This is a genomic window from Gordonia sp. QH-12 (genome assembly GCF_001578675.1).
GTDB lineage: Bacteria > Actinomycetota > Actinomycetes > Mycobacteriales > Mycobacteriaceae > Gordonia > Gordonia sihwensis.
The window spans coordinates 1-55,529 of record NZ_KQ969303.1; the positions used below are offsets into that span (position 1 = coordinate 1).

Annotated in this window: 57 protein-coding genes and 2 tRNA genes; 29 read left to right on the top strand and 30 right to left on the bottom strand. The window is 69.2% G+C overall.

What is annotated here, in order from left to right; all coding sequences use genetic code 11:
- Positions 1-180: 180 nt before the first annotated feature.
- A complete protein-coding gene (nucS, locus tag Y710_RS16600) occupies positions 181-867 on the top strand; it encodes an endonuclease NucS (RefSeq protein WP_039868169.1) in 687 nt (228 codons plus the stop codon).
- 3 nt (positions 868-870) lie between these two features.
- Here the strand turns inward: nucS and Y710_RS16595 are convergent, their stop codons facing one another.
- Together Y710_RS16595 and mce are read right to left on the bottom strand one after the other, a co-directional pair.
- On the bottom strand, positions 871-1,830 hold the full coding sequence (locus tag Y710_RS16595; RefSeq protein ID WP_062367949.1) for a coiled-coil domain-containing protein: 960 nt from the start codon (positions 1,828-1,830) through the stop codon (positions 871-873).
- A 128-nt stretch (positions 1,831-1,958) separates the two neighbouring features.
- Complete coding sequence (mce, locus tag Y710_RS16590; RefSeq protein ID WP_062367950.1) at positions 1,959-2,444, bottom strand: methylmalonyl-CoA epimerase; 486 nt, start codon at positions 2,442-2,444, stop codon at positions 1,959-1,961.
- A gap of 118 nt (positions 2,445-2,562) precedes the next feature.
- Between mce and Y710_RS16585 the strand changes: the two genes are divergently transcribed.
- Genes Y710_RS16585 through Y710_RS16575 form a run of 3 tightly spaced genes read left to right on the top strand, consistent with a single transcriptional unit; the run spans position 2,563 to position 5,053 of the window.
- Complete coding sequence (locus Y710_RS16585) at positions 2,563-3,756, top strand: acetyl-CoA C-acetyltransferase (protein WP_006898214.1); 1,194 nt, start codon at positions 2,563-2,565, stop codon at positions 3,754-3,756.
- A 5-nt stretch (positions 3,757-3,761) separates the two neighbouring features.
- Positions 3,762-4,127, top strand: coding sequence for a DUF3817 domain-containing protein (locus tag Y710_RS16580; protein ID WP_006898215.1), 366 nt, complete (start codon positions 3,762-3,764; stop codon positions 4,125-4,127).
- 44 nt (positions 4,128-4,171) lie between these two features.
- Positions 4,172-5,053, top strand: coding sequence for a tetratricopeptide repeat protein (locus tag Y710_RS16575; RefSeq protein ID WP_062367951.1), 882 nt, complete (start codon positions 4,172-4,174; stop codon positions 5,051-5,053).
- Between the two features lie 48 nt (positions 5,054-5,101).
- Here the strand turns inward: Y710_RS16575 and glgB (Y710_RS16570) are convergent, their stop codons facing one another.
- From glgB (Y710_RS16570) to Y710_RS16555, 4 genes are read right to left on the bottom strand one after another with little or no spacing between them, the layout of a single operon-like run.
- Positions 5,102-6,937 (bottom strand): 1,4-alpha-glucan branching protein GlgB, encoded by a 1,836-nt coding sequence (glgB, locus tag Y710_RS16570; protein WP_062367961.1) that lies wholly within the window; start codon positions 6,935-6,937, stop codon positions 5,102-5,104.
- Positions 6,938-6,947: 10 nt separating this feature from the next.
- Positions 6,948-8,948: an ATP-dependent DNA helicase gene (locus Y710_RS16565; protein ID WP_062367952.1), complete on the bottom strand. Its 2,001-nt coding sequence runs from the start codon at positions 8,946-8,948 to the stop codon at positions 6,948-6,950.
- Complete coding sequence (locus tag Y710_RS16560; protein ID WP_045536748.1) at positions 8,945-9,559, bottom strand: isochorismatase family protein; 615 nt, start codon at positions 9,557-9,559, stop codon at positions 8,945-8,947. Before Y710_RS16560 ends, Y710_RS16565 begins: the two co-directional genes overlap by 4 nt.
- Entirely contained in the window at positions 9,556-10,899 is a 1,344-nt protein-coding gene (locus tag Y710_RS16555; protein ID WP_197462951.1) for a nicotinate phosphoribosyltransferase, read from the bottom strand. Before Y710_RS16555 ends, Y710_RS16560 begins: the two co-directional genes overlap by 4 nt.
- Between Y710_RS16555 and clpS (Y710_RS16550) the strand changes: the two genes are divergently transcribed.
- The 9 genes from clpS (Y710_RS16550) to Y710_RS16510 all read left to right on the top strand — a co-directional run bounded on the left by clpS (Y710_RS16550) (position 10,898) and on the right by Y710_RS16510 (position 17,124).
- Positions 10,898-11,200 carry an ATP-dependent Clp protease adapter ClpS gene (gene clpS, locus Y710_RS16550; protein WP_081598161.1) on the top strand — a complete coding sequence of 101 codons (303 nt, stop codon included), beginning with the start codon at positions 10,898-10,900 and terminating at the stop codon, positions 11,198-11,200. The two genes, Y710_RS16555 and clpS (Y710_RS16550), sit on opposite strands and share 2 nt — an antisense overlap.
- Positions 11,200-11,832, top strand: a complete 633-nt coding sequence (locus Y710_RS16545) for an oxidative stress transcriptional regulator AosR (protein WP_006898222.1) — start codon at positions 11,200-11,202, stop codon at positions 11,830-11,832. Before clpS (Y710_RS16550) ends, Y710_RS16545 begins: the two co-directional genes overlap by 1 nt.
- Positions 11,826-12,929, top strand: a complete 1,104-nt coding sequence (locus tag Y710_RS16540; RefSeq protein ID WP_062367954.1) for a P1 family peptidase — start codon at positions 11,826-11,828, stop codon at positions 12,927-12,929. The genes Y710_RS16545 and Y710_RS16540 overlap by 7 nt, the downstream gene beginning before the upstream one ends.
- A gap of 56 nt (positions 12,930-12,985) precedes the next feature.
- Positions 12,986-13,579: a rhomboid family intramembrane serine protease gene (locus tag Y710_RS16535; protein WP_006898224.1), complete on the top strand. Its 594-nt coding sequence runs from the start codon at positions 12,986-12,988 to the stop codon at positions 13,577-13,579.
- Positions 13,576-14,379, top strand: coding sequence for a glutamate racemase (gene murI / locus Y710_RS16530; RefSeq protein WP_062367962.1), 804 nt, complete (start codon positions 13,576-13,578; stop codon positions 14,377-14,379). Before Y710_RS16535 ends, murI (Y710_RS16530) begins: the two co-directional genes overlap by 4 nt.
- Positions 14,380-14,484: 105 nt before the next feature.
- Positions 14,485-15,261 (top strand): cyclic nucleotide-degrading phosphodiesterase, encoded by a 777-nt coding sequence (locus tag Y710_RS16525; RefSeq protein WP_006898226.1) that lies wholly within the window; start codon positions 14,485-14,487, stop codon positions 15,259-15,261.
- A 182-nt stretch (positions 15,262-15,443) separates the two neighbouring features.
- On the top strand, positions 15,444-16,202 hold the full coding sequence (rph, locus tag Y710_RS16520; RefSeq protein WP_006898227.1) for a ribonuclease PH: 759 nt from the start codon (positions 15,444-15,446) through the stop codon (positions 16,200-16,202).
- Positions 16,199-16,831, top strand: a complete 633-nt coding sequence (gene rdgB, locus Y710_RS16515; protein WP_062367955.1) for an RdgB/HAM1 family non-canonical purine NTP pyrophosphatase — start codon at positions 16,199-16,201, stop codon at positions 16,829-16,831. Before rph (Y710_RS16520) ends, rdgB (Y710_RS16515) begins: the two co-directional genes overlap by 4 nt.
- Positions 16,828-17,124 (top strand): DUF2470 domain-containing protein, encoded by a 297-nt coding sequence (locus Y710_RS16510; RefSeq protein ID WP_062367956.1) that lies wholly within the window; start codon positions 16,828-16,830, stop codon positions 17,122-17,124. Before rdgB (Y710_RS16515) ends, Y710_RS16510 begins: the two co-directional genes overlap by 4 nt.
- On the opposite strand, the gene Y710_RS16505 is transcribed toward Y710_RS16510, so the two are convergent.
- Both Y710_RS16505 and Y710_RS16500 read right to left on the bottom strand, forming a co-directional pair.
- Positions 17,118-17,489: a DUF3817 domain-containing protein gene (locus Y710_RS16505; RefSeq protein ID WP_039868175.1), complete on the bottom strand. Its 372-nt coding sequence runs from the start codon at positions 17,487-17,489 to the stop codon at positions 17,118-17,120. The two genes, Y710_RS16510 and Y710_RS16505, sit on opposite strands and share 7 nt — an antisense overlap.
- Before the next feature lie 43 nt (positions 17,490-17,532).
- A complete protein-coding gene (locus tag Y710_RS16500) occupies positions 17,533-17,925 on the bottom strand; it encodes a glucitol operon activator (RefSeq protein WP_039868177.1) in 393 nt (130 codons plus the stop codon).
- Positions 17,926-18,049: 124 nt separating this feature from the next.
- Here Y710_RS16500 and Y710_RS16495 point away from each other — a divergent pair, with 124 nt between their 5' ends.
- Positions 18,050-20,635 (top strand): ABC transporter ATP-binding protein/permease, encoded by a 2,586-nt coding sequence (locus Y710_RS16495; protein ID WP_331709909.1) that lies wholly within the window; start codon positions 18,050-18,052, stop codon positions 20,633-20,635.
- Positions 20,632-22,389 (top strand): ABC transporter ATP-binding protein, encoded by a 1,758-nt coding sequence (locus tag Y710_RS16490; RefSeq protein WP_062367958.1) that lies wholly within the window; start codon positions 20,632-20,634, stop codon positions 22,387-22,389. The genes Y710_RS16495 and Y710_RS16490 overlap by 4 nt, the downstream gene beginning before the upstream one ends.
- A 19-nt stretch (positions 22,390-22,408) precedes the next feature.
- Here the strand turns inward: Y710_RS16490 and Y710_RS16485 are convergent, their stop codons facing one another.
- The 3 genes from Y710_RS16485 to Y710_RS16480 all read right to left on the bottom strand — a co-directional run bounded on the left by Y710_RS16485 (position 22,409) and on the right by Y710_RS16480 (position 24,259).
- Positions 22,409-23,071: a phosphatase PAP2 family protein gene (locus Y710_RS16485; RefSeq protein WP_006898236.1), complete on the bottom strand. Its 663-nt coding sequence runs from the start codon at positions 23,069-23,071 to the stop codon at positions 22,409-22,411.
- Between the two features lie 235 nt (positions 23,072-23,306).
- Positions 23,307-24,008 carry a hypothetical protein gene (locus Y710_RS18815; RefSeq protein ID WP_006898237.1) on the bottom strand — a complete coding sequence of 234 codons (702 nt, stop codon included), beginning with the start codon at positions 24,006-24,008 and terminating at the stop codon, positions 23,307-23,309.
- A gap of 163 nt (positions 24,009-24,171) precedes the next feature.
- Positions 24,172-24,259: transfer RNA gene (locus Y710_RS16480), tRNA-Leu, on the bottom strand.
- 32 nt (positions 24,260-24,291) lie between these two features.
- Here Y710_RS16480 and Y710_RS16475 point away from each other — a divergent pair.
- A complete protein-coding gene (locus Y710_RS16475; protein WP_062367963.1) occupies positions 24,292-25,794 on the top strand; it encodes a DUF7782 domain-containing protein in 1,503 nt (500 codons plus the stop codon).
- Between the two features lie 31 nt (positions 25,795-25,825).
- On the opposite strand, the gene Y710_RS16470 is transcribed toward Y710_RS16475, so the two are convergent.
- The gene (locus Y710_RS16470) at positions 25,826-26,440 is read right to left on the bottom strand and encodes a LysE family translocator (protein ID WP_062367959.1); all 615 of its coding nucleotides are present in this window, start codon (positions 26,438-26,440) and stop codon (positions 25,826-25,828) included.
- 3 nt (positions 26,441-26,443) lie between these two features.
- The gene (locus tag Y710_RS16465) at positions 26,444-27,094 is read right to left on the bottom strand and encodes a lysophospholipid acyltransferase family protein (RefSeq protein WP_006898240.1); all 651 of its coding nucleotides are present in this window, start codon (positions 27,092-27,094) and stop codon (positions 26,444-26,446) included.
- A gap of 62 nt (positions 27,095-27,156) precedes the next feature.
- On the opposite strand from Y710_RS16465, the gene Y710_RS16460 reads away from it, so the two are divergent.
- A complete protein-coding gene (locus tag Y710_RS16460; RefSeq protein ID WP_231875772.1) occupies positions 27,157-27,678 on the top strand; it encodes a TetR/AcrR family transcriptional regulator in 522 nt (173 codons plus the stop codon).
- Here Y710_RS16460 and Y710_RS16455 read toward each other — a convergent pair.
- Positions 27,675-28,907: a trans-sulfuration enzyme family protein gene (locus Y710_RS16455; RefSeq protein WP_062367964.1), complete on the bottom strand. Its 1,233-nt coding sequence runs from the start codon at positions 28,905-28,907 to the stop codon at positions 27,675-27,677. The genes Y710_RS16460 and Y710_RS16455 overlap by 4 nt on opposite strands.
- A gap of 252 nt (positions 28,908-29,159) precedes the next feature.
- On the opposite strand from Y710_RS16455, the gene Y710_RS16450 reads away from it, so the two are divergent.
- Positions 29,160-30,392 (top strand): trans-sulfuration enzyme family protein, encoded by a 1,233-nt coding sequence (locus Y710_RS16450; protein WP_062367964.1) that lies wholly within the window; start codon positions 29,160-29,162, stop codon positions 30,390-30,392.
- On the opposite strand, the gene Y710_RS16445 is transcribed toward Y710_RS16450, so the two are convergent.
- Complete coding sequence (locus Y710_RS16445; protein ID WP_231875772.1) at positions 30,389-30,910, bottom strand: TetR/AcrR family transcriptional regulator; 522 nt, start codon at positions 30,908-30,910, stop codon at positions 30,389-30,391. The genes Y710_RS16450 and Y710_RS16445 overlap by 4 nt on opposite strands.
- A 62-nt stretch (positions 30,911-30,972) precedes the next feature.
- On the opposite strand from Y710_RS16445, the gene Y710_RS16440 reads away from it, so the two are divergent.
- Positions 30,973-31,623, top strand: coding sequence for a lysophospholipid acyltransferase family protein (locus tag Y710_RS16440; RefSeq protein WP_006898240.1), 651 nt, complete (start codon positions 30,973-30,975; stop codon positions 31,621-31,623).
- Positions 31,624-31,626: 3 nt separating this feature from the next.
- Positions 31,627-32,241: a LysE family translocator gene (locus Y710_RS16435; protein WP_062367959.1), complete on the top strand. Its 615-nt coding sequence runs from the start codon at positions 31,627-31,629 to the stop codon at positions 32,239-32,241.
- A 31-nt stretch (positions 32,242-32,272) separates the two neighbouring features.
- On the opposite strand, the gene Y710_RS16430 is transcribed toward Y710_RS16435, so the two are convergent.
- Entirely contained in the window at positions 32,273-33,775 is a 1,503-nt protein-coding gene (locus Y710_RS16430) for a DUF7782 domain-containing protein (RefSeq protein WP_062367963.1), read from the bottom strand.
- Positions 33,776-33,807: 32 nt separating this feature from the next.
- Here Y710_RS16430 and Y710_RS16425 point away from each other — a divergent pair.
- The 3 genes from Y710_RS16425 to Y710_RS16420 all read left to right on the top strand — a co-directional run bounded on the left by Y710_RS16425 (position 33,808) and on the right by Y710_RS16420 (position 35,658).
- Positions 33,808-33,895, top strand: a tRNA-Leu gene (locus Y710_RS16425).
- Positions 33,896-34,058: 163 nt separating this feature from the next.
- Positions 34,059-34,760, top strand: coding sequence for a hypothetical protein (locus Y710_RS18810; protein ID WP_006898237.1), 702 nt, complete (start codon positions 34,059-34,061; stop codon positions 34,758-34,760).
- A gap of 235 nt (positions 34,761-34,995) precedes the next feature.
- Positions 34,996-35,658, top strand: a complete 663-nt coding sequence (locus Y710_RS16420) for a phosphatase PAP2 family protein (RefSeq protein WP_006898236.1) — start codon at positions 34,996-34,998, stop codon at positions 35,656-35,658.
- A gap of 19 nt (positions 35,659-35,677) precedes the next feature.
- Here Y710_RS16420 and Y710_RS16415 read toward each other — a convergent pair whose 3' ends face one another.
- Positions 35,678-37,435, bottom strand: a complete 1,758-nt coding sequence (locus Y710_RS16415; RefSeq protein ID WP_062367958.1) for an ABC transporter ATP-binding protein — start codon at positions 37,433-37,435, stop codon at positions 35,678-35,680.
- On the bottom strand, positions 37,432-40,017 hold the full coding sequence (locus tag Y710_RS16410) for an ABC transporter ATP-binding protein/permease (protein WP_331709909.1): 2,586 nt from the start codon (positions 40,015-40,017) through the stop codon (positions 37,432-37,434). Before Y710_RS16410 ends, Y710_RS16415 begins: the two co-directional genes overlap by 4 nt.
- A 124-nt stretch (positions 40,018-40,141) precedes the next feature.
- On the opposite strand from Y710_RS16410, the gene Y710_RS16405 reads away from it, so the two are divergent.
- Positions 40,142-40,534, top strand: a complete 393-nt coding sequence (locus tag Y710_RS16405; protein ID WP_039868177.1) for a glucitol operon activator — start codon at positions 40,142-40,144, stop codon at positions 40,532-40,534.
- A 43-nt stretch (positions 40,535-40,577) separates the two neighbouring features.
- Entirely contained in the window at positions 40,578-40,949 is a 372-nt protein-coding gene (locus Y710_RS16400) for a DUF3817 domain-containing protein (RefSeq protein ID WP_039868175.1), read from the top strand.
- On the opposite strand, the gene Y710_RS16395 is transcribed toward Y710_RS16400, so the two are convergent.
- The 9 genes from Y710_RS16395 to clpS (Y710_RS16355) form a co-directional block, all read right to left on the bottom strand.
- On the bottom strand, positions 40,943-41,239 hold the full coding sequence (locus Y710_RS16395) for a DUF2470 domain-containing protein (RefSeq protein WP_062367956.1): 297 nt from the start codon (positions 41,237-41,239) through the stop codon (positions 40,943-40,945). The genes Y710_RS16400 and Y710_RS16395 overlap by 7 nt on opposite strands.
- A complete protein-coding gene (gene rdgB, locus Y710_RS16390) occupies positions 41,236-41,868 on the bottom strand; it encodes an RdgB/HAM1 family non-canonical purine NTP pyrophosphatase (RefSeq protein WP_062367955.1) in 633 nt (210 codons plus the stop codon). Before rdgB (Y710_RS16390) ends, Y710_RS16395 begins: the two co-directional genes overlap by 4 nt.
- Complete coding sequence (gene rph, locus Y710_RS16385; protein WP_006898227.1) at positions 41,865-42,623, bottom strand: ribonuclease PH; 759 nt, start codon at positions 42,621-42,623, stop codon at positions 41,865-41,867. The genes rdgB (Y710_RS16390) and rph (Y710_RS16385) overlap by 4 nt, the downstream gene beginning before the upstream one ends.
- Before the next feature lie 182 nt (positions 42,624-42,805).
- Positions 42,806-43,582, bottom strand: coding sequence for a cyclic nucleotide-degrading phosphodiesterase (locus Y710_RS16380; protein WP_006898226.1), 777 nt, complete (start codon positions 43,580-43,582; stop codon positions 42,806-42,808).
- Positions 43,583-43,687: 105 nt separating this feature from the next.
- Entirely contained in the window at positions 43,688-44,491 is an 804-nt protein-coding gene (gene murI / locus Y710_RS16375) for a glutamate racemase (protein WP_062367962.1), read from the bottom strand.
- Positions 44,488-45,081, bottom strand: a complete 594-nt coding sequence (locus Y710_RS16370; protein WP_006898224.1) for a rhomboid family intramembrane serine protease — start codon at positions 45,079-45,081, stop codon at positions 44,488-44,490. Before Y710_RS16370 ends, murI (Y710_RS16375) begins: the two co-directional genes overlap by 4 nt.
- A gap of 56 nt (positions 45,082-45,137) precedes the next feature.
- The gene (locus Y710_RS16365) at positions 45,138-46,241 is read right to left on the bottom strand and encodes a P1 family peptidase (protein WP_062367954.1); all 1,104 of its coding nucleotides are present in this window, start codon (positions 46,239-46,241) and stop codon (positions 45,138-45,140) included.
- Positions 46,235-46,867, bottom strand: coding sequence for an oxidative stress transcriptional regulator AosR (locus Y710_RS16360; RefSeq protein ID WP_006898222.1), 633 nt, complete (start codon positions 46,865-46,867; stop codon positions 46,235-46,237). The genes Y710_RS16365 and Y710_RS16360 overlap by 7 nt, the downstream gene beginning before the upstream one ends.
- Positions 46,867-47,169: an ATP-dependent Clp protease adapter ClpS gene (gene clpS / locus Y710_RS16355; RefSeq protein ID WP_081598161.1), complete on the bottom strand. Its 303-nt coding sequence runs from the start codon at positions 47,167-47,169 to the stop codon at positions 46,867-46,869. Before clpS (Y710_RS16355) ends, Y710_RS16360 begins: the two co-directional genes overlap by 1 nt.
- On the opposite strand from clpS (Y710_RS16355), the gene Y710_RS16350 reads away from it, so the two are divergent.
- The 4 genes from Y710_RS16350 to glgB (Y710_RS16335) are packed head-to-tail and all read left to right on the top strand — an operon-like array spanning position 47,168 to position 52,965.
- Entirely contained in the window at positions 47,168-48,511 is a 1,344-nt protein-coding gene (locus Y710_RS16350; RefSeq protein ID WP_197462951.1) for a nicotinate phosphoribosyltransferase, read from the top strand. The genes clpS (Y710_RS16355) and Y710_RS16350 overlap by 2 nt on opposite strands.
- Positions 48,508-49,122 carry an isochorismatase family protein gene (locus Y710_RS16345; protein ID WP_045536748.1) on the top strand — a complete coding sequence of 205 codons (615 nt, stop codon included), beginning with the start codon at positions 48,508-48,510 and terminating at the stop codon, positions 49,120-49,122. Before Y710_RS16350 ends, Y710_RS16345 begins: the two co-directional genes overlap by 4 nt.
- Positions 49,119-51,119 carry an ATP-dependent DNA helicase gene (locus Y710_RS16340; protein WP_062367952.1) on the top strand — a complete coding sequence of 667 codons (2,001 nt, stop codon included), beginning with the start codon at positions 49,119-49,121 and terminating at the stop codon, positions 51,117-51,119. Before Y710_RS16345 ends, Y710_RS16340 begins: the two co-directional genes overlap by 4 nt.
- Before the next feature lie 10 nt (positions 51,120-51,129).
- Positions 51,130-52,965: a 1,4-alpha-glucan branching protein GlgB gene (gene glgB / locus Y710_RS16335; protein ID WP_062367961.1), complete on the top strand. Its 1,836-nt coding sequence runs from the start codon at positions 51,130-51,132 to the stop codon at positions 52,963-52,965.
- 48 nt (positions 52,966-53,013) lie between these two features.
- Here glgB (Y710_RS16335) and Y710_RS16330 read toward each other — a convergent pair whose 3' ends face one another.
- Genes Y710_RS16330 through Y710_RS16320 form a run of 3 tightly spaced genes read right to left on the bottom strand, consistent with a single transcriptional unit; the run spans position 53,014 to position 55,504 of the window.
- Positions 53,014-53,895 carry a tetratricopeptide repeat protein gene (locus tag Y710_RS16330; RefSeq protein ID WP_062367951.1) on the bottom strand — a complete coding sequence of 294 codons (882 nt, stop codon included), beginning with the start codon at positions 53,893-53,895 and terminating at the stop codon, positions 53,014-53,016.
- A gap of 44 nt (positions 53,896-53,939) precedes the next feature.
- Positions 53,940-54,305 (bottom strand): DUF3817 domain-containing protein, encoded by a 366-nt coding sequence (locus tag Y710_RS16325; RefSeq protein ID WP_006898215.1) that lies wholly within the window; start codon positions 54,303-54,305, stop codon positions 53,940-53,942.
- 5 nt (positions 54,306-54,310) lie between these two features.
- The gene (locus Y710_RS16320; RefSeq protein ID WP_006898214.1) at positions 54,311-55,504 is read right to left on the bottom strand and encodes an acetyl-CoA C-acetyltransferase; all 1,194 of its coding nucleotides are present in this window, start codon (positions 55,502-55,504) and stop codon (positions 54,311-54,313) included.
- Positions 55,505-55,529: the final 25 nt, after the last annotated feature.

The following is a 55,529-nucleotide window of genomic DNA, read 5'->3' on the forward strand; positions in this document are numbered from 1 at the left end:
GCGAGCGGAGCGAGTCGAAACCACCGCACGGGGGTGCACATTGGTCTCGATACGCCTACTCGACGAACCTCGGGACGAGGGGCAGGTTGAGCGAGCGGAGGGTGTCGAAACGGCTCGTGACTCGATACGGCTCGGCAAGGCTGTTCGGGTGCGTCGGGGGTCTCCACTACACTCGCTGAGGTGCGTCTTGTGATTGCCGATTGCCAGGTCGACTATGTTGGTCGGCTCACCGCCCATCTGCCGATGTCGAAGCGGCTGATCTTGATCAAGTCCGACGGGTCGGTCAGCATTCACGCCGACGACCGAGCCTACAAGCCGTTGAACTGGATGAGCCCGCCGTGCTGGCTCGTCGAGGAGCCGGCGGCAGACGGATCCGACGGTATCGACTCGGTCTGGGTGGTCGAGAACAAGGCGGGGGAGCAGCTGCGGATCAGCATCGCGGCATTCCATCACGACAGCAGCCACGAACTCGGGCTCGACCCGGGACTGGTGAAGGACGGTGTGGAGGCACACCTCCAGGAACTGCTGGCCGAGCACATCGAGACGCTCGGTGCCGGCTACACGCTCATCCGTCGCGAGTACATGACCGCGATCGGGCCGGTGGACATCCTCTGCCGAGACGCGGATGGCCACACCGTCGCTGTGGAGATCAAGCGACGCGGCGAGATCGACGGTGTGGAGCAGCTGACGCGGTATCTGGATCTGCTCAACCGCGATGCGACGATCGCACCGGTCAGCGGAGTGTTCGCGGCACAGGCGATCAAGCCTCAGGCCAAGACTCTGGCCAACGATCGGGGGATCCGGTGCGTGACGCTCGACTACGACAAGCTGCGCGGCACCGAGGACAACGAGTTCAAGCTGTTCTGACGGTCAGGCCGTGACCTGATCGCCCTTCGGTGAGTCCTCCTTACGCGCCGGACCGCCGTAGCGCTCGTCACCGTGATCGTCGTCGTATTCCGCGTCGACGGCGTCGAGCACATCGGTCTTCTCGGCCGGCGTGGTGGAGGCGTCGTCCTGCGGGGTGAATCGATCCCTCCCGAGCAGCGTGCGGTTGAGGAGTTCGAGGTCGTCGGTCTCGGTGAGAGAGACCAGATCCCGCTCCTCGTCCGACAGTTCGAGGGCGCCGGGGAGGTTGGTGATGTGCTCGCGGAGAGCGTCGAGGTGGTCGAGGATCTGCTTGTGTGCATCGTGGGCCGATTCCGCCAGCTCACGAGAGCGTGCGAGGCGGTTCATCGCGACGTTGTGCGCGGCCCCGCGCAGGCGTGCGGCGTCCTCCTCGGCGGCGGCGATGATCTCCCGGGCCCGTTCCCGTGCGGCCTCGAGATCCCGCTTGGACTGTGCTTCGCGTTCCCGCGCGGCCTCGTCGATCTCGGCGGCTCGCTCCTCGGCTTCGGTGATCTTCGCGTCGGCGTGCTCCTGCGCGAGTTCCTTGGTCCGGGTGGCGGCCGCTGCCGCGGACGCACGGATGTCCTCGGCCTCCTGGCGGGCGACGGACAGCGTCTCGTCGGCCTCGTCCTTGGCGTTGGCACGGACTTCGCTGGCCTCGTCGGTGGCCAACTGCAGCATGCGGGAGACGCGCTCGGTCATCCCCGCGACCGTCGTCGGCGGGACGGAGAGAGTGTTCACCTCGTCCTGGAGCTCGCGGATGCGGTGACGGGCGTCGTCGAGATGCGCCTGGAGTTCGTCCGCGCTGGCATGAGCGGAGTCACGATCGGCGGCCATCATGCGCAATTCGGCTTCGAGCCGCCGAAGGTGATCGGTGACCTGGTCGCGGTCGTATCCGCGCATCACGATGGGGAAGGGGCTCTGACGATGTCCAGGGGCTGACATGATGCCAGTCTAGGTCCGATCGGCGTCCGAATTCAGTATCGAATGCGGGGTGTTGCGAGCGAGCTTGCACAGCGCGGGCGGTCGGCACGGGGCCGACCGCCCGCTCGGCGACGAGAATGCGGTCGTGATCAGTGACCGACGGCCGGTTCCACCAGCTCGAGGAGAACTCCGCCCGCGTCCTTCGGATGGACGAAGTTGATGCGCGAGTCGGCGGTTCCGCGCTTGGGCTGCGGGTAGAGCAGTCGCACTCCCGCCGAGGTCAGACGCTTGGCGACCTCGTCCAGGTCGGTGACGCGGACGGCCAACTGCTGCATTCCCGGTCCGTTGCGGTCGATGAACTTGGCGATGGTCGACTCCTCGTTGAGCGGCATGAGGAGCTGGATCAAGGTGTCGCCGTTCTCGGGGCCGATCATCGCTTCGCGGACGCCCTGCTCTTCGTTCACCTCCTCGTGCTGGTTCGCGAAGCCGAAGTTGTCGAGCCACCAGGCGGCTGCGGCGTCGAGATCCGGGACCGCGAGGCCGACATGGTCGATCGCTGTCACGAGATCGCCGATCGAGGTCAGAGGGCCTCCGTTGGTGGTGTTTGTCACGTCGTTCGATGGGGAGTTGGTCATGCCATAACGGTAGCGTTGTTTGCAGACGGGGTCGCCATCGCGGCTGCCCCGAGCAGTACCGCAGCGACGGCGTGTGCCGCCGTGACGACCGCTGCCCCCACCGCCAAGGAGCTGATACATGTCCGACAACACCACAGTGATCGTTTCCGGCGCGCGCACCGCTCAGGGACGCCTGCAGGGATCGCTGAAGAACTTCTCCGCCGTCGATCTCGGCGCGGTCGCGGTCAAGGGCGCGCTCGAGCGCGGCAACGTGGACCCGTCGCATGTCCAGTACGTGATCATGGGACAGGTCCTCACCGCCGGAGCCGGCCAGATGCCGGCCCGGCAGACCGCAGTCAAGGCGGGCATCGGCTGGGACGTCCCGGCGCTCTCGATCAACAAGATGTGCCTGTCGGGAATCGACGCCATCGCGCTCGCCGATCAGCTGATCCGCGCGGGCGAGTTCGACTGCGTGGTCGCCGGCGGCCAGGAGTCGATGACCCAGGCCCCGCATGTGCTGCCCGGCAGCCGCTCGGGATTCAAGTACGGCAACACCGAACTGGTCGACCACATGGCGTTCGACGGACTGCACGACGTCTTCACCGATCAGCCGATGGGTGCGCTGACCGAGCAGGGCAACGACACCGACGGCTTCAGCCGTGAGGAGCAGGACGCCTTCGCCGCGCGCAGCCATCGGCTGGCCGCTGAGGCGATCGCCAAGGGCGTCTTCGCCGACGAGATCGTTCCGGTCGAGATCCCGCAGCGCAAGGGTGACCCTATCCTGTTCAACGAGGACGAGGGTGTGCGCGCCGACACCACCGTGGAGACCCTCGCGGGTCTGCGTCCGGCGTTCCGCAAGGGTGGCACGATCACGGCGGGCAACTCCTCGCAGATCTCCGACGGAGCCGCGGCCGTGGTCGTGATGAGCAAGGCGAAGGCCGAGGAGCTCGGACTCGAATGGATCGCCGAGATCGGCGCCCACGGTGTGGTCGCCGGCCCGGACTCGTCGCTGCAGCAGCAGCCCGCCAACGCGATCGTCAAGGCCTGCGAGCGCGAGGGCATCACCCCCGCCGATCTCGACCTGATCGAGATCAACGAGGCCTTCGCGGCCGTCGGCCTGGCGTCGACCCGCGCGCTGGGCGTCGACCCGGAGAAGGTCAACGTCAACGGCGGCGGAATCGCGCTCGGTCACCCGATCGGTACCTCGGGCGCACGTATCACGCTTCACCTGGCTCTCGAGCTCGCCCGTCGCGGCGGCGGGGTCGGCGTGGCGGCGCTGTGCGGCGCCGGCGGCCAGGGCGATGCGCTCATCGTCCGAGTCCCGAAGGCGTGAGTGGGATGGGCAACGTGTTCGACGTCTCGACCCCGGCCAAGCGTTTCCGGCTGATCGCCGTCATCGAGGCGATCACCTGGGGCCTGCTCTTGATCAGCATGGGGGTCAAGTACGGAGCCGGAATCGATGCGGCGACGATGGTCCCCGGCGCGCTCCATGGTGTGGCGTTCGTCGTCTACCTGATCATCACCGTGCTCACCGCGCGGTCGTTGAAGTGGAACCTCAAGGTTCTGGCGCTGGCACTCGTCGCCTCGATCCCGCCGTTCTTCACGGTGTGGTTCGAGCAGTGGGCCAGTAAGAACGGTCATCTGGGCGAACTGTCCGACTCGACGTTCAGTGAGTCCGCCGATCGTGACACACTGAAGGTGTGACCAGACCTTCTCGACGCAATGAACCGGCGAACGCCGCCATCGCGATGGCGGGTGCCGTAGATCTGTCAGTTCTCAAGGAGCGGGCCGAGGCGCAGCGGGCAGCTGCGTCCCGGCCCGCTTCTGACTCTCGCCCCGGCGCCGTCGTCCTCGATGTGACCGAACTCGACTTCGAGACGGAGATCGTCGAACGCTCCACCCGGCAGCTGGTGGTGGTGGACCTGTGGGCCTCGTGGTCGGAACCGAGCACGCAGCTGTCCCCGGTGCTGGCGCGCCTGGCCGAGGCAGCCGGCGGCCGGTGGGCACTCGCGCGGGTCGATGTCGACACGAGCCCGCGGATCGCACAGGCCTTCGGTGCTCAGTCGGTGCCGACGGTGATCGCACTGATCGGCGGTCGGCCGGTCGCGATGTTCGAGGGGCCGCAGCCAGAGGAGCAGATCCGCGGATGGATCGACGAGATCTTCGCGAAGGCCGGACATCTGCTTCCGGAGACCCCGGCGACGGCATCCGACGACGAGCCCGAGCAGGATCCGCGCATGGCGGCCGCCGAGGAGTTGATGAACTCCGGCGACCTCGACGGGGCGCTGGCCGCCTATCGCGCGATCGCCGAACTCGAGCCGGACAACGTCGAGGCGAAGTCCGTGGTCCGCAACCTCGAGTTCGTCACCCGCGCGCAGGCCCACGACCCCGAGATCGTCAACACCGCCGCGCCCGGAGACGTGGACGCTCAGCTCGCCGCAGCCGACGTGCTGCTGCTCGGTCAGCGGCCGGAGGCCGCGTTCGATCGGATCATCGAGCTGGTGAAGGTGACGCGCGACGACGACCGCACCCGGGCGCGCGCCCGGCTCCTCGAGCTGTTCGAGCTCTTCGACCCCGCCGAGCCCTTCGTCACGGCAGCGCGCCGGAAGCTGGCGACAGCGCTGTACTGACACAGCGCTGTACTGACGCCTCCGACCGTCCGCCGGCCACCGGCAGGGTCAGCGCCCCGGTGTGAAGAAGACCGCGGCGGAGGCGGGGAGGGTGATGGTCGCGCTGTAGGGACGGCCGTGGCTCGGCTCGTCGACCGCGACGATCCGGCCCAGGTTGCCCACCCCGTGACCGCCGTACTCCCGCGCAGCGGTGTTGAGGATCTCGCGCCACGGCCCGCCGAGCGGGAAGCCCAGCCGGTAGCCGTAGAGATCGCGGTCGGAGAAGTTGAAGACGCAGGCGACGATGCGGCCCCCGGTGGCCGCCCCGTCGTCGGCCAGCCGCAGGAAGCCGATGACGGTGTTGGCGGTGTCGCGGGCGTCGAGCCAGGCGAAGCCGCGGGCGTCGCAGTCCATTCGGTGCAGCGCCGGCAGTTCGGCGTGCAGGTGGGCCAGGTCGCGGGCCGCGAGCGCGATGCCGCGGTGGACCGAGGCGTTCGACTCGTCCGGATCGAGCAGGTTCCAGTCGAGCCCGCGATCGTCGGCCCACTCTCGGGTCTGCCCGAACTCCTGCCCCATGAACAGCAGCTTCTTGCCGGGATGGGCCCATTGGAAGGCCAGGGCGAGCCGCACCCCCGCCGCAGCGTCGGCTGAGACTGGCATTCTCGTGACGAGGGTGCCCTTGCCGTGGACCACCTCGTCATGACTGATCGGCAGGACGTAGCGCTCGGCGGTGGCGTGCGTGAGGCCGAACGCGACACGTTCGTGCAGCTCCGCACGCCGCCGCGGCGGGAGCGAGAGGAACGACAGCAGATCGTTCATCCAGCCGAGATTCCACTTGAAGTCGAAGCCCAGCCCGCCGCGGTCGGTGGAGACGGTCACCCCCGGCCACGCCGTCGACTCCTCGGCGATCATCACGGCACCCGGACACGCCTCGTGGACGGCGTCGTTGAGGCGCCTCAGGAAGTCGACGGCCTCGTCGTTCTCGTGTGTCCCGCGCGCATTCGGCCGCCATTGGCCCGGGCCGCGCGAATAGTCGAGGTACAGCATGGACGCGACCGCGTCGACGCGCAGCCCGTCGAGATGGAACTCCGAACACCAGTAGACGGCGCTCGCGATCAGGAAGTCGCGGACCTCGGGCCGACCGAGGTTGAACGCGTACGTGCCCCAGTCCGGCTGGTCCCGCCGCAGCGGATCGGCGTGCTCGTAGAGGGGAGTGCCGTCGAACTCGCCGAGCGCGAAGGCGTCCTTGGGGAAGTGCGCCGGGACCCAATCGAGGAGTACCGCGATCCCTTTCGAGTGCAGGTGGTCGACGAAGAAGCGGAAGTCGTCGGCGGTGCCCCACCGGCTGGAGCAGGCGAAGTACGAGCCGACCTGATAGCCCCACGATCCCCCGTAGGGATGCTCGGTGATCGGCATCAGCTGTACGTGCGTGAAGCCGTGGTCGGCGGCGTACTCAGCCAGCTGGACGGCGGCCTCGCGATAACTCAGGCCCGAGCGCCACGACCCCAGGTGGACCTCGTAGATCGACACCGGCTCGCGCTCGGGGCGCCGGTCGGCGCGCGCGGCCATCCACTTCTCGTCGTTCCAGACGAACGACGACGGACCGGCGATCACCGACGCCGTCTCGGGCGGTCGCTGAGCCGCACGGGCGAGGGGATCGGCCTTGTCGCGTGTCAGTCCGTCGGCTCCGACCACGCGGTACTTGTACGCCATTCCCGGCCGCGCGCCGTCGACCGTGGCGGTCCAGACGCCGTGCGGTCCGCGCTCCATCGGGTGGTCGGTGCCCGCCCATCGGTCGAAGTCGCCGAAGACGGTGACCGATCGCGCATTGGGCGCCCACACGGCGAATTCGGTGTCCGCGACGCGGGGCCGGGCGCCGAGCCGCTGCCACAGCGGGTCCGTCACGATCGCCTCGTCACTTCTTCGCGGCACCCGTCGTCAAGCGGGTGAGCGCGGCTCGGACGGCATCGCGGTCGGTGGTCCGCCAGAACGGCGGAAGCCCGGCCAGGAGGTAGCCCGCATACCGCGCCGTCGCCAGACGTGAGTCGAGCACGGCGACCACGCCGCGGTCGTCGGTGGCGCGGAGGAGCCGGCCCGCGCCCTGGGCGAGGAGCAGTGCCGCGTGGTTCGCCGAGACGGTCAGGAAGCCGTTGCCGCCGCGCGCGTCCACATCGCGCTGGCGCGCCGACAGGAGCGGGTCGTCGGGCCTGGGGAAGGGGATCCGATCGATCATCACCAACCGCAACGAGGGACCCGGGACGTCGACGCCCTGCCACAGCGACAGAGTGCCGAACAGACAGGTGGCCTCGTCGGCGGCGAATCTCTCGATCAGTGCCGACGTCGCATCGTCGCCCTGGCACAGGATCGGGAACCCGACTCGGTCGCGGAGCTTCTCCGCGGCCTCCTTGGCGGCCCGCATCGACGAGAACAGGCCGAGGGTACGACCGCCCGCAGCGTTCATCAGATCGACCATCTCGTCCAGCGTCGACTCCGCGATGCCGTCACGGCCGGGCGCCCGCAGGTGCTTGCCGACGTAGAGAATCGCGGCGCGCTGGTAGTCGAAGGGGCTGCCGGCGTCCATGCCGCGCCATCCCGCGGCCTCCACGTCCTTGCCACCGTGGGCGGGCAGCCCCCAGGTGCGTGCGAGGGCGTCGAAGTTGCCGCCGATGGTCAGGGTCGCGGACGTGAGGATCACAGTCGAGTCGGTGAACAGCGAGGTACGCAGCAGCCCGGCCACAGACAACGGCGCTATCCGCAGCGTCGGGCGGACGGTTCCGCGGATCCGGTCGGCCGACAGCCAGACGACGTCGTGCCTCTTGGTGATGTCGGTCTCGGCGAAGACCGTCAGCACTCGCACCACCGAATCGTGCAGCGAGTCGGTGGCTGACAGCGCCATCTGCCTCGCGGCCGCGGCCTCCGGATCGGTGCCTGCCGACGGCGCCGGACCGACCGCGTTCCGCGCGTTCCAGAGGCGGTCGCGCAGCGATGCGAGGACCTCGGGTGCGCCGTTCGGGAGTCGGGTCCACTCGCCCTGGGGTGAGTCCTCCAGCAGCAACTCCAGCTGTTCGCCCGCGCCGACCAGCGCGTCGGCGCTCTCGTCGTCGATCAACTTGCCGAGCCGGCGGGCGACCTGCGAGACGCTCGCGGCCGAGATCTCCTCGGTGGTGACGGAGGTGATCCGGTCCACCAGTTCGTGGGCCTCGTCGATGACCACCACGCGGTGCTCGGGAAGGATGGTCGCCGGACTCATCGCGTCGATGGCGAGCATCGCGTGGTTGGTGACCACGACGTCGGAGGCGCCGGCCTTCTTCCGTGCCAGTTCGGCGAAGCAGTCATCGCTGTAGGGGCAGTTCGACGCCCCGAGACATTCGCGCGAGGAGACGCTCACCTGGCGCCACGACTGGTCGCTGACGCCGGGGGAGAGATCGTCGCGGTCTCCGGTCTCGGTGTCGGAGGTCCACTCGCGCAACCGCGTCACCTCGCGGCCCATGCGGGACAGGTCGAAGGCGTCGAACAGCTCGGCGTTCGGATCCTCGTCGGCCACTCCCGAGTGGATCTTGTTGAGGCACAGGTAGTTGGCGCGACCCTTCAGGATCGCGAACGACGGTTCGCGGCCCAGCGGCTTCGTGAGCGCGCCCGCGAGACGCGGTAGGTCACGTTCGGTCAGCTGGCGCTGGAGGGCGATGGTGGCCGTCGAGACGACGACGGTCTCGTCGGTGTCGACGGCGTGCCGGAGCGCGGGGACCAGGTAGGCCAGCGACTTTCCGGTGCCGGTGCCGGCTTGGACCGCGAGGTGATGGTCGTTCTCGATCGCCTCGCCGACGGCCTCGGCCATCGCCAGCTGACCGTCGCGCCGGGCTCCGCCGAGGGACTCGACGGCGGTGGCCAGGAGGTCGGCGACATCGGGGACGCTCACTCGGCCGCGTCGTCTTCGTGACGGGTACCGGTGTGCACGAGGGTGCCCACCAACTCGACTCCCGCGTCGCGCATGACGTCGAACGCGGTCGCGGTGGTGGTCTCGGCGACGGCCGCGGTGAAGTCCAGCAGCACACGTGTGGCGAAGCCGGCCGCGGCGGCGTCGACCGCGGTCGCGCGAACACAATGGTCGGTGGCGATGCCGACGACGTCCACCTCGGAGACGTCGCGCGCGGTGAGCCAGTCGGCCAGGCCGTTTCCGTGTTCGTCGCGGCCCTCGAAGCCCGAGTACGCGGCGTCGAACTCGCCCTTGGAGAAGACCGCCTGCACGGGGCCGGTGCGGAAGGCCGGATGGAACTCGGCGCCGGGCGTGCCCACCACGCAGTGCGGTGGCCACGAGTCGACGAAGTCGGGGGTCTCGGAGAAGTGCCCCCCGGGGTCGACGTGGTAGTCGCGGGTGGCCGCCACCACCGGATACGAGCCGGTGATCGCGTTGATCGCGGCGGCGACCGCACCGCCGCCGGCCACCGCGAGGGAACCGCCCTCGCAGAAGTCGTTCTGAACGTCGACGACGATCAGCGCGCGATTCCGCGGTGGGGTCTCCTCGGTCATCGACTCTCCGGTTCGGTCAGGTAGCGGGTGGGGACTGCGGGGTCGCCGTGGCTGAGCCCGAGACCCTCCCACGGGAGGGTGACGAGCCCGTGCGCGAGATGCCCGCGGGACTGCTCCAGTGTAGGCAGCCCGGAAACTCGGTCGCCGCCGCGGACCAGTGGAATCTGGAGTTCGGCCACGTCCAGGCCTCCGGTGCCCGGGATCGCCTGATCCGCGGGCGCGTCGGCACGCAACAGGATCTCTTCGACGATGGTTCCGGACGCGCGGGCCGCGCGAACGGCGCGCTTGCGTCCGCCGTGGCTCTCCTTGTGGCTCGACCGCTTCGCGACCGGGACGCCGTCCACCTCGACCAGTTTGTAGACCATGCCCGCAGTCGGTGAACCGCTGCCGGTCACCAGCGAGGTTCCGACGCCGTAGATGTCGACGGGTTCGGCGCGCAGCGAGGCGATGGCGTACTCGTCGAGATCGCCGGAGACGACGATCTTGGTGCCGGTGGCGCCGAGCTCGTCGAGCTGCCTGCGTACCTGGCGGGCGAGGACGCCCAGATCCCCCGAGTCGATCCGGACCGCTCCGAGCGAGGTGCCTGCGACCTCGATCGCGTTCTTGACACCGGTGGTGATGTCGTAGGTGTCCACGAGCAGGGTGGTCCCGACGCCGAGCGCCTCGACCTGCGCGGCGAAGGCGGCCCGCTCGTCGCTGCCGTCGGGATGCGCGAACGAGAGCGTGAACGCGTGCGCCGCGGTTCCCGCACTCGGCACGCGGTAGGTGCGAGCGGCCTCGAGATTGCTGGTCGCGTCGACTCCCGCGAGATATGCGGCGCGCGCTGAGGCGACCGCCGCGTGCTCGTGCGTGCGGCGTCCGCCCATCTCGATGATCGGGCGGCCGGCGGCAGCGCTCACCATACGCGCCGCCGCGGAGGCGATCGCGCTGTCGTGATTGAGGATCGAGAGGATCAGCGTCTCCAGCACCACAGCTTCGGCGAAGCCGCCGCGCACGGTCAGGATGGGCGAGCCGGGGAAGTAGAGCTCGCCCTCGCGGTAACCGTCGATCTCTCCGCGGAAGCGGTAGTCGGACAGCCATGCCAGGGTGTCCTGGTCGACCACGGTCCGGAGCGAGTCGATCTCCTCCGGACCGAATCGGAAGCGTTCGAGGGCGTCGAGCAGACGTCCGGTGCCCGCGACGACTCCGTAGCGTCGGCCGTCGGGGAGGCGGCGGGCGAAGACCTCGAACACGCAGCTGCGCTGCGCCGTCCCGGCCCTCAGGGCGGCCGACAGCATGGTCAGCTCGTATTGATCGGTCAGCAGCGCGGTACTGGTCACCTTCGCTACCCTATTACTCATGGCGCGCGATGAGGCGACACCAGGTACGAGCACCGGTACCGCGGTGGCAGAACCAGAGGTGACTCACGACCGCCCCTGGGTGACGCTGGTGTGGGACGACCCGGTCAATCTCATGAACTACGTCGCTTATGTCTTTCAGCGGATCTTCGGTTATTCGGAGGAGAAGGCCAAGGCGCTGATGATGCAGGTGCACACCGAGGGGAAGGCCGTGGTCTCCAGCGGCGACCGCGTGAAGGTGGAGGCCGACGTCCGCAAACTGCATGCGGCCGGCCTGTGGGCGACCATGCAGCACGACTCCTGATGCGGACCTGGCGCAGAACCGGTGCGGGCGAGGACGTCCGCATCTGCTCCAACCTCGAGAACTACGAATGCCAACTGCTGGCGTCGATGGTCGAGTCCATCACCGATCTGCTCAACGAACGCGCCGAGTCGGCTCCGCGCGACGAACTGTCGGAGCTGACGGGGATCCAGACGGGGCACACCCGCGCACCGGACGATGTCACGCTGGGACGGCTGCTGCCCGATTTCCATCGACCCGACCAGGAGCCGGAACTCGCGGCCGGACCGATCGCCGCGGACCTCAACGGGGGACTGCGCAGCGTCAACGAACCGCAGATCATCGACGCGAAACTCGCCGCGGCACGCACAGTTCTCGAAACACTGCCGAGCGGCGGCGGGGACGTCTCGCTGACCGAGTCCCAGGCCGACCGCTGGCTGACGGCGCTCACCGACATCCGACTGGCACTGGGCGCGATGCTCGGGATCACCGATGAGCCCTCGAAGCTGCCGCCCGACCATCCGCACGCCGCACACCAGGACGTCTACGACTGGCTGTCGGTGGTGCAGGGGCTGCTGGTCGAAGCACTGATGTCGGCGGAGTGGACGCAGCCGGAGGACCCGTCGCAAGGGGAGTGGGGGCACGACGGATGGTGACCGAGCCGAAGTCGTCTGTGTCGCGCCCGGGCAACCGGATCACGGATGTCGCCGGAATCGCGGTGGGCCATCACCACCGACTCGACGACGAGGTGGTGCTCGCAAGTGTCGCTGAACCCGGCAGCGGGTGGGCGACCGGGACCACGGTCATCACCCTGCCGCGCGGGTGCGCGACGGCGGTGGACGTGCGCGGCGGCGGTCCTGGGACGCGCGAGACCGACCTGCTCGATCCGGTCAACACGGTCCGCGGGGCCGACGCGATCGTGCTCTCCGGTGGCAGTGCCTATGGTCTTGCCGCGGCCGACGGGGTGATGCGGGGACTCGAGGAGGCCGGCGTCGGACTGCCGATGGACGGTCAGGGGCACGTGGTGCCCATCGTGCCGGCCGCGGTCATCTTCGACCTCCCGGTCGGCCGGTGGGAGAACCGTCCGACCGCCGAGTTCGGTGCGCGGGCGCTCGCCGACGCCAGGACCGATTTCGCGATCGGATCGGTCGGGGCCGGGACCGGGGCGCGCGCCGGCGCACTCAAGGGCGGCGTGGGCACCGCGTCGATCACGTTCTCCGACGGTCCGGCTCGCGGATTGACGATCGGCGCTCTCGTCGTGGCCAATCCGGTCGGCGGTGTCGTCGATCCGTCGACAGGGCTGCCGTGGGGTGCCGACGACCTCGAACTGCACCGTCTGCGCGCGCCGAAGCAACTCGAGATCAAGAGGCTCGCCGAGCTCACCGCAAAGGGCGCTGTACTGAACACGACGATCGGGGTGGTCGCGACGGATGCCACGCTGTCGGTGGCGAGCACCCGGCGTCTGGCGATGTCCGGTCACGACGGCCTCGCGCGGGCGGTCCGTCCCGCGCATTCACCGCTCGACGGCGACACCCTGTTCGCCGTCGCCACCGGCGAGAAGGCCGCCGATCCGGACACCGCGGTCGACGTTCCGCCGGGGATGGACCCGGACACCGCGATCGTCGCGGCACTGGCCGACGCATCGGCGACGGTGGTGCAGCGGGCGATCGTCTCGGCGGTGGTCGCCGCGACCGGCGTCGCCGGGATTCCGGCATACCGCGACGTGCTGTTCTCCGCCTTCGGCGACGCATGAGCGGCGGGATCGCGTCGCCGTCCGACCCTCGTCTCCCGAAGCCGCGTCGGTCGCCGATGCCCAAGTGGGAGCGGTCGGGCATCACGATGGGCGTCATCGCCGTCGTGCTGCTGGTGGTCGAGGCGATCGACATGGCGACCGGTGGGGACCTCGACGAGTACGGCATCGTGCCGCGACGGCTGTCCGGACTCGACGGGATCATCTGGGCGCCGCTGCTGCACTCGGACTTCGCTCACCTGATCGGCAACCTGATCCCGGGCGTGGTGCTCGGCTTCCTGCTGCTGATGTCGGGACGCTTCCTGTGGGTGACGGCGATCGTATGGGTCATCAGCGGTCTGGGAGTGTGGCTCACCGCCCCGACCGGCTCGGTGACGATCGGCGCATCGGGGATCGTCTTCGGGTGGCTGGCGTATCTGCTGGTCCGCGGTCTCTTCAACCGCGACGTTTGGCAGGTGCTCGGCGGGGTGGTCCTGTTGGCGGTCTACGGTGGGATCCTGTGGGGCGTGCTGCCGCACGGAGGTGGAGTGTCGTGGCAGGGACACCTGTTCGGCGCCGTCGGCGGCGTGCTGGCGGCGTGGATGCTCAGCGACCGACGCGATCCGGGCAGCTCCGAGCCCCGACGACCAGAACTCAAGGGAGGCCCCCGATAACCGAGCTGCAAACCGGTCCCATCGGCATCTTCGACTCGGGCGTCGGCGGGCTCACCGTCGCGCGCGCGATCATCGATCAGCTGCCCGATGAGGATGTCATCTACATCGGCGACACCGCGAACGGGCCGTACGGGCCGTTGACCATTCCGGAGATCCGCAGGCATGCGCTGGCCATCGGTGACGAATTGGTGCACCGTGGGGTCAAGGCGATCGTCATCGCCTGCAACACCGCGTCGGCGGCCTGTCTGCGCGATGCGCGTGAACGCTATGCCCCGCTTCCCGTCATCGAGGTGATCCTGCCCGCCGTGCGTCGCGCGGTGGTCGCGACCAAGACCGGTCGGATCGGCGTCATCGGCACGGAGGCGACCATCGCGTCGCGCGCGTATCAGGACTCGTTCGCCGCGGCACGCGATGTGGAGATCACGGCCGTCGCCTGCCCGAGGTTCGTCGACTTCGTGGAGCGGGGGATCACCAGCGGACGCCAGATCCTGGGTCTTGCCGAGGGCTACCTCGAGCCGCTGCAGGAGGCCGGCGTCGACACTCTGGTCCTGGGGTGCACCCACTATCCGCTGCTGTCGGGTGTGGTGCAGTTGGTGATGGGCGATCAGGTGACGCTCGTGTCGAGCGCCGAGGAGACGGCGAAGGACACTGTCCGCGTCCTGACCGAGCGCGACGCCCTGCATCCGCACTCGAATCGCGTGGCCCGGCGTCATTTCTCCGCGACCGGCGATCCGGACTCGTTCCGCAAGCTCTCGACCCGGTTCTTGGGACCTTCGGTGGGCCACGTAGAGCATTTCTGACCACTCCCGTGTGGCGTTCGGCACGGTCGATGCAGTGCCAACTCACCGGTCACAGGAGGGCGGATTGATGCCGGATTTCCGGAGCGGCATGGCAGAGTGTGTCCCATGCGTTTGACGGTGCTCGGGTGTTCAGGGAGTGTGAACGGCCCTGGTGCACCGTGCTCCGGATACCTGGTTCAGGCCGACGGACACCCGCCGGTCTTGATCGATTGCGGACACGGTGTCTTCGGTGAACTGCAGCAACACGCGGATCCGAACCAGGTCGCCGTCCTGCTCAGTCATCTGCATGCAGACCACTGCATGGATCTGCCCGCAATGCTGGTGTGGCGTCGGTGGGCGCCGACTCCGGCCACCGAACGTTCCCTCCTGTACGGGCCGGAGGGCACGGCGCTGCGCGTCGGTGCCGGGGCGTCGGAGTACCCGGGCGAGGTGGACGACCTGTCGGACACCTACGACGTGCGCGAGTGGGTCGACCGCGAAGCCGTCGAGATCCACGGCCTCCACATCGAGCCGTACAAGGTGAACCATCCGCCGAGCACCTTCGGGTTGCGGATCGTCGGCCCCGACGGCGAGGTGCTCGCCTACAGCGGCGACACCGGCGTGTGCGAGGAGGTGGTCGATCTCGCGCGCGACGCCGACCTGTTCCTGTGCGAGGCGTCGTGGACGCACGAGCCCGGCGTCCGGCCCGAGGGGCTGCATCTCTCCGGGGTCGAAGCCGGACAGGTGGCCGCCCGCGCATCGGTCCGCTCGCTCGCCCTGACTCACGTGGTCCCGTGGGCCGACTCCGCCGCCATCCTCGACGAGGCGTCGGGCGAGTATGCGGGACCGCTGCAACTCGTCCACCAGGGTCAGGTCATCGAGGTCCGTAAGCCGGTCGCCTAGGTCGCCTCGCTGGTTGAGCCGCGACGGTCGCTTCCGGTCTGCCCGTTCTTGTATCCGCGCAGTTCGACGACGGACGCGCGCTCCCAGCCCGCGCGTTCGTCGCGGAGTTGCGCGGATGTGCTGCGCGCTGCCCGGCACCGCCTCGTCGGCGGATATGTCGGCCTGTCCAGTAAGGTCGGGGCGTGACTTCACGAGCAGACGGCCGGGCAGACGACGAACTCCGGCCCATCAAGTTCACCCGCGGTTTCACCTCTCATCCGGCCGGTTCGGTGCTGGTCGAATTCGGCAACACCCGCGTCATGTGCACCGCCAGCGTCACCGAGGGCGTGCCGTCGTGGCGGCGCGGATCGGGGCTCGGCTGGCTCACCGCCGAATACTCGATGCTTCCCGCCGCGACCCACGAGCGCTCGAAGCGTGAGTCGGTGCGCGGCAAGATCGGCGGACGCACGCACGAGATCAGCCGCTTGATCGGACGTTCGCTCCGCGCGTGCATCGATCTGGCGGCGCTGGGTGAGAACACGATCGCCATCGACTGCGACGTCCTGCAGGCCGACGGCGGAACGCGGACGGCGGCCATCACCGGCGCCTACGTCGCGCTCGCGGACGCCGTCACCTACCTCGGCGCGGCGGGCAAGCTGGCCGACCCGCAGCCGCTGTCGTGCATCATCGCGGCGGTGAGCGTCGGTGTGGTGGACGGCCGCGTCCGCCTCGACCTGCCGTACGACGAGGACTCGCGTGCCGAGGTCGACATGAATGTGGTCGCCACCGACGCGGGCACCCTCGTGGAAGTGCAGGGGACAGGCGAGGGCGCAACCTTCGCGCGCGGAACGCTCGACAAGATGCTCGACGTGGCCTGCGCCGGCATTGAGAACATCGTCGCCGCGCAGCGCGAAGTGCTGTCGCAGCCGTACCCCGGATCGCTCCCGGGCAGCGGGCAGTGACCGGGACGGTCCTGCTGGCGTCGAACAACGCCAAGAAGCTGGCCGAGCTGCGACGCGTCGTCGAAGCGGCGGGCATCACCGGGCTCGAGGTGCTCGGGCTGGGTGATGTCACGCGCTATCCGGAACCGGTGGAAGACGGTGCGACGTTCGAGGACAATGCGCTGCTCAAGGCTCGCGCGGCCGTCGCCGCAACCGGACTGCCATCGCTGGCCGACGATTCCGGCCTGGCCGTCGACGCACTCAACGGCATGCCGGGAGTCCTGTCGGCACGGTGGAGCGGTGGCGCCGGCGACGCCGCCAACAATCGCCTGCTGCTGGCCCAGCTCGCCGACGTACCGGACGAACGACGCGGTGCGGCGTTCGTCTCGGTGTGTGCGCTGGTGCTGCCGACGGGCGCCGAGACCGTGGTCCGCGGAGAGTGGCGCGGCACCATCCTGCGTGACGAGCGCGGCGCGAACGGCTTCGGTTACGACCCGTTGTTCATTCCCGATGACGAGGTGGCCGCCGGGCGCACCTCCGCGGAGCTGCCGCCCGCGGAGAAGGACGCGCTGAGCCACCGTGGCAAGGCGCTGGCGCAGTTGGTCCCGGCACTCCGGGCCCTCGCCGGCGCGGGCGGAGGAGACCGATGACCGTATTCGAGGACGCGGTCGTGACCGCTGTGCTCCGGCATATGAACGACGACCATGCGACCGACAATCTCGTCATTGTGCGAGCGTTCGCCGAACCCGACGCCACCGCCGCGGTGATGACGGGCTTCGACTCGGTTGCGGGGAAGTGGACGGCGACCGTCGACGGAGCGGACCGTCCCGTCCGCGTGCCGTGGCCGAACGAGCTCACCGACCGAGCGTCCATCCGTCGCGAGGTGGTCGCCCTCTACAAGGCCGGTGCCGAGCGCCTGGGGATCGAGCTAGACGATCACTGATCGAGCTTGAACTGCTCCTTCACATCGCGAGTGCGAATGTGCTCGAACCAGAAGGACAGGAACGGGATGGTGCCCGCGATCGCGGTCGCCACCAGCTTCGGCAGCGGCCACCGGACCTTGATCGACAGGTCGACGGTGCAGATCAGGTAGATGAAGTAGATCCAGCCGTGAGCGACGCCGACCCAGCCGAAGCCCTCGACTCCGAAGCCGAACTTTGCGATCATCTCGGCGCACAGGGCGAGCAGCCACACGCCGGTGACCCAGGCCAGAACGCGGTAGCGCAGCAGCGCGCTGCGGATCTGGGGGATGGTCGCAGTCACAGTCCCGTCCGGGGCGTCGTCGGCGGTCTTGGCGGATTCGGTCACGTCGTGGTCCTTCATCGGTCGCGCGGAGATTTCAGCTGATGCGTCAGTCGTGCGTCGGGTGTCTGTCGAGTTCGGCGAGGTATCTGTTGTACTCGGCCAGGTCGTCGTCCGGGGCGGCGTCGAGGATGGCCGCGACCGACGGGTCGTGTCGCGTGGGCCGCTCGGGAAGGACCCCCTCGGGTATCTCGGTCGGCTCGGCGCGGTCGCGGTGTTCAGCGTCCGGATCGGCTTCCATCACGACGAAGCGGCGATAGGCGTACACGACGGCCACCGCGAAGGCCGGCCACTGCAGGGCGTATCCCAGGTTCTGGCCGGTGCCCGTCGACGATTCGTAGCGGCCCCACTGCCACCAGGCGAGCGCCAGGCAAGCGCATGCCGCGACCGCCACCAGCGCGATCAGTGCGGGGCGGTGACGTCGTTTGGCGGGCGACGGCAGAGAGGACTTCACACTATCGAAGGTACCTGGTCGGCTGCCGTGCATCGGGCCCGGTGCGGCCGCCCTCACTGTGCGTTCTGCCACCAGTCTGCTACTAATTAGCCAAGCCTAATCTTAGGTTCGAGTGGTTGACGATGGGGTGGACATGGGCAAGGGCTTCCAGGGAGCGGTGCTTCGCGCTCTCGGAGCGAAGAATCATCCGGCGACGGTCACCGGTGTGCGGTGGATGACCGAACACGTCGTTCGCATCGAGTTCCAGTGCGGCGAGATCCTGCACGCGGGCGGCGAGAAGCCGGCCGCCTGGATCCGTGCTTGGTTCCCGGATGTGAACAACGCGGCCAAGTTCCATCAACGCGGATACACGCTGCTGGATCCGGACCCGGCGGCGGGGACGTTCGCGATCTGCTTCCTCGTCCACGATCCGGCCGGACCCGCGTCCACCTGGGCGCGCAATGCCGTCGTGGGCGATGAACTGCTGATGACACGGCTCGGCGGCGACGGCTACGACATCGCTGCGGACCGCGAGCGTCCGCGCGGATACCTGCTGATGGGAGACGTGGCGGCATGGCCGGCCATCGTGCGGCTGATCGAGGAGATCGGCGATGACATCCCGATCCGGGCGGTCATCGAGCACGAGAACGACGACGACCGCGATCTGCCGCTGCCGGAGCATTCGAACCTCACCGTCGACTGGGTGCCCACCAGTCCGGACCGCCGGGCGCTGACCGAGGCGATCGGCGAGGACGACTATCGCGGATGGCACACGTGGGTCACGGCCGAGAGCAAGGCGACGCGACTGGCCAAGGGCGCGCTCGCCCTGAACCACGAGCAGAACAAGGCCACCATGCACACCCAGGCCTACTGGATGGCCGGACGTGCGATGGGAAAACAGGTCGACACGGCGACTGAGGACACCGCCGTGTCGACCGCCTCCGAGACGGCGACGGACGATGTCGCGGAGGCCGCTCTGACCCCGTCCCGCGCCCCGAAGGCCGCAGCGCCCGCCGAGCCCGTCCTCAAACCCGCCCTTCCCGCGCTGATCGTCGCCGGTCTGTTCGCGCTCGTGCTCGCGGTGCTCGCGGTGGTGCCACTGGTGCTCTTCGCGGAGCTGGCGCGCTTGCTGGTGGAGGGGGCCGACCGCCACGAGCTGATCGACGTCGCGGTCACGGCACTGATCGTTCTGGTGGCGGGCGCCGCCGGCAGCGCGGTGCTGATCACCGTGCTGCACTTCTACGACCAGGTGTATGCCGCGGCGCTGCGGCGGCGAGTGCTCCACAAACTCACCCGACTGCCGCTCGGATGGTTCCTCGGTCGCCGCAGCGCGGAGGTCAAGAAGCTGGTCGCCGACGACATCTCGTCGCTGCACTACCTGGTGACCCACGCGGTGCCCGATCTCGTGACGGCGATCGTCACGCCGCTGGCGATCCTCGGGTACCTCTTCTCGGTGAACTGGGTACTCGCTTTGGTGCTGCTGGTGCCGGTACTTGGGTACATCGTCGCAATGGCACGCCTGGCGACTGCCGACAGAGCCCGCCTGGAACAGAAGATGCGATGGGACGCGACCCTGCCGGGCGACGCCGAACGCTACATCGGCACGCAGCAGGTCAGCCGCGTGTTCGGCGACGGCGCGATCACCGACCTGCCCGCCCGACTGCGGCGTCTCACCGAGTTCCTGAAGGACTGGCAGCGCGCCACGATCGATGCGAAGTCGGTGATTCTGCAGCTCAACCGGCCGACGACGTCGATGGTGGTGGTCGCGCTGGCGGGCACGGCACTGATCACCGCCGACCAGATGGACGCGGCCGCGATCCTGCCCTTCCTGATCCTCGGCACCTCGTTCGGCGACCGGCTGCTCGCCGCGTCGTACGCCGTCGGCGGACTGCGCGAGGGGATGAACGGCAAGACCTCGCTCGATCTGTTGCTGTCGAGCGGTGAGCTCGAACAGGCGGAGAACGGCAGCACCGGGCCGGAGCCGAGCGGCCCGGCGCGAGTCGAACTGCGCGGCGTCACCTTCGGGTACACGCCCGGTCGGCCAGTGGTGCGGGACCTGCACCTGGACCTGCCCGCGGGCGGGACGACGGCCCTCGTCGGACCGTCGGGTGCGGGCAAGTCCACCGTGGCGGCTCTGGTCGCTCGCCTGTGGGACCCGGATGCCGGCGCGGTACTGCTCGACGGCGTCGACCTGCGCGACATTCCCGAGGTGCAGCTTCGGCAGCGGATCGCCGTGGTGTTGCAGGACGTCCAACTCATCCGCGGCACCATCGCCGACAACATCGCGCTCGGCATGCCCGACGCGGATCGTGCGGCGATCGCGGAGGCGGCCCGGGCGGCTCACATCGCCGACCTCATCGAATCATTGCCCGACGGATACGACACGGTGGTCGATCGCGACAGCCTCTCCGGAGGCCAGCGGCAGCGGATCGCGATCGCCCGGGCGCTGCTCGGAGACCCGCGGTTCGTGGTCCTCGACGAGGCGACCGCCGCCGCCGACCCCGACTCGGAGTGGGAGGTGCGGCAAGGCCTGTCGAGGCTGTTGGCGGGGCGCACGGTGCTCATCGTGGCGCACCGACTGCACACCGTCGCCGACGCCGATCGGATCGTCGTCTTCGACGGCGGACAGATCGTGGAGCAGGGGACCGGACCGGAACTGATCGCGGCCGGTGGACGATACGCGGCGATGACCGCGCAGGCGCAGGAGGCCCTCCGATGAGTTCAGACTCGACCCGAATCCTGCCGACCGTCTTCGCCGACGTCCGCGTCATCACCGGCGCCGCAGGGCGGCCGCACCGCCTCGCCTTCTACGCGCTCACGACGCTGTCCACGGCGCTGCAGGCGGCGGCCGTGCTGCTGTCGATCCCGCTGTTGCGCGCGTTGTTCGGCGACACCCCGTCAGACGCGTGGGTCTGGGTGGCGGCGATGGTCGCGGTGCTCGCGGTCGGCTGGACCGCGGACATCCTCGCGACCCGCGCCGGACTCCGCGTCGGATTCGGCTTGATCGACGCGGCCGAAAGCGCCGGTGTGTCGGCCATCGGCCGGCTCGATCCGGCCGAACTCCACGGCGATCGTGCGTCCCGGCTGCGCGACCTGGTCACCAAGTCCGGCCCGGAGTCGGTCTCGGCGATCGTCCTGCTCTTCTCGCCGCTGATCCATGCGGCCCTGCTGGTGCCGATGCTGGCCGTCGGCCTGCTGTTCGTGTCGTGGCAGCTCGCGGTGGTCGCTCTCGTCGGCGGTATCGCCCTGCTCGGCGCCTTCTACGGCGGACGCCGGGCCGTCGCGAAGTCGGAGGATCGGTTCGCCGAGGCAGGCCGCGCGCTGGACGACCGCATGCTCGAATTCGGCTGGGCACAGCCCACGCTGCGCGCCGCGGGGGTCGGCACCGGCACCGTCGACGAGGTGCTCGCGGATTCGCGGCGGCGCGGTTTCCGGCTGCTCGCCTGGCAGATCCCCGGCGACCTGCTCTTCACCGTCGCCGGTCAGGTCGTTCTGCTGGCCTTCGGCGTCACGACCGGAGCGCTCTACCTCGACGGCACCCTCTCCGGAGTCACCGCGGCGGCGATGGTCGTCGTCCTGCTGCGGGTGGTGGAGACCACCGGTTCGCTCTCGCTGCTGGCCACCCCGATCGCCGGAGTGGAGCGATTGCTGGCACAGCTGCGCGACCTGGTCGTCGAGGATCTGGCTGCCGAACAGAACACAGTGCGGCGATCGACGTCGAACGACGCGCTCCGCGAAGCCTACGGTGCTCCCGTGCCGGTCCGTCTGAGCGAGGTCGGCTACACCTACCCGGACGGGACGCGGGCCCTCGACGGGGTGGAGCTGACCATCCCTGCCGGGGAGATCACGGTGCTGGTCGGAGCGTCAGGCTCGGGCAAGTCGACGTTGCTCGACGTCATCTCCGGGCTCCGCGAACCCAGCACCGGACGAGTCGACTTCGGCGGCGACGAGACGACTGCCGCGGGTCGGCTGCAGAACGCGTCGATGGTCTTCCAGACCACCTCGCTGCGGCCGGGGACGGTGCGCGAGAACGTGGTCACCAGCGCCGAGCCCGATCTCGTCGAGATCGCTGATCTCGCTCGACTCGACGCCGTGCTGGACTCGCTCCCCGAGGGCTGGGACTCGCGGATCGGCGACGGCAGCAATACCTTGTCGGGGGGCGAACGCCAGCGGGTCGGGCTCGCCCGCGCGCTGGCGAAGCCCGCCGGACTGCTGCTGGTCGACGAAGCGACGTCGTCACTCGACGTGATCACCGAACGCGCCGTGGTCGATTCGCTGCGGCGGATCCGCGGGACGCGGACGGTTGTGGTGGTGACGCACCGACCCGCGCTGGTGGCGCTCGCCGACTCGGTGATCGTCCTGGACCACGGCCGGGTGGTGGACTCGGGTGCGGTGGACGACCTGCTCGCGCGCGGCGGGGTGTTCGCCGACCTGTGGCAGCGGTGGCGAGAAGCGGAGGGCTGGCAGGTCTAGGGGTGCGCCCGGGGTGGTCTCACCGCACAGCCGCTCGCGACCGTTGCCAGTCCCGCACGTCGTGCTCGGTGTGAGCGCGTGCCGGCCGCGCGTTCCACGCCGGGATCAGCAGATCGACGACCGCCGCGACGGCGACCGCGAGGAGCGCTCCGCCGATGACGTCCGACGGTCGGTGCCATTGCTGGCTGACGACGGTGAACGAGACCACTCCGAGACCTGCCGTCGCGGCGATCGCCGCGAGCGGCCGCGCACGGCGGGGCGTGACCGCGCACAGGGCGATCCCCGCCGCGGCGAACGCGGCGACCGTGTTGGACGGGAACGAGTTGAGCGCGTTGCCGACGTCCAGCGGCGGTCGTTGCAGCTCGGATTTCAGGACGACCGCGAGCACCACGACGGCGCCGATCAGCAGGCTCGCGTGCAGGGCGAGCCGCCAGGATCGTCGCGCGAGACAGATCGCGCCGATCAGCAGGCCGCAGCCGGCGAGCACGGGGACTTGTATCTCGGCGAGCAGACCGCCCGTCGGAGCGTCGTTCCCGGTGCGCGCGCCCATCAGTTCCATCACGTCCTGATCGACCATCTGGCCCGCGTACGAGACGACGAGGAGCTCGTACGTCGCGGCGATGCCGAGCGACGCGAGGATCGCGGCCGCGAGGGCGGCGATCGGTGAAGTGCGATGCGTCATCCTTCGATGGTGCCTCGTGCGGTTGGCAGAACGCTCGTCCCGTACCCCGGGAGTGTCGTAGACCGGGACGCCGCTGACATCAGACGTGGCAAGGCGCGCCGAGGGCGATTTGCCCTCGGTACGCCTTGTGGCTACTGATCTCAGGCGCGACCCATAGGTGCGCGTGAGCAACCCGTCAGGACGCGAGACCCGGTGACAACACGATCGGGCTCGCGCTGGGATTCGATTTCCGGTTCTAGCTGGTGCGTCTGGTGGCGCGGCAGACCAAGGGCGTGTTCTTGTCCTCCTGCTCGTGAGCGACTCTCAGTTCCCCATTGATCCATACTTCGCATCGGATCGGCATGTAGTCGTAAGAGGTCACGGAGAAGCCGACGTATTCGGGTGTGGTGGCGAAGTGCAGTGTTTGTGACCAATAGTCGTTAAATCCGCCCTCGGGAGGTGAGTCGGGCGACAGTGTGCGCTGTTTATCAAATTGTCCGGTCTCAGGAATGATCGGTGCGTATCCGAAATCGAAAGCGAGGTGCCGGACGACGTACTTGACGGTGAGTCCGCGAGGTGGCGGCGTCTGTCGCGCTGTGGCAGTGAGCGAAGTTGTTGCCGGTATCGTCGTGGTCGACGGCATAGGTGGCAGTGGAAGCTGTACTGGTCGCAGTGACGTCGATGACGTCGGCGGCGAAGCGACCGCGGGCAGATATTGATACCGGACCAACAGCAGCGTGACCCCTATGGTCAGTGCGACGACCACCGCCAGCGCTATACCGCTGAGGACCCACAGTGCTACATTGCGTCGGCCCTTGGGTGGTATAGATCCGGGCTCTGTGTCCATGACCTTGCGTAGCGAATGCCGAGTGCATCGTGGGGTGCCGTTGAGCATCCGCACCGTTCCGACACATTCGTCGGTGACGCTCTGGTCCGCACATTCGAGGTTGTCGCTCACCGGTCGATCATTGCGGTCAATGGAGTCACTACCGGGAGAATCGACCGATTTGTCTGAAGTTGGCACTATTTGAACGCAGCGACTTCAAGCGCGCGACCCCGAGTGTGGTGCCCGAGCTCGCGCACACCTTTGAGGTCGGCCTGCCGGGTACAGGGGCGACTGCTGGTGCGCGAGAAGGGACTTGAACCCTCACACCACTAGTGGGTACTGGAACCTAAATCCAGCGCGTCTGCCAATTCCGCCACTCGCGCGTGCAGTGCAACTGTACCGGTACGCTCGTGCGGTGATTCGCTACCCTCTGGACGCTCCGGACATCGTCGACGCCCTCGGGGCGGACCTGCGCGCCGCCGGTTACACCTCCGACGGAATCGCCGACCTCCTCGGCGAGGAGGCCGGCCGAGCGCTGGTGAGCGGTGTGTGGTGGCCCGCTCTGCGTCAGACGCGGCGCGCGGCCCCCGACCGCGCGCCGCTCGCGACTCTGATCCGGCTGTTCCTGCTCGGCTCCACGGAACCGGCCGACGACGTCGCCGCCGCACTGCCCGGCGTCGGACTCGTCGCCCTCGTCGACCAGCAGGTGATCGAGCCCGCGGACGGCGGTGTGCGCGCCGTCCTCGACATCCGGCCGCACGGCAGCGACGACGCCGACCGGCTCGTGGTCGCCGATCAGGACGCCTCGATGCGTCCCGGCGCCGTGGCCCACGACCACGTGCTCGGCATCGGCGGGGCGTCGATGTCATTGGCGCAGGCGGTGATCCGCACGCCGTTCGCGCGGGCGCTCGATCTCGGAACCGGATGCGGCGTGCAGGCGCTGCACATGTCGTCGCACTGCGAGACGATCGTCGCCACCGACACCAACGCGCGGGCGCTGGCACTGGCGGCGGCTACGGCGCGGCTGAACGGACTGGACTGGGACCTGCGGGAGGGCAGCCTGTTCGAGCCGGTGGCGGGCGAGAGATTCGACCTGATCGTGTCCAATCCGCCGTTCGTCGTCGGCATCGGTGCGCAGGACTACATCTACCGCGACTCCGGGATGGCCGGAGACGGCATCAGCCGAAGCCTCATCGAGGGGATCGGCGAACATCTGAATCCGGGCGGCATCGCGCAGATCCTGGCGAACTGGGAGGTGCGCGACCTCGACGCATGGGACGACCGGGTCCGGGAGTGGGTGCAGGCGAGCGGTCTGGACGCCTGGGTGGTCCAGCGGGAACTGGCCGATCCCATCAGCTACGTCTCGCTCTGGGTCTCGGATGCGGGGGAGTCGGTGGTCGACGCGGCCGAGCGGGGTGCGCGGTGGCTCGACTGGTTCGAGTCCGAGGGGATCGTCGCCGTCGGCATGGGTTCGATCACCTTCCGCCGACCCGTCGAGGATCGTCCGGCCGATGTGGTGATCGAAGAGATCACCGCCGCCGGCCAGGAGGTCACCGGCTTCGAAGCGCAGGCCTTCTGGGCGCGGCGCGACTTCCTGCGTGAGAACTCCGACGCCGACCTGCTGGCCTCCCGGCTCAGCACCTCACCGGTGTTTCTGGAGACCCAGGCGCTCCCCGGCGACGACGGCTGGCAGCAGGTGAGCGCCTCGGTGACCCGCCCCGGCGGTCCGGGAGCGGTGCTTTCGGTGGACGAGGTGCTGACGTCGCTTCTCGCCGGCTGTCGCGGCCAGGTGCCGCTGGCCGCGCTGATCTCACTGCTGGCCGACTTCCACGGCGTGCACGCCGACGCGCTCGCCGCGGCGGCGATGCCGGCGATCCGCGAGGCCATCGGGCGCGGGATCCTCTACCGGGCCGACTGAACATCGAGCCGGTAGCGGAACGACGCCCCGGCTACTCCGTCGCCAGCCTCAGCCCGAAACCGACGAGCGCGAGACCGGCCACCAGATCGATGCGGCGCCGAATGCGGGGCGCACGCATCCAGGCGCCGATCCGGTCGGCGGCGACGATGAGCACTGCGAAGTAGACGCCGGTGAGCGCCAGATAGACCAGACCGAAGCCGAGCGTCGTCCATGCGACGGGCGCACCGTCCGGAACGAAGCCCGGCAGCAGGGTGATGAACATGATGCCGATCTTCGGATTGAGGATGTCGGTCGTGAATCCGGTGAGGAAGCCCGCCCGGCGCGACGACGGCGCCTCATCGACCGACGGCCCGCTGCGCAGGGACCGGATCGAGCGCAGCGTCTGGATGCCGAGCAGCACCAGGTAGCAGCCGCCGACGATCTTGAGCACCTCGTAACCGATCTCACTCATCTGCAGAATCGCCGAGAGACCGAGGACGGCGGCGAGGATCCAGACCAGCAGTCCGGTCATCACGCCCAGCGACGTCCGGACCCCGCCGGCCCGGCCGCCGCGGGCCAATCCGCGCATCACCACGAGGGAGTCGGGGCCGGGCAGCAGTACCAGGAGCGTCGACGCGAGAGTGAACGACGCGAGAGACGACAGCATCCGTCAATGGTAGGGCCGCGCGTACTCGTCGACGCAGGCGACGGAGCCGAGTGCGGCGATCGCGGCCATGACGGCGTCGGTGGCGCCGCGGACGTCGTGTGAGGCGCCGAGCAACTCATCGGCCGGCATCGGGTCGCCGATGCGGATGCGCACCGGTCCGCGACCGATCCGCCGGGTGCCGGGCGGATTCACCTCGCGCGTTCCCGAGAGTAGAACGGGGACGATGACGGTGCCCGGGACTCGCGCCGCGACTCGCATCATCCCGGTGTGTCCGCGGTGCAAACGCCCGTCGGGCGAGCGCGTGCCCTCCGGGTAGATGCCCCACGCTCCGCCCCGGGCGAGCAACTGCGCCGCAGCCTCGAGCGCGGCGTCGTCGCCCGACCGGTCGACCGGGATCTGACCGGTTCCGCGGAAGAACGCACGACTGACCGCGCCGCGGACTCCGGAACCCCGGAAGTACTCCGCCTTGGCGAAGAACGAGAGTCGGCGGGGTATGGCCAGCGGGAGGACCAGGGAGTCGATCTCCGCCAGGTGGTTGGCCGCCACGATGACCGGGCCACTGGTGGGAACGCGGTCGGCGCCGTCGACGGTGATCGGCACCCAGAGCCGGAGTGCGGGGCCGATCAGAACGTGTTTGCAGAGCGGATACAGCACGGGAGGCCTTTCGTAGACAGTGTCTACTGGACAGTGTGGGGGCGGCCGTAGACACTGTCAACGTGGTTGACGATCCGAGTACGCGCGCACGGCTGGTCGCCGCGGGGGTCGACCTCGTCGACACCGCGGGATTCGGTGCGGTGGGCGTGCGTTCGGTGGCCGCCCGGGCAGGCGTCTCGCACGGCGCTCCGCGCCGGTACTTCCCGACGCTCGAGAGTCTGCTGGCGGCGATCGCCGCCGAAGGCGTGGCCGATCTCAACGCCGCTCTCGCACCCGCCATCGCGAACGGCATCGGCGACGGCGCCGTCGCCTATTGGCGGTTCGCGCGCGCCCGGCCGGGCATGTTCACGCTGATCTTCCGGCACGACCTGCTCGACTCGGCCGGCGGCCGCCTCCGCGAGACCACGGGCGGCTGGTTCTCGGCCCTGGTCGAGGCGACCGGCGACGAACTGCGCGCCGTGTCGTGCTGGGCCGCCGTGCACGGTCTGTGCGTGCTGGCCGCGACCCGCGCACCAGAGGCCTTCGGGTTCGAGATCGACGAGAGCGTGGTGCGGCGAGTGGCCGAGGACCGGGCGCGAGGTTAGCCCGCGGCCGAGTCGAGGGCGGCCGCGAGGTCGGCCTTCAGATCGTCAACGTCCTCGAGGCCGACCGAGAATCGCAGGTGCCCGTACTCGCGGAAGCCCTCCGGGTAGGCGGCGACGCGCGGTCCGCTGGTGCCCACGTGCACGATCAGCGACTCGTCGTGGCCGACGGAGACCGCCGACGTCACGACCTTCAGGTCGTTCACGAAGCGGTTCTGCAGGTCCGGATCGCCTTTCAGTGCGAACGACATGATGCCGCCGAAACCGCCGATGCCGCGATCGCCCGCGCCGAACTGACGCTTGGCCAGCTCGTGCTGCGGGTGGCTCTCCAGACCGGGATAGGCCACGTAGGCGATGCGCTCGTCGGCCTCCAGGAACCGGGCGAGCTCCAGCGCCGACTCCTGATGCTGCCGCAGGCGCAGCGGCAGTGTCACCGAGCCGCGCATGATGAGCCAGGCGTTGAAGGGCGAGATCACGCCGCCGACGTCCACCATCGCCTCCGACCGGATCGGTTCCACGAGATCGGCACGCCCGATCACCGCGCCGCCCATCGCGTCGCCGTGGCCGTTGATGTACTTGGTGAGCGAATGCACCACCAGGCCGGCGCCGTCGTCGAGCGGGCGGTACAGCGGCGGGGGAGTGAACGTGGAGTCGACCATCAGGATGATGCCGCGGGCGTCCGCGATCTCCGCCAGCGCGGCGATGTCGGCGACCTTGGTGGTGGGGTTCGCGATCACCTCCGTGGCGATGAGTTTGGTCTCGGGACGGATCGCTGCGATCACGGCGTCGTGGTCGGTGATGTCGACGAACGTGGCCTCGATCCCGTACTTGCGAGGCAGCAGCGACGTCCAGAGCTTGTAGGTCGCCTCGTAGGTGGTGTCGGAGACGACGACGTGATCGGCCGCGTTGACATGCCCGAAGAACACCGCGTGCAGTCCGGCGACGCCGGAGGCGAGGACGACGGCGTCCTCACCGTGCTCGAGCGCGCAGAGCTTGTCCTGCAGCGCGATCTGATTGATCCCGGTGTTGCGGGTGTAGGTGAGGTGCTCGGGGTTCGACCAGTCCATGGTCGAAGGATCGGGCGGCAGGTTGTAGGAGTTCGCCATGATGATCGGCACGCGAATCGCCGCGCCGTCGCCGTCGGTGCCCGTGCCGGAGGCGTGATTGCCGCCGTGAACGCTCAGCGTCTGTTCACCGAGTGACCCGGGGACGCACTTATCGGGCCTGTTCATCTCGTCGTACTCCGTTCCGGGCACCTGCCCACTCGCGGCCGCAGCGCTGCGGCACCGCCAGCGTAAGACCGGGCGAAGCGCGCAGTCCGCGCAGGTCCCCGCGATGAACGGCGGCGCACCGGCATCGATGCCGGTGCGCCGCCGTTCATCGCGGGGACCTGCGCGGACTGCGCGCTTCGCCCGGTCTTACGCTGGCGGTGCCGCAGCGCTGCGGCCGCGAGTGGGCAGGTGCCCGGAACGGAGTACGACGAGATGAACAGGCCCGATAAGTGCGTCCCCGGGTCACTCGGTGAACAGACGCTGAGCGTTCACGGCGGCAATCACGCCTCCGGCACGGGCACCGACGGCGACGGCGCGGCGATTCGCGTGCCGATCATCATGGCGAACTCCTACAACCTGCCGCCCGATCCTTCGACCATGGACTGGTCGAACCCCGAGCACCTCACCTACACCCGCAACACCGGGATCAATCAGATCGCGCTGCAGGACAAGCTCTGCGCGCTCGAGCACGGTGAGGACGCCGTCGTCCTCGCCTCCGGCGTCGCCGGACTGCACGCGGTGTTCTTCGGGCATGTCAACGCGGCCGATCACGTCGTCGTCTCCGACACCACCTACGAGGCGACCTACAAGCTCTGGACGTCGCTGCTGCCTCGCAAGTACGGGATCGAGGCCACGTTCGTCGACATCACCGACCACGACGCCGTGATCGCAGCGATCCGTCCCGAGACCAAACTCATCGCCACGGAGGTGATCGCGAACCCCACCACCAAGGTCGCCGACATCGCCGCGCTGGCGGAGATCGCGGACGCCCGCGGCATCATCCTGATGGTCGACTCCACGTTCACTCCCCCGCCGCTGTACCGCCCGCTCGACGACGGCGCCGGCCTGGTGGTGCATTCGCTCACCAAGTACATCAACGGCCACGGCGACGCGATGGGCGGCGCGGTGATCGGGCGTGCCGATCTCGTGGAACCGATCCGGTCGGAGGCGATGGTGGACGTCGGCGGCGTGATCTCGCCCTTCAACGCCTGGCTCATCATGCGCGGCTCGGTGACACTGCCGCTGCGCCTGCGGCAGCATCAGGAGTCGGCGCTGGAGCTCGCCCGGTTCCTGGAGGCCGACGAGCGCATCGCCTACGTGGCCTATCCCGGTCTGGAGAGCCACCCGCAGCACGAGCTGGCCAAGCGTCAGTTCGGCGCGGGCGATCGCGGCATCGGCGGTTTCGGCGGCATCATGTCGTTCGCACTGAAAGGCGATCCGGACCTGCAGAACCGCTTCGTGAACGACCTGAAGGTCGTGACGTCGGCGGTCTCCGTCGGCCACGACGAGTCGCTGATCGTGCACGTGGGCACCAGCGGACCGCGCGTCGCCGCCTACCCGGAGGGCTTCCGCGAGTACGGGCACCTGCGATTCTCGGTCGGCCTCGAGGACGTTGACGATCTGAAGGCCGACCTCGCGGCCGCCCTCGACTCGGCCGCGGGCTAACCTCGCGCCCGGTCCTCGGCCACTCGCCGCACCACGCTCTCGTCGATCTCGAACCCGAAGGCCTCTGGTGCGCGGGTCGCGGCCAGCACGCACAGACCGTGCACGGCGGCCCAGCACGACACGGCGCGCAGTTCGTCGCCGGTCGCCTCGACCAGGGCCGAGAACCAGCCGCCCGTGGTCTCGCGGAGGCGGCCGCCGGCCGAGTCGAGCAGGTCGTGCCGGAAGATCAGCGTGAACATGCCCGGCCGGGCGCGCGCGAACCGCCAATAGGCGACGGCGCCGTCGCCGATGCCGTTCGCGATGGCGGGTGCGAGAGCGGCGTTGAGATCGGCCACGCCTTCGGCGGCGATCGCCGCCAGCAGACTCTCGAGCGTCGGGAAGTACCGGCGCGGAGCGCCGTGCGAGACGCCTGCCCGGGCGGCCACCGAACGCACGCCCACCGCACCGAATCCCGCGGTGTCGACGAGGTCGACCCCCGCGGCGACCAGCCGTGCGCGCGTACTCGGATCGTCAACCACGTTGACAGTGTCTACGGCCGCCCCCACACTGTCCAGTAGACACTGTCTACGAAAGGCCTCCCGTGCTGTATCCGCTCTGCAAACACGTTCTGATCGGCCCCGCACTCCGGCTCTGGGTGCCGATCACCGTCGACGGCGCCGACCGCGTTCCCACCAGTGGCCCGGTCATCGTGGCGGCCAACCACCTGGCGGAGATCGACTCCCTGGTCCTCCCGCTGGCCATACCCCGCCGACTCTCGTTCTTCGCCAAGGCGGAGTACTTCCGGGGTTCCGGAGTCCGCGGCGCGGTCAGTCGTGCGTTCTTCCGCGGAACCGGTCAGATCCCGGTCGACCGGTCGGGCGACGACGCCGCGCTCGAGGCTGCGGCGCAGTTGCTCGCCCGGGGCGGAGCGTGGGGCATCTACCCGGAGGGCACGCGCTCGCCCGACGGGCGTTTGCACCGCGGACACACCGGGATGATGCGAGTCGCGGCGCGAGTCCCGGGCACCGTCATCGTCCCCGTTCTACTCTCGGGAACGCGCGAGGTGAATCCGCCCGGCACCCGGCGGATCGGTCGCGGACCGGTGCGCATCCGCATCGGCGACCCGATGCCGGCCGATGAGTTGCTCGGCGCCTCACACGACGTCCGCGGCGCCACCGACGCCGTCATGGCCGCGATCGCCGCACTCGGCTCCGTCGCCTGCGTCGACGAGTACGCGCGGCCCTACCATTGACGGATGCTGTCGTCTCTCGCGTCGTTCACTCTCGCGTCGACGCTCCTGGTACTGCTGCCCGGCCCCGACTCCCTCGTGGTGATGCGCGGATTGGCCCGCGGCGGCCGGGCCGGCGGGGTCCGGACGTCGCTGGGCGTGATGACCGGACTGCTGGTCTGGATCCTCGCCGCCGTCCTCGGTCTCTCGGCGATTCTGCAGATGAGTGAGATCGGTTACGAGGTGCTCAAGATCGTCGGCGGCTGCTACCTGGTGCTGCTCGGCATCCAGACGCTGCGCTCGATCCGGTCCCTGCGCAGCGGGCCGTCGGTCGATGAGGCGCCGTCGTCGCGCCGGGCGGGCTTCCTCACCGGATTCACGACCGACATCCTCAATCCGAAGATCGGCATCATGTTCATCACCCTGCTGCCGGGCTTCGTTCCGGACGGTGCGCCCGTCGCATGGACGACGCTCGGCTTCGGTCTGGTCTATCTGGCGCTCACCGGCGTCTACTTCGCAGTGCTCATCGTCGCCGCCGACCGGATCGGCGCCTGGATGCGTGCGCCCCGCATTCGGCGCCGCATCGATCTGGTGGCCGGTCTCGCGCTCGTCGGTTTCGGGCTGAGGCTGGCGACGGAGTAGCCGGGGCGTCGTTCCGCTACCGGCTCGATGTTCAGTCGGCCCGGTAGAGGATCCCGCGCCCGATGGCCTCGCGGATCGCCGGCATCGCCGCCGCGGCGAGCGCGTCGGCGTGCACGCCGTGGAAGTCGGCCAGCAGTGAGATCAGCGCGGCCAGCGGCACCTGGCCGCGACAGCCGGCGAGAAGCGACGTCAGCACCTCGTCCACCGAAAGCACCGCTCCCGGACCGCCGGGGCGGGTCACCGAGGCGCTCACCTGCTGCCAGCCGTCGTCGCCGGGGAGCGCCTGGGTCTCCAGAAACACCGGTGAGGTGCTGAGCCGGGAGGCCAGCAGGTCGGCGTCGGAGTTCTCACGCAGGAAGTCGCGCCGCGCCCAGAAGGCCTGCGCTTCGAAGCCGGTGACCTCCTGGCCGGCGGCGGTGATCTCTTCGATCACCACATCGGCCGGACGATCCTCGACGGGTCGGCGGAAGGTGATCGAACCCATGCCGACGGCGACGATCCCCTCGGACTCGAACCAGTCGAGCCACCGCGCACCCCGCTCGGCCGCGTCGACCACCGACTCCCCCGCATCCGAGACCCAGAGCGAGACGTAGCTGATGGGATCGGCCAGTTCCCGCTGGACCACCCAGGCGTCCAGACCGCTCGCCTGCACCCACTCCCGGACCCGGTCGTCCCATGCGTCGAGGTCGCGCACCTCCCAGTTCGCCAGGATCTGCGCGATGCCGCCCGGATTCAGATGTTCGCCGATCCCCTCGATGAGGCTTCGGCTGATGCCGTCTCCGGCCATCCCGGAGTCGCGGTAGATGTAGTCCTGCGCACCGATGCCGACGACGAACGGCGGATTGGACACGATCAGGTCGAATCTCTCGCCCGCCACCGGCTCGAACAGGCTGCCCTCCCGCAGGTCCCAGTCCAGTCCGTTCAGCCGCGCCGTAGCCGCCGCCAGTGCCAGCGCCCGCGCGTTGGTGTCGGTGGCGACGATCGTCTCGCAGTGCGACGACATGTGCAGCGCCTGCACGCCGCATCCGGTTCCGAGATCGAGCGCCCGCGCGAACGGCGTGCGGATCACCGCCTGCGCCAATGACATCGACGCCCCGCCGATGCCGAGCACGTGGTCGTGGGCCACGGCGCCGGGACGCATCGAGGCGTCCTGATCGGCGACCACGAGCCGGTCGGCGTCGTCGCTGCCGTGCGGCCGGATGTCGAGGACGGCGCGCACACCGCCGTCCGCGGGCTCGATCACCTGCTGGTCGACGAGGGCGACGAGTCCGACGCCGGGCAGTGCGGCGGCGACGTCGTCGGCCGGTTCCGTGGAGCCGAGCAGGAACAGCCGGATCAGAGTCGCGAGCGGCGCGCGGTCGGGGGCCGCGCGCCGCGTCTGACGCAGAGCGGGCCACCACACACCGCTCACCAGCGCTCGGCCGGCCTCCTCGCCGAGGAGGTCGGCGATTCCGTCGGAGGTGTAACCGGCGGCGCGCAGGTCCGCCCCGAGGGCGTCGACGATGTCCGGAGCGTCCAGAGGGTAGCGAATCACCGCACGAGCGTACCGGTACAGTTGCACTGCACGCGCGAGTGGCGGAATTGGCAGACGCGCTGGATTTAGGTTCCAGTACCCACTAGTGGTGTGAGGGTTCAAGTCCCTTCTCGCGCACCAGCAGTCGCCCCTGTACCCGGCAGGCCGACCTCAAAGGTGTGCGCGAGCTCGGGCACCACACTCGGGGTCGCGCGCTTGAAGTCGCTGCGTTCAAATAGTGCCAACTTCAGACAAATCGGTCGATTCTCCCGGTAGTGACTCCATTGACCGCAATGATCGACCGGTGAGCGACAACCTCGAATGTGCGGACCAGAGCGTCACCGACGAATGTGTCGGAACGGTGCGGATGCTCAACGGCACCCCACGATGCACTCGGCATTCGCTACGCAAGGTCATGGACACAGAGCCCGGATCTATACCACCCAAGGGCCGACGCAATGTAGCACTGTGGGTCCTCAGCGGTATAGCGCTGGCGGTGGTCGTCGCACTGACCATAGGGGTCACGCTGCTGTTGGTCCGGTATCAATATCTGCCCGCGGTCGCTTCGCCGCCGACGTCATCGACGTCACTGCGACCAGTACAGCTTCCACTGCCACCTATGCCGTCGACCACGACGATACCGGCAACAACTTCGCTCACTGCCACAGCGCGACAGACGCCGCCACCTCGCGGACTCACCGTCAAGTACGTCGTCCGGCACCTCGCTTTCGATTTCGGATACGCACCGATCATTCCTGAGACCGGACAATTTGATAAACAGCGCACACTGTCGCCCGACTCACCTCCCGAGGGCGGATTTAACGACTATTGGTCACAAACACTGCACTTCGCCACCACACCCGAATACGTCGGCTTCTCCGTGACCTCTTACGACTACATGCCGATCCGATGCGAAGTATGGATCAATGGGGAACTGAGAGTCGCTCACGAGCAGGAGGACAAGAACACGCCCTTGGTCTGCCGCGCCACCAGACGCACCAGCTAGAACCGGAAATCGAATCCCAGCGCGAGCCCGATCGTGTTGTCACCGGGTCTCGCGTCCTGACGGGTTGCTCACGCGCACCTATGGGTCGCGCCTGAGATCAGTAGCCACAAGGCGTACCGAGGGCAAATCGCCCTCGGCGCGCCTTGCCACGTCTGATGTCAGCGGCGTCCCGGTCTACGACACTCCCGGGGTACGGGACGAGCGTTCTGCCAACCGCACGAGGCACCATCGAAGGATGACGCATCGCACTTCACCGATCGCCGCCCTCGCGGCCGCGATCCTCGCGTCGCTCGGCATCGCCGCGACGTACGAGCTCCTCGTCGTCTCGTACGCGGGCCAGATGGTCGATCAGGACGTGATGGAACTGATGGGCGCGCGCACCGGGAACGACGCTCCGACGGGCGGTCTGCTCGCCGAGATACAAGTCCCCGTGCTCGCCGGCTGCGGCCTGCTGATCGGCGCGATCTGTCTCGCGCGACGATCCTGGCGGCTCGCCCTGCACGCGAGCCTGCTGATCGGCGCCGTCGTGGTGCTCGCGGTCGTCCTGAAATCCGAGCTGCAACGACCGCCGCTGGACGTCGGCAACGCGCTCAACTCGTTCCCGTCCAACACGGTCGCCGCGTTCGCCGCGGCGGGGATCGCCCTGTGCGCGGTCACGCCCCGCCGTGCGCGGCCGCTCGCGGCGATCGCCGCGACGGCAGGTCTCGGAGTGGTCTCGTTCACCGTCGTCAGCCAGCAATGGCACCGACCGTCGGACGTCATCGGCGGAGCGCTCCTCGCGGTCGCCGTCGCGGCGGTCGTCGATCTGCTGATCCCGGCGTGGAACGCGCGGCCGGCACGCGCTCACACCGAGCACGACGTGCGGGACTGGCAACGGTCGCGAGCGGCTGTGCGGTGAGACCACCCCGGGCGCACCCCTAGACCTGCCAGCCCTCCGCTTCTCGCCACCGCTGCCACAGGTCGGCGAACACCCCGCCGCGCGCGAGCAGGTCGTCCACCGCACCCGAGTCCACCACCCGGCCGTGGTCCAGGACGATCACCGAGTCGGCGAGCGCCACCAGCGCGGGTCGGTGCGTCACCACCACAACCGTCCGCGTCCCGCGGATCCGCCGCAGCGAATCGACCACGGCGCGTTCGGTGATCACGTCGAGTGACGACGTCGCTTCGTCGACCAGCAGCAGTCCGGCGGGCTTCGCCAGCGCGCGGGCGAGCCCGACCCGCTGGCGTTCGCCCCCCGACAAGGTATTGCTGCCGTCGCCGATCCGCGAGTCCCAGCCCTCGGGGAGCGAGTCCAGCACGGCGTCGAGTCGAGCGAGATCAGCGATCTCGACGAGATCGGGCTCGGCGCTGGTGACCACGTTCTCGCGCACCGTCCCCGGCCGCAGCGAGGTGGTCTGGAAGACCATCGACGCGTTCTGCAGCCGACCCGCGGCAGTCGTCTCGTCGCCGCCGAAGTCGACTCGTCCGGTGCTGGGTTCGCGGAGCCCGGAGATGACGTCGAGCAACGTCGACTTGCCCGAGCCTGACGCTCCGACCAGCACCGTGATCTCCCCGGCAGGGATGGTCAGCTCCACCCCGTCGAGGGCCCGCGTCCCGTCCGGGTAGGTGTAGCCGACCTCGCTCAGACGGACCGGCACGGGAGCACCGTAGGCTTCGCGGAGCGCGTCGTTCGACGTCGATCGCCGCACTGTGTTCTGTTCGGCAGCCAGATCCTCGACGACCAGGTCGCGCAGCTGTGCCAGCAATCGCTCCACTCCGGCGATCGGGGTGGCCAGCAGCGAGAGCGAACCGGTGGTCTCCACCACCCGCAGCAGGACGACGACCATCGCCGCCGCGGTGACTCCGGAGAGGGTGCCGTCGAGGTAGAGCGCTCCGGTCGTGACGCCGAAGGCCAGCAGAACGACCTGACCGGCGACGGTGAAGAGCAGGTCGCCGGGGATCTGCCAGGCGAGCAGCCGGAAACCGCGCCGCCGCGAATCCGCGAGCACCTCGTCGACGGTGCCGGTGCCGACCCCCGCGGCGCGCAGCGTGGGCTGTGCCCAGCCGAATTCGAGCATGCGGTCGTCCAGCGCGCGGCCTGCCTCGGCGAACCGATCCTCCGACTTCGCGACGGCCCGGCGTCCGCCGTAGAAGGCGCCGAGCAGGGCGATACCGCCGACGAGAGCGACCACCGCGAGCTGCCACGACACGAACAGCAGGCCGACGGCCAGCATCGGCACCAGCAGGGCCGCATGGATCAGCGGCGAGAAGAGCAGGACGATCGCCGAGACCGACTCCGGGCCGGACTTGGTGACCAGGTCGCGCAGCCGGGACGCACGATCGCCGTGGAGTTCGGCCGGATCGAGCCGGCCGATGGCCGACACACCGGCGCTTTCGGCCGCGTCGATCAAGCCGAATCCGACGCGGAGTCCGGCGCGGGTCGCGAGGATGTCCGCGGTCCAGCCGACCGCGAGCACCGCGACCATCGCCGCCACCCAGACCCACGCGTCTGACGGGGTGTCGCCGAACAACGCGCGCAACAGCGGGATCGACAGCAGCACGGCCGCCGCCTGCAGCGCCGTGGACAGCGTCGTGAGCGCGTAGAAGGCGAGGCGGTGCGGCCGCCCTGCGGCGCCGGTGATGACGCGGACGTCGGCGAAGACGGTCGGCAGGATTCGGGTCGAGTCTGAACTCATCGGAGGGCCTCCTGCGCCTGCGCGGTCATCGCCGCGTATCGTCCACCGGCCGCGATCAGTTCCGGTCCGGTCCCCTGCTCCACGATCTGTCCGCCGTCGAAGACGACGATCCGATCGGCGTCGGCGACGGTGTGCAGTCGGTGCGCCACGATGAGCACCGTGCGCCCCGCCAACAGCCTCGACAGGCCTTGCCGCACCTCCCACTCCGAGTCGGGGTCGGCGGCGGCGGTCGCCTCGTCGAGGACCACGAACCGCGGGTCTCCGAGCAGCGCCCGGGCGATCGCGATCCGCTGCCGCTGGCCTCCGGAGAGGCTGTCGCGATCGACCACCGTGTCGTATCCGTCGGGCAATGATTCGATGAGGTCGGCGATGTGAGCCGCCCGGGCCGCCTCCGCGATCGCCGCACGATCCGCGTCGGGCATGCCGAGCGCGATGTTGTCGGCGATGGTGCCGCGGATGAGTTGGACGTCCTGCAACACCACGGCGATCCGCTGCCGAAGCTGCACCTCGGGAATGTCGCGCAGGTCGACGCCGTCGAGCAGTACCGCGCCGGCATCCGGGTCCCACAGGCGAGCGACCAGAGCCGCCACGGTGGACTTGCCCGCACCCGACGGTCCGACGAGGGCCGTCGTCCCGCCCGCGGGCAGGTCCAGGTGCAGGTCCCGCACCACTGGCCGACCGGGCGTGTACCCGAAGGTGACGCCGCGCAGTTCGACTCGCGCCGGGCCGCTCGGCTCCGGCCCGGTGCTGCCGTTCTCCGCCTGTTCGAGCTCACCGCTCGACAGCAACAGATCGAGCGAGGTCTTGCCGTTCATCCCCTCGCGCAGTCCGCCGACGGCGTACGACGCGGCGAGCAGCCGGTCGCCGAACGAGGTGCCGAGGATCAGGAAGGGCAGGATCGCGGCCGCGTCCATCTGGTCGGCGGTGATCAGTGCCGTGCCCGCCAGCGCGACCACCACCATCGACGTCGTCGGCCGGTTGAGCTGCAGAATCACCGACTTCGCATCGATCGTGGCGCGCTGCCAGTCCTTCAGGAACTCGGTGAGACGCCGCAGTCGGGCGGGCAGGTCGGTGATCGCGCCGTCGCCGAACACGCGGCTGACCTGCTGCGTGCCGATGTAGCGTTCGGCGTCGCCCGGCAGGGTCGCGTCCCATCGCATCTTCTGTTCCAGGCGGGCTCTGTCGGCAGTCGCCAGGCGTGCCATTGCGACGATGTACCCAAGTACCGGCACCAGCAGCACCAAAGCGAGTACCCAGTTCACCGAGAAGAGGTACCCGAGGATCGCCAGCGGCGTGACGATCGCCGTCACGAGATCGGGCACCGCGTGGGTCACCAGGTAGTGCAGCGACGAGATGTCGTCGGCGACCAGCTTCTTGACCTCCGCGCTGCGGCGACCGAGGAACCATCCGAGCGGCAGTCGGGTGAGTTTGTGGAGCACTCGCCGCCGCAGCGCCGCGGCATACACCTGGTCGTAGAAGTGCAGCACGGTGATCAGCACCGCGCTGCCGGCGGCGCCCGCCACCAGAACGATCAGTGCCGTGACCGCGACGTCGATCAGCTCGTGGCGGTCGGCCCCCTCCACCAGCAAGCGCGCCAGCTCCGCGAAGAGCACCAGTGGCACCACCGCGAGCACCGCGAGCACGAGCGCGAACAGACCGGCGACGATCAGCGCGGGAAGGGCGGGTTTGAGGACGGGCTCGGCGGGCGCTGCGGCCTTCGGGGCGCGGGACGGGGTCAGAGCGGCCTCCGCGACATCGTCCGTCGCCGTCTCGGAGGCGGTCGACACGGCGGTGTCCTCAGTCGCCGTGTCGACCTGTTTTCCCATCGCACGTCCGGCCATCCAGTAGGCCTGGGTGTGCATGGTGGCCTTGTTCTGCTCGTGGTTCAGGGCGAGCGCGCCCTTGGCCAGTCGCGTCGCCTTGCTCTCGGCCGTGACCCACGTGTGCCATCCGCGATAGTCGTCCTCGCCGATCGCCTCGGTCAGCGCCCGGCGGTCCGGACTGGTGGGCACCCAGTCGACGGTGAGGTTCGAATGCTCCGGCAGCGGCAGATCGCGGTCGTCGTCGTTCTCGTGCTCGATGACCGCCCGGATCGGGATGTCATCGCCGATCTCCTCGATCAGCCGCACGATGGCCGGCCATGCCGCCACGTCTCCCATCAGCAGGTATCCGCGCGGACGCTCGCGGTCCGCAGCGATGTCGTAGCCGTCGCCGCCGAGCCGTGTCATCAGCAGTTCATCGCCCACGACGGCATTGCGCGCCCAGGTGGACGCGGGTCCGGCCGGATCGTGGACGAGGAAGCAGATCGCGAACGTCCCCGCCGCCGGGTCCGGATCCAGCAGCGTGTATCCGCGTTGATGGAACTTGGCCGCGTTGTTCACATCCGGGAACCAAGCACGGATCCAGGCGGCCGGCTTCTCGCCGCCCGCGTGCAGGATCTCGCCGCACTGGAACTCGATGCGAACGACGTGTTCGGTCATCCACCGCACACCGGTGACCGTCGCCGGATGATTCTTCGCTCCGAGAGCGCGAAGCACCGCTCCCTGGAAGCCCTTGCCCATGTCCACCCCATCGTCAACCACTCGAACCTAAGATTAGGCTTGGCTAATTAGTAGCAGACTGGTGGCAGAACGCACAGTGAGGGCGGCCGCACCGGGCCCGATGCACGGCAGCCGACCAGGTACCTTCGATAGTGTGAAGTCCTCTCTGCCGTCGCCCGCCAAACGACGTCACCGCCCCGCACTGATCGCGCTGGTGGCGGTCGCGGCATGCGCTTGCCTGGCGCTCGCCTGGTGGCAGTGGGGCCGCTACGAATCGTCGACGGGCACCGGCCAGAACCTGGGATACGCCCTGCAGTGGCCGGCCTTCGCGGTGGCCGTCGTGTACGCCTATCGCCGCTTCGTCGTGATGGAAGCCGATCCGGACGCTGAACACCGCGACCGCGCCGAGCCGACCGAGATACCCGAGGGGGTCCTTCCCGAGCGGCCCACGCGACACGACCCGTCGGTCGCGGCCATCCTCGACGCCGCCCCGGACGACGACCTGGCCGAGTACAACAGATACCTCGCCGAACTCGACAGACACCCGACGCACGACTGACGCATCAGCTGAAATCTCCGCGCGACCGATGAAGGACCACGACGTGACCGAATCCGCCAAGACCGCCGACGACGCCCCGGACGGGACTGTGACTGCGACCATCCCCCAGATCCGCAGCGCGCTGCTGCGCTACCGCGTTCTGGCCTGGGTCACCGGCGTGTGGCTGCTCGCCCTGTGCGCCGAGATGATCGCAAAGTTCGGCTTCGGAGTCGAGGGCTTCGGCTGGGTCGGCGTCGCTCACGGCTGGATCTACTTCATCTACCTGATCTGCACCGTCGACCTGTCGATCAAGGTCCGGTGGCCGCTGCCGAAGCTGGTGGCGACCGCGATCGCGGGCACCATCCCGTTCCTGTCCTTCTGGTTCGAGCACATTCGCACTCGCGATGTGAAGGAGCAGTTCAAGCTCGATCAGTGATCGTCTAGCTCGATCCCCAGGCGCTCGGCACCGGCCTTGTAGAGGGCGACCACCTCGCGACGGATGGACGCTCGGTCGGTGAGCTCGTTCGGCCACGGCACGCGGACGGGACGGTCCGCTCCGTCGACGGTCGCCGTCCACTTCCCCGCAACCGAGTCGAAGCCCGTCATCACCGCGGCGGTGGCGTCGGGTTCGGCGAACGCTCGCACAATGACGAGATTGTCGGTCGCATGGTCGTCGTTCATATGCCGGAGCACAGCGGTCACGACCGCGTCCTCGAATACGGTCATCGGTCTCCTCCGCCCGCGCCGGCGAGGGCCCGGAGTGCCGGGACCAACTGCGCCAGCGCCTTGCCACGGTGGCTCAGCGCGTCCTTCTCCGCGGGCGGCAGCTCCGCGGAGGTGCGCCCGGCGGCCACCTCGTCATCGGGAATGAACAACGGGTCGTAACCGAAGCCGTTCGCGCCGCGCTCGTCACGCAGGATGGTGCCGCGCCACTCTCCGCGGACCACGGTCTCGGCGCCCGTCGGCAGCACCAGCGCACACACCGAGACGAACGCCGCACCGCGTCGTTCGTCCGGTACGTCGGCGAGCTGGGCCAGCAGCAGGCGATTGTTGGCGGCGTCGCCGGCGCCACCGCTCCACCGTGCCGACAGGACTCCCGGCATGCCGTTGAGTGCGTCGACGGCCAGGCCGGAATCGTCGGCCAGCGATGGCAGTCCGGTTGCGGCGACGGCCGCGCGAGCCTTGAGCAGCGCATTGTCCTCGAACGTCGCACCGTCTTCCACCGGTTCCGGATAGCGCGTGACATCACCCAGCCCGAGCACCTCGAGCCCGGTGATGCCCGCCGCTTCGACGACGCGTCGCAGCTCGGCCAGCTTCTTGGCGTTGTTCGACGCCAGCAGGACCGTCCCGGTCACTGCCCGCTGCCCGGGAGCGATCCGGGGTACGGCTGCGACAGCACTTCGCGCTGCGCGGCGACGATGTTCTCAATGCCGGCGCAGGCCACGTCGAGCATCTTGTCGAGCGTTCCGCGCGCGAAGGTTGCGCCCTCGCCTGTCCCCTGCACTTCCACGAGGGTGCCCGCGTCGGTGGCGACCACATTCATGTCGACCTCGGCACGCGAGTCCTCGTCGTACGGCAGGTCGAGGCGGACGCGGCCGTCCACCACACCGACGCTCACCGCCGCGATGATGCACGACAGCGGCTGCGGGTCGGCCAGCTTGCCCGCCGCGCCGAGGTAGGTGACGGCGTCCGCGAGCGCGACGTAGGCGCCGGTGATGGCCGCCGTCCGCGTTCCGCCGTCGGCCTGCAGGACGTCGCAGTCGATGGCGATCGTGTTCTCACCCAGCGCCGCCAGATCGATGCACGCGCGGAGCGAACGTCCGATCAAGCGGCTGATCTCGTGCGTGCGTCCGCCGATCTTGCCGCGCACCGACTCACGCTTCGAGCGCTCGTGGGTCGCGGCGGGAAGCATCGAGTATTCGGCGGTGAGCCAGCCGAGCCCCGATCCGCGCCGCCACGACGGCACGCCCTCGGTGACGCTGGCGGTGCACATGACGCGGGTGTTGCCGAATTCGACCAGCACCGAACCGGCCGGATGAGAGGTGAAACCGCGGGTGAACTTGATGGGCCGGAGTTCGTCGTCTGCCCGGCCGTCTGCTCGTGAAGTCACGCCCCGACCTTACTGGACAGGCCGACATATCCGCCGACGAGGCGGTGCCGGGCAGCGCGCAGCACATCCGCGCAACTCCGCGACGAACGCGCGGGCTGGGAGCGCGCGTCCGTCGTCGAACTGCGCGGATACAAGAACGGGCAGACCGGAAGCGACCGTCGCGGCTCAACCAGCGAGGCGACCTAGGCGACCGGCTTACGGACCTCGATGACCTGACCCTGGTGGACGAGTTGCAGCGGTCCCGCATACTCGCCCGACGCCTCGTCGAGGATGGCGGCGGAGTCGGCCCACGGGACCACGTGAGTCAGGGCGAGCGAGCGGACCGATGCGCGGGCGGCCACCTGTCCGGCTTCGACCCCGGAGAGATGCAGCCCCTCGGGCCGGACGCCGGGCTCGTGCGTCCACGACGCCTCGCACAGGAACAGGTCGGCGTCGCGCGCGAGATCGACCACCTCCTCGCACACGCCGGTGTCGCCGCTGTAGGCGAGCACCTCGCCGTCGGGGCCGACGATCCGCAACCCGAAGGTGCTCGGCGGATGGTTCACCTTGTACGGCTCGATGTGGAGGCCGTGGATCTCGACGGCTTCGCGGTCGACCCACTCGCGCACGTCGTAGGTGTCCGACAGGTCGTCCACCTCGCCCGGGTACTCCGACGCCCCGGCACCGACGCGCAGCGCCGTGCCCTCCGGCCCGTACAGGAGGGAACGTTCGGTGGCCGGAGTCGGCGCCCACCGACGCCACACCAGCATTGCGGGCAGATCCATGCAGTGGTCTGCATGCAGATGACTGAGCAGGACGGCGACCTGGTTCGGATCCGCGTGTTGCTGCAGTTCACCGAAGACACCGTGTCCGCAATCGATCAAGACCGGCGGGTGTCCGTCGGCCTGAACCAGGTATCCGGAGCACGGTGCACCAGGGCCGTTCACACTCCCTGAACACCCGAGCACCGTCAAACGCATGGGACACACTCTGCCATGCCGCTCCGGAAATCCGGCATCAATCCGCCCTCCTGTGACCGGTGAGTTGGCACTGCATCGACCGTGCCGAACGCCACACGGGAGTGGTCAGAAATGCTCTACGTGGCCCACCGAAGGTCCCAAGAACCGGGTCGAGAGCTTGCGGAACGAGTCCGGATCGCCGGTCGCGGAGAAATGACGCCGGGCCACGCGATTCGAGTGCGGATGCAGGGCGTCGCGCTCGGTCAGGACGCGGACAGTGTCCTTCGCCGTCTCCTCGGCGCTCGACACGAGCGTCACCTGATCGCCCATCACCAACTGCACCACACCCGACAGCAGCGGATAGTGGGTGCACCCCAGGACCAGAGTGTCGACGCCGGCCTCCTGCAGCGGCTCGAGGTAGCCCTCGGCAAGACCCAGGATCTGGCGTCCGCTGGTGATCCCCCGCTCCACGAAGTCGACGAACCTCGGGCAGGCGACGGCCGTGATCTCCACATCGCGTGCCGCGGCGAACGAGTCCTGATACGCGCGCGACGCGATGGTCGCCTCCGTGCCGATGACGCCGATCCGACCGGTCTTGGTCGCGACCACCGCGCGACGCACGGCGGGCAGGATCACCTCGATGACGGGAAGCGGGGCATAGCGTTCACGCGCATCGCGCAGACAGGCCGCCGACGCGGTGTTGCAGGCGATGACGATCGCCTTGACCCCACGGTGCACCAATTCGTCACCGATGGCCAGCGCATGCCTGCGGATCTCCGGAATGGTCAACGGCCCGTACGGCCCGTTCGCGGTGTCGCCGATGTAGATGACATCCTCATCGGGCAGCTGATCGATGATCGCGCGCGCGACGGTGAGCCCGCCGACGCCCGAGTCGAAGATGCCGATGGGACCGGTTTGCAGCTCGGTTATCGGGGGCCTCCCTTGAGTTCTGGTCGTCGGGGCTCGGAGCTGCCCGGATCGCGTCGGTCGCTGAGCATCCACGCCGCCAGCACGCCGCCGACGGCGCCGAACAGGTGTCCCTGCCACGACACTCCACCTCCGTGCGGCAGCACGCCCCACAGGATCCCACCGTAGACCGCCAACAGGACCACCCCGCCGAGCACCTGCCAAACGTCGCGGTTGAAGAGACCGCGGACCAGCAGATACGCCAGCCACCCGAAGACGATCCCCGATGCGCCGATCGTCACCGAGCCGGTCGGGGCGGTGAGCCACACTCCCAGACCGCTGATGACCCATACGATCGCCGTCACCCACAGGAAGCGTCCCGACATCAGCAGCAGGAAGCCGAGCACCACGCCCGGGATCAGGTTGCCGATCAGGTGAGCGAAGTCCGAGTGCAGCAGCGGCGCCCAGATGATCCCGTCGAGTCCGGACAGCCGTCGCGGCACGATGCCGTACTCGTCGAGGTCCCCACCGGTCGCCATGTCGATCGCCTCGACCACCAGCAGCACGACGGCGATGACGCCCATCGTGATGCCCGACCGCTCCCACTTGGGCATCGGCGACCGACGCGGCTTCGGGAGACGAGGGTCGGACGGCGACGCGATCCCGCCGCTCATGCGTCGCCGAAGGCGGAGAACAGCACGTCGCGGTATGCCGGAATCCCGGCGACGCCGGTCGCGGCGACCACCGCCGAGACGATCGCCCGCTGCACCACCGTCGCCGATGCGTCGGCCAGTGCCGCGACGATCGCGGTGTCCGGGTCCATCCCCGGCGGAACGTCGACCGCGGTGTCCGGATCGGCGGCCTTCTCGCCGGTGGCGACGGCGAACAGGGTGTCGCCGTCGAGCGGTGAATGCGCGGGACGGACCGCCCGCGCGAGGCCGTCGTGACCGGACATCGCCAGACGCCGGGTGCTCGCCACCGACAGCGTGGCATCCGTCGCGACCACCCCGATCGTCGTGTTCAGTACAGCGCCCTTTGCGGTGAGCTCGGCGAGCCTCTTGATCTCGAGTTGCTTCGGCGCGCGCAGACGGTGCAGTTCGAGGTCGTCGGCACCCCACGGCAGCCCTGTCGACGGATCGACGACACCGCCGACCGGATTGGCCACGACGAGAGCGCCGATCGTCAATCCGCGAGCCGGACCGTCGGAGAACGTGATCGACGCGGTGCCCACGCCGCCCTTGAGTGCGCCGGCGCGCGCCCCGGTCCCGGCCCCGACCGATCCGATCGCGAAATCGGTCCTGGCGTCGGCGAGCGCCCGCGCACCGAACTCGGCGGTCGGACGGTTCTCCCACCGGCCGACCGGGAGGTCGAAGATGACCGCGGCCGGCACGATGGGCACCACGTGCCCCTGACCGTCCATCGGCAGTCCGACGCCGGCCTCCTCGAGTCCCCGCATCACCCCGTCGGCCGCGGCAAGACCATAGGCACTGCCACCGGAGAGCACGATCGCGTCGGCCCCGCGGACCGTGTTGACCGGATCGAGCAGGTCGGTCTCGCGCGTCCCAGGACCGCCGCCGCGCACGTCCACCGCCGTCGCGCACCCGCGCGGCAGGGTGATGACCGTGGTCCCGGTCGCCCACCCGCTGCCGGGTTCAGCGACACTTGCGAGCACCACCTCGTCGTCGAGTCGGTGGTGATGGCCCACCGCGATTCCGGCGACATCCGTGATCCGGTTGCCCGGGCGCGACACAGACGACTTCGGCTCGGTCACCATCCGTCGTGCCCCCACTCCCCTTGCGACGGGTCCTCCGGCTGCGTCCACTCCGCCGACATCAGTGCTTCGACCAGCAGCCCCTGCACCACCGACAGCCAGTCGTAGACGTCCTGGTGTGCGGCGTGCGGATGGTCGGGCGGCAGCTTCGAGGGCTCATCGGTGATCCCGAGCATCGCGCCCAGTGCCAGTCGGATGTCGGTGAGCGCCGTCAGCCAGCGGTCGGCCTGGGACTCGGTCAGCGAGACGTCCCCGCCGCCGCTCGGCAGTGTTTCGAGAACTGTGCGTGCCGCGGCGAGTTTCGCGTCGATGATCTGCGGTTCGTTGACGCTGCGCAGTCCCCCGTTGAGGTCCGCGGCGATCGGTCCGGCCGCGAGTTCCGGCTCCTGGTCGGGTCGATGGAAATCGGGCAGCAGCCGTCCCAGCGTGACATCGTCCGGTGCGCGGGTGTGCCCCGTCTGGATCCCCGTCAGCTCCGACAGTTCGTCGCGCGGAGCCGACTCGGCGCGTTCGTTGAGCAGATCGGTGATGGACTCGACCATCGACGCCAGCAGTTGGCATTCGTAGTTCTCGAGGTTGGAGCAGATGCGGACGTCCTCGCCCGCACCGGTTCTGCGCCAGGTCCGCATCAGGAGTCGTGCTGCATGGTCGCCCACAGGCCGGCCGCATGCAGTTTGCGGACGTCGGCCTCCACCTTCACGCGGTCGCCGCTGGAGACCACGGCCTTCCCCTCGGTGTGCACCTGCATCATCAGCGCCTTGGCCTTCTCCTCCGAATAACCGAAGATCCGCTGAAAGACATAAGCGACGTAGTTCATGAGATTGACCGGGTCGTCCCACACCAGCGTCACCCAGGGGCGGTCGTGAGTCACCTCTGGTTCTGCCACCGCGGTACCGGTGCTCGTACCTGGTGTCGCCTCATCGCGCGCCATGAGTAATAGGGTAGCGAAGGTGACCAGTACCGCGCTGCTGACCGATCAATACGAGCTGACCATGCTGTCGGCCGCCCTGAGGGCCGGGACGGCGCAGCGCAGCTGCGTGTTCGAGGTCTTCGCCCGCCGCCTCCCCGACGGCCGACGCTACGGAGTCGTCGCGGGCACCGGACGTCTGCTCGACGCCCTCGAACGCTTCCGATTCGGTCCGGAGGAGATCGACTCGCTCCGGACCGTGGTCGACCAGGACACCCTGGCATGGCTGTCCGACTACCGCTTCCGCGGAGAGATCGACGGTTACCGCGAGGGCGAGCTCTACTTCCCCGGCTCGCCCATCCTGACCGTGCGCGGCGGCTTCGCCGAAGCTGTGGTGCTGGAGACGCTGATCCTCTCGATCCTCAATCACGACAGCGCGATCGCCTCCGCGGCGGCGCGTATGGTGAGCGCTGCCGCCGGCCGCCCGATCATCGAGATGGGCGGACGCCGCACGCACGAGCACGCGGCGGTCGCCTCAGCGCGCGCCGCATATCTCGCGGGAGTCGACGCGACCAGCAATCTCGAGGCCGCTCGCACCTACCGCGTGCCGAGTGCGGGAACCGCGGCGCACGCGTTCACGCTCTCGTTCGCGCATCCCGACGGCAGCGACGAGCGGGCCGCCTTCGCCGCGCAGGTCGAGGCGCTCGGCGTCGGGACCACCCTGCTCGTGGACACCTACGACATCACCACCGGTGTCAAGAACGCGATCGAGGTCGCAGGCACCTCGCTCGGAGCGGTCCGGATCGACTCGGGGGATCTGGGCGTCCTCGCCCGCCAGGTACGCAGGCAGCTCGACGAGCTCGGCGCCACCGGCACCAAGATCGTCGTCTCCGGCGATCTCGACGAGTACGCCATCGCCTCGCTGCGCGCCGAACCCGTCGACATCTACGGCGTCGGAACCTCGCTGGTGACCGGCAGCGGTTCACCGACTGCGGGCATGGTCTACAAACTGGTCGAGGTGGACGGCGTCCCGGTCGCGAAGCGGTCGAGCCACAAGGAGAGCCACGGCGGACGCAAGCGCGCCGTTCGCGCGGCCCGCGCGTCCGGAACCATCGTCGAAGAGATCCTGTTGCGTGCCGACGCGCCCGCGGATCAGGCGATCCCGGGCACCGGAGGCCTGGACGTGGCCGAACTCCAGATTCCACTGGTCCGCGGCGGCGACCGAGTTTCCGGGCTGCCTACACTGGAGCAGTCCCGCGGGCATCTCGCGCACGGGCTCGTCACCCTCCCGTGGGAGGGTCTCGGGCTCAGCCACGGCGACCCCGCAGTCCCCACCCGCTACCTGACCGAACCGGAGAGTCGATGACCGAGGAGACCCCACCGCGGAATCGCGCGCTGATCGTCGTCGACGTTCAGAACGACTTCTGCGAGGGCGGTTCCCTCGCGGTGGCCGGCGGCGGTGCGGTCGCCGCCGCGATCAACGCGATCACCGGCTCGTATCCGGTGGTGGCGGCCACCCGCGACTACCACGTCGACCCCGGGGGGCACTTCTCCGAGACCCCCGACTTCGTCGACTCGTGGCCACCGCACTGCGTGGTGGGCACGCCCGGCGCCGAGTTCCATCCGGCCTTCCGCACCGGCCCCGTGCAGGCGGTCTTCTCCAAGGGCGAGTTCGACGCCGCGTACTCGGGCTTCGAGGGCCGCGACGAACACGGAAACGGCCTGGCCGACTGGCTCACCGCGCGCGACGTCTCCGAGGTGGACGTCGTCGGCATCGCCACCGACCATTGTGTTCGCGCGACCGCGGTCGACGCCGCCGCGGCCGGCTTCGCCACACGTGTGCTGCTGGACTTCACCGCGGCCGTCGCCGAGACCACCACCGCGACCGCGTTCGACGTCATGCGCGACGCGGGAGTCGAGTTGGTGGGCACCCTCGTGCACACCGGTACCCGTCACGAAGACGACGCGGCCGAGTGAGCGTCCCCGATGTCGCCGACCTCCTGGCCACCGCCGTCGAGTCCCTCGGCGGAGCCCGGCGCGACGGTCAGCTGGCGATGGCCGAGGCCGTCGGCGAGGCGATCGAGAACGACCATCACCTCGCGGTCCAAGCCGGCACCGGCACCGGAAAGTCGCTGGCCTACCTGGTCCCCGCGCTCCGGCACGCCGTCGACACCGACGAGACCGTCGTCGTCTCGACGGCCACCATCGCCCTCCAGCGCCAGCTGACCGAACGTGACCTACCGCGTCTCGCGGGCGCGCTCACGAAGCCGCTGGGCCGCGAACCGTCGTTCGCGATCCTGAAGGGTCGCGCCAACTACCTGTGCCTCAACAAGATCCACTCGGGAGTGGCCGACGAGGATCCGAACGCCGAGCTGTTCGACGCCTTCGACCTGTCCCGCATGGGCCGCGAGGTGACGCGGTTGCGCGAGTGGACCTCCGACACCGAGACCGGAGACCGCGACGATCTCTCCCCCGGCGTCAGCGACCAGTCGTGGCGCCAGGTGAGCGTCTCCTCGCGCGAATGTCTCGGGGCGTCGAACTGCCCCTACAGCGATGACTGCTTCGCCGAACTGGCACGGAAGAAGGCCGGCGCCTCCGACGTCGTGGTCACCAACCACGCGATGCTCGCCATCGACGCGATGAGTCCGGCGACCATCCTTCCCGAGCACCGCGTGGTGGTCATCGACGAGGCCCACGAACTGGTGGACCGGATCACCTCCGTCACCACCGAGGAGATCTCGGCCGCGAGCGTCTCGCAGGTCGCCCGCCGGCTCGGCAAGTTGATCGACGACGAGAGCGCCGACGCGCTGGTCGGCGCGGGCGAACAGCTGGAGTTGCTGCTGGAGGACTCACCCCAGGGCGAGTGGACCCGACTCCCGAACGGCGCACCCGAGGTCCTCGCATCGCTGCGCGACCGCCTCTGGAACGCGCGGAACGCGGTCGGTCCGGCGCCGTCGGCAGGCACCGATCCGGAGGCCGCGGCCGCGAGGCAGATGGCGCTGTCAGCCACCGACTCGCTGCACGATTCGGTGGTGCGAGTGCTGACGGTCTTCGCCGAGACCGACATCACCAAGAGGCACGACGTCGTCTGGCTGTCGGCCGACCGGATCCGCGGAACCGTCCGCCCGACGCTGCGGATAGCGCCGTTGTCTGTGGCCGGGCTGCTGCGTACCTCGCTGTTCACCGACTCGACTGTGATCCTCACGTCCGCGACCCTGACCATCGGCGGCAACTTCGACGCCCTCGCACGCACCTGGGGGCTGCCCGCCCACGGTGGCAAGGACGTGGAGGCCGCGGGATGGCGCGGCATGGACGCCGGCAGCCCCTTCGACTACCAGCGCGCCGCGATTCTCTACGTCGGCAAGCACCTGCGGGCGCCCGGCCGTGACGGCATCGCGGAGTCGACGCTGGACGAGATGGTCGATCTGATGAACGCTGCGGGCGGTCGTACCCTCGGCCTGTTCTCGTCGATGCGGGCCGCCAAGGAGGCCGCGGAGAAGCTCCGCGACCGAGTCGGGTTCCCGATCCTGTGCCAGGGCGACGATGCGACGTCGGCACTGATCGAGAGATTCGCCGCCGACGAGGCCACCTGTCTGTTCGGCACTCTGTCGCTGTGGCAGGGCGTCGACGTCCCGGGTCCCTCGTTGCGGTTGGTGATGATCGATCGGATCCCCTTCCCCAGGCCCGACGACCCGCTCCTGTCGGCGCGCCAGCGCGATGTGGACGCGCGCGGCGGCAACGGCTTCCTGACCGTCTCGGCGAACCACGCGGCACTGCTCCTCGCCCAGGGCGCGGGCCGGCTCCTCCGCGCCACCGACGACCGCGGCGTGGTCGCCGTGCTCGACTCACGTCTGGCGACGGCGCGGTATGCGGGCTACCTCCTGGCCGGGCTTCCGCCGTTCTGGCGGACCACCGACCGCGATGCCGTCCGAGCCGCGCTCACCCGCTTGACGACGGGTGCCGCGAAGAAGTGACGAGGCGATCGTGACGGACCCGCTGTGGCAGCGGCTCGGCGCCCGGCCCCGCGTCGCGGACACCGAATTCGCCGTGTGGGCGCCCAATGCGCGATCGGTCACCGTCTTCGGCGACTTCGACCGATGGGCGGGCACCGACCACCCGATGGAGCGCGGACCGCACGGCGTCTGGACCGCCACGGTCGACGGCGCGCGGCCGGGAATGGCGTACAAGTACCGCGTGGTCGGAGCCGACGGACTGACACGCGACAAGGCCGATCCCCTCGCCCGTGCGGCTCAGCGACCGCCCGAGACGGCGTCGGTGATCGCCGGTCCGTCGTCGTTCGTCTGGAACGACGAGAAGTGGATGGCCGCGCGCGCCGACCGGCGCCCCGAGCGCGAGCCGGTGTCGATCTACGAGGTCCACCTGGGGTCGTGGCGCTCGGGCCTGAGTTATCGCGAGGCCGCCGTCCAGCTGGCTGAGTACGCCGCCGACCACGGCTTCACGCACGTACAGCTGATGCCGATCACCGAGCATCCCTACGGGGGATCGTGGGGCTATCAGGTCGGCTCGTACTTCGCCTGCTCCAGCCGGTGGGGCACCGCCGACGACTTCCGCTTCTTCGTCGACCACCTGCACTCGAAAGGGATCGCGGTACTCCTCGATTGGGTCCCGGCGCACTTCCCCAAGGACGCCTTCGCGCTCGGCGAGTTCGACGGCACTCCCCTCTACGAGCACGCCGATCCGCTGCGGCGGGACCAGCCGGACTGGGGCACGTACGCGTTCAACCTCGGTCGGCCCGAGGTCCGCGACTTCCTGATCGCGAGCGCCGTCTACTGGTGTTCGGAGTTCCATCTCGACGGGCTGCGCGTCGACGCGGTCGCGTCCATGCTGTACCTCGACTATTCGCGCGGCCCGGGCCAATGGCGGCCGAATGCGCGCGGGACACACGAGAACGACGAGGCCGTCGACTTCCTGAGGCGCCTCAACGACGCCGTCCACGAGGCGTGTCCGGGTGCCGTGATGATCGCCGAGGAGTCGACGGCGTGGCCGGGGGTGACCGTCTCCACCGACCGCGGCGGGCTGGGCTTCGACTTCAAGTGGAATCTCGGCTGGATGAACGATCTGCTGTCGTTCCTCTCGCTCCCGCCGCGGCGGCGTGCGGAGCTGCACGAACGTGTCGCGTTCGGCCTCACGCACGCCACCGCCGAGCGCTACGTCCTGCCGATCAGTCATGACGAGGTGGTCCACGGCAAGGGCACCCTCGTCACGAGAATGCCAGTCTCAGCCGACGCTGCGGCGGGGGTGCGGCTCGCCCTGGCCTTCCAATGGGCCCATCCCGGCAAGAAGCTGCTGTTCATGGGGCAGGAGTTCGGGCAGACCCGAGAGTGGGCCGACGATCGCGGGCTCGACTGGAACCTGCTCGATCCGGACGAGTCGAACGCCTCGGTCCACCGCGGCATCGCGCTCGCGGCCCGCGACCTGGCCCACCTGCACGCCGAACTGCCGGCGCTGCACCGAATGGACTGCGACGCCCGCGGCTTCGCCTGGCTCGACGCCCGCGACACCGCCAACACCGTCATCGGCTTCCTGCGGCTGGCCGACGACGGGGCGGCCACCGGGGGCCGCATCGTCGCCTGCGTCTTCAACTTCTCCGACCGCGATCTCTACGGCTACCGGCTGGGCTTCCCGCTCGGCGGGCCGTGGCGCGAGATCCTCAACACCGCTGCGCGGGAGTACGGCGGTCACGGGGTGGGCAACCTGGGCCGGATCGTCGCGGTCGACGAGCCGAGCCACGGCCGTCCCTACAGCGCGACCATCACCCTCCCCGCCTCCGCCGCGGTCTTCTTCACACCGGGGCGCTGACCCTGCCGGTGGCCGGCGGACGGTCGGAGGCGTCAGTACAGCGCTGTGTCAGTACAGCGCTGTCGCCAGCTTCCGGCGCGCTGCCGTGACGAAGGGCTCGGCGGGGTCGAAGAGCTCGAACAGCTCGAGGAGCCGGGCGCGCGCCCGGGTGCGGTCGTCGTCGCGCGTCACCTTCACCAGCTCGATGATCCGATCGAACGCGGCCTCCGGCCGCTGACCGAGCAGCAGCACGTCGGCTGCGGCGAGCTGAGCGTCCACGTCTCCGGGCGCGGCGGTGTTGACGATCTCGGGGTCGTGGGCCTGCGCGCGGGTGACGAACTCGAGGTTGCGGACCACGGACTTCGCCTCGACGTTGTCCGGCTCGAGTTCGGCGATCGCGCGATAGGCGGCCAGCGCCCCGTCGAGGTCGCCGGAGTTCATCAACTCCTCGGCGGCCGCCATGCGCGGATCCTGCTCGGGCTCGTCGTCGGATGCCGTCGCCGGGGTCTCCGGAAGCAGATGTCCGGCCTTCGCGAAGATCTCGTCGATCCATCCGCGGATCTGCTCCTCTGGCTGCGGCCCCTCGAACATCGCGACCGGCCGACCGCCGATCAGTGCGATCACCGTCGGCACCGACTGAGCACCGAAGGCCTGTGCGATCCGCGGGCTCGTGTCGACATCGACCCGCGCGAGTGCCCACCGGCCGCCGGCTGCCTCGGCCAGGCGCGCCAGCACCGGGGACAGCTGCGTGCTCGGTTCCGACCACGAGGCCCACAGGTCCACCACCACCAGCTGCCGGGTGGAGCGTTCGACGATCTCCGTCTCGAAGTCGAGTTCGGTCACATCGAGGACGACGGCGCCGGGGCGAGAGTCAGAAGCGGGCCGGGACGCAGCTGCCCGCTGCGCCTCGGCCCGCTCCTTGAGAACTGACAGATCTACGGCACCCGCCATCGCGATGGCGGCGTTCGCCGGTTCATTGCGTCGAGAAGGTCTGGTCACACCTTCAGTGTGTCACGATCGGCGGACTCACTGAACGTCGAGTCGGACAGTTCGCCCAGATGACCGTTCTTACTGGCCCACTGCTCGAACCACACCGTGAAGAACGGCGGGATCGAGGCGACGAGTGCCAGCGCCAGAACCTTGAGGTTCCACTTCAACGACCGCGCGGTGAGCACGGTGATGATCAGGTAGACGACGAACGCCACACCATGGAGCGCGCCGGGGACCATCGTCGCCGCATCGATTCCGGCTCCGTACTTGACCCCCATGCTGATCAAGAGCAGGCCCCAGGTGATCGCCTCGATGACGGCGATCAGCCGGAAACGCTTGGCCGGGGTCGAGACGTCGAACACGTTGCCCATCCCACTCACGCCTTCGGGACTCGGACGATGAGCGCATCGCCCTGGCCGCCGGCGCCGCACAGCGCCGCCACGCCGACCCCGCCGCCGCGACGGGCGAGCTCGAGAGCCAGGTGAAGCGTGATACGTGCGCCCGAGGTACCGATCGGGTGACCGAGCGCGATTCCGCCGCCGTTGACGTTGACCTTCTCCGGGTCGACGCCCAGCGCGCGGGTCGACGCCAGGCCGACGGCCGCGAAGGCCTCGTTGATCTCGATCAGGTCGAGATCGGCGGGGGTGATGCCCTCGCGCTCGCAGGCCTTGACGATCGCGTTGGCGGGCTGCTGCTGCAGCGACGAGTCCGGGCCGGCGACCACACCGTGGGCGCCGATCTCGGCGATCCATTCGAGTCCGAGCTCCTCGGCCTTCGCCTTGCTCATCACGACCACGGCCGCGGCTCCGTCGGAGATCTGCGAGGAGTTGCCCGCCGTGATCGTGCCACCCTTGCGGAACGCCGGACGCAGACCCGCGAGGGTCTCCACGGTGGTGTCGGCGCGCACACCCTCGTCCTCGTTGAACAGGATAGGGTCACCCTTGCGCTGCGGGATCTCGACCGGAACGATCTCGTCGGCGAAGACGCCCTTGGCGATCGCCTCAGCGGCCAGCCGATGGCTGCGCGCGGCGAAGGCGTCCTGCTCCTCACGGCTGAAGCCGTCGGTGTCGTTGCCCTGCTCGGTCAGCGCACCCATCGGCTGATCGGTGAAGACGTCGTGCAGTCCGTCGAACGCCATGTGGTCGACCAGTTCGGTGTTGCCGTACTTGAATCCCGAGCGGCTGCCGGGCAGCACATGCGGGGCCTGGGTCATCGACTCCTGGCCGCCGGCGACCACGCAGTCGAACTCGCCCGCGCGGATCAGCTGATCGGCGAGCGCGATGGCGTCGATTCCCGACAGGCACATCTTGTTGATCGAGAGCGCCGGGACGTCCCAGCCGATGCCCGCCTTGACTGCGGTCTGCCGGGCCGGCATCTGGCCGGCTCCGGCGGTGAGGACCTGTCCCATGATCACGTACTGGACATGCGACGGGTCCACGTTGCCGCGCTCGAGCGCGCCCTTGACCGCGACCGCGCCGAGATCGACGGCGGAGAAGTTCTTCAGCGATCCCTGCAGGCGTCCCTGAGCGGTGCGCGCGCCGGAAACGATCACTGTGGTGTTGTCGGACATGTATCAGCTCCTTGGCGGTGGGGGC

What these genes read in the sequence shown, in the direction of transcription:
- Y710_RS16595 (WP_062367949.1), bottom strand. Translation starts at nt 1,830, where the DNA reads ATGTCAGCCCCTGGACATCGTCAGAGCCCCTTCCCCATCGTGATGCGC.
- mce (WP_062367950.1), bottom strand. Translation starts at nt 2,444, where the DNA reads ATGACCAACTCCCCATCGAACGACGTGACAAACACCACCAACGGAGGC.
- Y710_RS16585 (WP_006898214.1), top strand. Translation starts at nt 2,563, where the DNA reads ATGTCCGACAACACCACAGTGATCGTTTCCGGCGCGCGCACCGCTCAG.
- Y710_RS16580 (WP_006898215.1), top strand. Translation starts at nt 3,762, where the DNA reads ATGGGCAACGTGTTCGACGTCTCGACCCCGGCCAAGCGTTTCCGGCTG.
- Y710_RS16575 (WP_062367951.1), top strand. Translation starts at nt 4,172, where the DNA reads ATGGCGGGTGCCGTAGATCTGTCAGTTCTCAAGGAGCGGGCCGAGGCG.
- Y710_RS16560 (WP_045536748.1), bottom strand. Translation starts at nt 9,559, where the DNA reads ATGACCGAGGAGACCCCACCGCGGAATCGCGCGCTGATCGTCGTCGAC.
- clpS (WP_081598161.1), top strand. Translation starts at nt 10,898, where the DNA reads ATGGCGCGCGATGAGGCGACACCAGGTACGAGCACCGGTACCGCGGTG.
- Y710_RS16555 (WP_197462951.1), bottom strand. Translation starts at nt 10,899, where the DNA reads ATGAGTAATAGGGTAGCGAAGGTGACCAGTACCGCGCTGCTGACCGAT.
- Y710_RS16545 (WP_006898222.1), top strand. Translation starts at nt 11,200, where the DNA reads ATGCGGACCTGGCGCAGAACCGGTGCGGGCGAGGACGTCCGCATCTGC.
- Y710_RS16540 (WP_062367954.1), top strand. Translation starts at nt 11,826, where the DNA reads ATGGTGACCGAGCCGAAGTCGTCTGTGTCGCGCCCGGGCAACCGGATC.
- Y710_RS16535 (WP_006898224.1), top strand. Translation starts at nt 12,986, where the DNA reads ATGCCCAAGTGGGAGCGGTCGGGCATCACGATGGGCGTCATCGCCGTC.
- Y710_RS16525 (WP_006898226.1), top strand. Translation starts at nt 14,485, where the DNA reads ATGCGTTTGACGGTGCTCGGGTGTTCAGGGAGTGTGAACGGCCCTGGT.
- Y710_RS16510 (WP_062367956.1), top strand. Translation starts at nt 16,828, where the DNA reads ATGACCGTATTCGAGGACGCGGTCGTGACCGCTGTGCTCCGGCATATG.
- Y710_RS16490 (WP_062367958.1), top strand. Translation starts at nt 20,632, where the DNA reads ATGAGTTCAGACTCGACCCGAATCCTGCCGACCGTCTTCGCCGACGTC.
- Y710_RS16485 (WP_006898236.1), bottom strand. Translation starts at nt 23,071, where the DNA reads ATGACGCATCGCACTTCACCGATCGCCGCCCTCGCGGCCGCGATCCTC.
- Y710_RS16470 (WP_062367959.1), bottom strand. Translation starts at nt 26,440, where the DNA reads ATGCTGTCGTCTCTCGCGTCGTTCACTCTCGCGTCGACGCTCCTGGTA.
- Y710_RS16455 (WP_062367964.1), bottom strand. Translation starts at nt 28,907, where the DNA reads ATGAACAGGCCCGATAAGTGCGTCCCCGGGTCACTCGGTGAACAGACG.
- Y710_RS16450 (WP_062367964.1), top strand. Translation starts at nt 29,160, where the DNA reads ATGAACAGGCCCGATAAGTGCGTCCCCGGGTCACTCGGTGAACAGACG.
- Y710_RS16435 (WP_062367959.1), top strand. Translation starts at nt 31,627, where the DNA reads ATGCTGTCGTCTCTCGCGTCGTTCACTCTCGCGTCGACGCTCCTGGTA.
- Y710_RS16420 (WP_006898236.1), top strand. Translation starts at nt 34,996, where the DNA reads ATGACGCATCGCACTTCACCGATCGCCGCCCTCGCGGCCGCGATCCTC.
- Y710_RS16415 (WP_062367958.1), bottom strand. Translation starts at nt 37,435, where the DNA reads ATGAGTTCAGACTCGACCCGAATCCTGCCGACCGTCTTCGCCGACGTC.
- Y710_RS16395 (WP_062367956.1), bottom strand. Translation starts at nt 41,239, where the DNA reads ATGACCGTATTCGAGGACGCGGTCGTGACCGCTGTGCTCCGGCATATG.
- Y710_RS16380 (WP_006898226.1), bottom strand. Translation starts at nt 43,582, where the DNA reads ATGCGTTTGACGGTGCTCGGGTGTTCAGGGAGTGTGAACGGCCCTGGT.
- Y710_RS16370 (WP_006898224.1), bottom strand. Translation starts at nt 45,081, where the DNA reads ATGCCCAAGTGGGAGCGGTCGGGCATCACGATGGGCGTCATCGCCGTC.
- Y710_RS16365 (WP_062367954.1), bottom strand. Translation starts at nt 46,241, where the DNA reads ATGGTGACCGAGCCGAAGTCGTCTGTGTCGCGCCCGGGCAACCGGATC.
- Y710_RS16360 (WP_006898222.1), bottom strand. Translation starts at nt 46,867, where the DNA reads ATGCGGACCTGGCGCAGAACCGGTGCGGGCGAGGACGTCCGCATCTGC.
- Y710_RS16350 (WP_197462951.1), top strand. Translation starts at nt 47,168, where the DNA reads ATGAGTAATAGGGTAGCGAAGGTGACCAGTACCGCGCTGCTGACCGAT.
- clpS (WP_081598161.1), bottom strand. Translation starts at nt 47,169, where the DNA reads ATGGCGCGCGATGAGGCGACACCAGGTACGAGCACCGGTACCGCGGTG.
- Y710_RS16345 (WP_045536748.1), top strand. Translation starts at nt 48,508, where the DNA reads ATGACCGAGGAGACCCCACCGCGGAATCGCGCGCTGATCGTCGTCGAC.
- Y710_RS16330 (WP_062367951.1), bottom strand. Translation starts at nt 53,895, where the DNA reads ATGGCGGGTGCCGTAGATCTGTCAGTTCTCAAGGAGCGGGCCGAGGCG.
- Y710_RS16325 (WP_006898215.1), bottom strand. Translation starts at nt 54,305, where the DNA reads ATGGGCAACGTGTTCGACGTCTCGACCCCGGCCAAGCGTTTCCGGCTG.
- Y710_RS16320 (WP_006898214.1), bottom strand. Translation starts at nt 55,504, where the DNA reads ATGTCCGACAACACCACAGTGATCGTTTCCGGCGCGCGCACCGCTCAG.